Source organism: Naasia sp. (assembly GCF_025465545.1).
Classification (GTDB): domain Bacteria; phylum Actinomycetota; class Actinomycetes; order Actinomycetales; family Microbacteriaceae; genus Naasia.
In genome coordinates this window covers 1-53853 of sequence record NZ_JAODMK010000007.1, presented here as the reverse complement: position 1 = coordinate 53853, position 53853 = coordinate 1, and the positions used below count along the sequence as shown (strand labels likewise).

Annotated in this window: 69 protein-coding genes (1 of these 69 only partly in view); 8 read left to right on the top strand and 61 right to left on the bottom strand. The window is 70.2% G+C overall.

Going from position 1 to position 53853, the window contains the following annotated elements:
* The 3 genes from JWR33_RS01985 to guaB all read right to left on the bottom strand — a co-directional run.
* On the bottom strand, positions 1-233 hold the start of the coding sequence (locus JWR33_RS01985; protein ID WP_297408987.1) for a GuaB3 family IMP dehydrogenase-related protein. Its footprint begins 886 nt before the window's first position; 233 of the gene's 1119 nt are visible here — the first part of the coding sequence; the start codon lies at positions 231-233; its stop codon lies off the left edge, out of view.
* Positions 234-323: 90 nt separating this feature from the next.
* Positions 324-1259 (bottom strand): type IV toxin-antitoxin system AbiEi family antitoxin domain-containing protein, encoded by a 936-nt coding sequence (locus JWR33_RS01980; RefSeq protein WP_297408958.1) that lies wholly within the window; start codon positions 1257-1259, stop codon positions 324-326.
* 154 nt (positions 1260-1413) lie between these two features.
* Positions 1414-2916, bottom strand: coding sequence for an IMP dehydrogenase (guaB, locus tag JWR33_RS01975; RefSeq protein ID WP_297408956.1), 1503 nt, complete (start codon positions 2914-2916; stop codon positions 1414-1416).
* A 240-nt stretch (positions 2917-3156) separates the two neighbouring features.
* Between guaB and JWR33_RS01970 the strand changes: the two genes are divergently transcribed.
* From JWR33_RS01970 to JWR33_RS01955, 4 genes are read left to right on the top strand one after another with little or no spacing between them, the layout of a single operon-like run.
* Complete coding sequence (locus JWR33_RS01970; RefSeq protein WP_297408955.1) at positions 3157-4608, top strand: branched-chain amino acid ABC transporter permease; 1452 nt, start codon at positions 3157-3159, stop codon at positions 4606-4608.
* Positions 4609-4626: 18 nt separating this feature from the next.
* A complete protein-coding gene (locus tag JWR33_RS01965) occupies positions 4627-5601 on the top strand; it encodes a branched-chain amino acid ABC transporter permease (RefSeq protein WP_297408953.1) in 975 nt (324 codons plus the stop codon).
* Positions 5594-6517 carry an ABC transporter ATP-binding protein gene (locus JWR33_RS01960; RefSeq protein WP_297408951.1) on the top strand — a complete coding sequence of 308 codons (924 nt, stop codon included), beginning with the start codon at positions 5594-5596 and terminating at the stop codon, positions 6515-6517. The genes JWR33_RS01965 and JWR33_RS01960 overlap by 8 nt, the downstream gene beginning before the upstream one ends.
* Positions 6507-7364: an ABC transporter ATP-binding protein gene (locus JWR33_RS01955; protein ID WP_297408949.1), complete on the top strand. Its 858-nt coding sequence runs from the start codon at positions 6507-6509 to the stop codon at positions 7362-7364. The genes JWR33_RS01960 and JWR33_RS01955 overlap by 11 nt, the downstream gene beginning before the upstream one ends.
* Positions 7365-7518: 154 nt before the next feature.
* On the opposite strand, the gene JWR33_RS01950 is transcribed toward JWR33_RS01955, so the two are convergent.
* The 4 genes from JWR33_RS01950 to groES all read right to left on the bottom strand — a co-directional run bounded on the left by JWR33_RS01950 (position 7519) and on the right by groES (position 11113).
* Positions 7519-8814 (bottom strand): ABC transporter substrate-binding protein, encoded by a 1296-nt coding sequence (locus tag JWR33_RS01950; RefSeq protein ID WP_297408947.1) that lies wholly within the window; start codon positions 8812-8814, stop codon positions 7519-7521.
* 143 nt (positions 8815-8957) lie between these two features.
* Complete coding sequence (locus tag JWR33_RS01945; RefSeq protein WP_297408946.1) at positions 8958-9731, bottom strand: ABC transporter substrate-binding protein; 774 nt, start codon at positions 9729-9731, stop codon at positions 8958-8960.
* A 50-nt stretch (positions 9732-9781) separates the two neighbouring features.
* Positions 9782-10723 carry an EamA family transporter RarD gene (gene rarD / locus JWR33_RS01940; RefSeq protein WP_297408944.1) on the bottom strand — a complete coding sequence of 314 codons (942 nt, stop codon included), beginning with the start codon at positions 10721-10723 and terminating at the stop codon, positions 9782-9784.
* Positions 10724-10816: 93 nt separating this feature from the next.
* Positions 10817-11113, bottom strand: a complete 297-nt coding sequence (groES, locus tag JWR33_RS01935) for a co-chaperone GroES (protein WP_297408942.1) — start codon at positions 11111-11113, stop codon at positions 10817-10819.
* A gap of 135 nt (positions 11114-11248) precedes the next feature.
* Between groES and JWR33_RS01930 the strand changes: the two genes are divergently transcribed.
* Positions 11249-12433, top strand: a complete 1185-nt coding sequence (locus JWR33_RS01930) for a methyltransferase domain-containing protein (protein WP_297408940.1) — start codon at positions 11249-11251, stop codon at positions 12431-12433.
* On the opposite strand, the gene JWR33_RS01925 is transcribed toward JWR33_RS01930, so the two are convergent.
* The 11 genes from JWR33_RS01925 to glmS all read right to left on the bottom strand — a co-directional run bounded on the left by JWR33_RS01925 (position 12430) and on the right by glmS (position 20064).
* The gene (locus JWR33_RS01925) at positions 12430-12735 is read right to left on the bottom strand and encodes a DUF4190 domain-containing protein (RefSeq protein WP_297408938.1); all 306 of its coding nucleotides are present in this window, start codon (positions 12733-12735) and stop codon (positions 12430-12432) included. The two genes, JWR33_RS01930 and JWR33_RS01925, sit on opposite strands and share 4 nt — an antisense overlap.
* 103 nt (positions 12736-12838) lie before the next feature.
* Positions 12839-13165 carry a DUF4190 domain-containing protein gene (locus JWR33_RS01920; protein ID WP_297408937.1) on the bottom strand — a complete coding sequence of 109 codons (327 nt, stop codon included), beginning with the start codon at positions 13163-13165 and terminating at the stop codon, positions 12839-12841.
* A gap of 82 nt (positions 13166-13247) precedes the next feature.
* The gene (locus JWR33_RS01915; protein WP_297408935.1) at positions 13248-13616 is read right to left on the bottom strand and encodes a hypothetical protein; all 369 of its coding nucleotides are present in this window, start codon (positions 13614-13616) and stop codon (positions 13248-13250) included.
* Between the two features lie 19 nt (positions 13617-13635).
* Positions 13636-13932: a DUF4190 domain-containing protein gene (locus JWR33_RS01910; RefSeq protein WP_297408933.1), complete on the bottom strand. Its 297-nt coding sequence runs from the start codon at positions 13930-13932 to the stop codon at positions 13636-13638.
* Between the two features lie 128 nt (positions 13933-14060).
* A complete protein-coding gene (tsaD, locus tag JWR33_RS01905; RefSeq protein WP_297408931.1) occupies positions 14061-15125 on the bottom strand; it encodes a tRNA (adenosine(37)-N6)-threonylcarbamoyltransferase complex transferase subunit TsaD in 1065 nt (354 codons plus the stop codon).
* Complete coding sequence (gene rimI / locus JWR33_RS01900; protein WP_297408930.1) at positions 15122-15631, bottom strand: ribosomal protein S18-alanine N-acetyltransferase; 510 nt, start codon at positions 15629-15631, stop codon at positions 15122-15124. Before rimI ends, tsaD begins: the two co-directional genes overlap by 4 nt.
* Positions 15628-16242: a tRNA (adenosine(37)-N6)-threonylcarbamoyltransferase complex dimerization subunit type 1 TsaB gene (tsaB, locus tag JWR33_RS01895; RefSeq protein WP_297408929.1), complete on the bottom strand. Its 615-nt coding sequence runs from the start codon at positions 16240-16242 to the stop codon at positions 15628-15630. Before tsaB ends, rimI begins: the two co-directional genes overlap by 4 nt.
* Positions 16243-16264: 22 nt before the next feature.
* Complete coding sequence (tsaE, locus tag JWR33_RS01890) at positions 16265-16708, bottom strand: tRNA (adenosine(37)-N6)-threonylcarbamoyltransferase complex ATPase subunit type 1 TsaE (protein ID WP_297408986.1); 444 nt, start codon at positions 16706-16708, stop codon at positions 16265-16267.
* A gap of 29 nt (positions 16709-16737) precedes the next feature.
* Positions 16738-17850: an alanine racemase gene (gene alr / locus JWR33_RS01885; RefSeq protein ID WP_297408927.1), complete on the bottom strand. Its 1113-nt coding sequence runs from the start codon at positions 17848-17850 to the stop codon at positions 16738-16740.
* Positions 17847-18203 carry a holo-ACP synthase gene (locus JWR33_RS01880; RefSeq protein WP_297408926.1) on the bottom strand — a complete coding sequence of 119 codons (357 nt, stop codon included), beginning with the start codon at positions 18201-18203 and terminating at the stop codon, positions 17847-17849. Before JWR33_RS01880 ends, alr begins: the two co-directional genes overlap by 4 nt.
* Positions 18204-18216: 13 nt before the next feature.
* Positions 18217-20064 carry a glutamine--fructose-6-phosphate transaminase (isomerizing) gene (gene glmS / locus JWR33_RS01875; RefSeq protein ID WP_297408924.1) on the bottom strand — a complete coding sequence of 616 codons (1848 nt, stop codon included), beginning with the start codon at positions 20062-20064 and terminating at the stop codon, positions 18217-18219.
* A gap of 81 nt (positions 20065-20145) precedes the next feature.
* Here glmS and coaA point away from each other — a divergent pair, with 81 nt between their 5' ends.
* On the top strand, positions 20146-21090 hold the full coding sequence (coaA, locus tag JWR33_RS01870; RefSeq protein ID WP_297408921.1) for a type I pantothenate kinase: 945 nt from the start codon (positions 20146-20148) through the stop codon (positions 21088-21090).
* Between the two features lie 96 nt (positions 21091-21186).
* On the opposite strand, the gene glmM is transcribed toward coaA, so the two are convergent.
* From glmM to JWR33_RS01850, 4 genes are all read right to left on the bottom strand, one after another.
* Positions 21187-22557, bottom strand: a complete 1371-nt coding sequence (gene glmM, locus JWR33_RS01865) for a phosphoglucosamine mutase (protein ID WP_297408919.1) — start codon at positions 22555-22557, stop codon at positions 21187-21189.
* Positions 22558-22575: 18 nt separating this feature from the next.
* Complete coding sequence (rpsI, locus tag JWR33_RS01860) at positions 22576-23064, bottom strand: 30S ribosomal protein S9 (protein WP_297408918.1); 489 nt, start codon at positions 23062-23064, stop codon at positions 22576-22578.
* A gap of 27 nt (positions 23065-23091) precedes the next feature.
* Positions 23092-23538: a 50S ribosomal protein L13 gene (gene rplM, locus JWR33_RS01855; RefSeq protein WP_297408917.1), complete on the bottom strand. Its 447-nt coding sequence runs from the start codon at positions 23536-23538 to the stop codon at positions 23092-23094.
* Between the two features lie 216 nt (positions 23539-23754).
* On the bottom strand, positions 23755-24666 hold the full coding sequence (locus tag JWR33_RS01850; RefSeq protein ID WP_297408916.1) for a tRNA pseudouridine synthase A: 912 nt from the start codon (positions 24664-24666) through the stop codon (positions 23755-23757).
* Between the two features lie 53 nt (positions 24667-24719).
* Between JWR33_RS01850 and JWR33_RS01845 the strand changes: the two genes are divergently transcribed.
* The gene (locus tag JWR33_RS01845) at positions 24720-25772 is read left to right on the top strand and encodes an ATP-dependent DNA ligase (RefSeq protein ID WP_297408914.1); all 1053 of its coding nucleotides are present in this window, start codon (positions 24720-24722) and stop codon (positions 25770-25772) included.
* An 18-nt stretch (positions 25773-25790) separates the two neighbouring features.
* Here JWR33_RS01845 and ligD read toward each other — a convergent pair whose 3' ends face one another.
* The 13 genes from ligD to JWR33_RS01780 form a co-directional block, all read right to left on the bottom strand.
* Positions 25791-26819 carry a non-homologous end-joining DNA ligase gene (ligD, locus tag JWR33_RS01840; protein WP_297408913.1) on the bottom strand — a complete coding sequence of 343 codons (1029 nt, stop codon included), beginning with the start codon at positions 26817-26819 and terminating at the stop codon, positions 25791-25793.
* Positions 26820-26916: 97 nt separating this feature from the next.
* The gene (gene rplQ, locus JWR33_RS01835) at positions 26917-27591 is read right to left on the bottom strand and encodes a 50S ribosomal protein L17 (RefSeq protein WP_297408911.1); all 675 of its coding nucleotides are present in this window, start codon (positions 27589-27591) and stop codon (positions 26917-26919) included.
* A gap of 35 nt (positions 27592-27626) precedes the next feature.
* On the bottom strand, positions 27627-28616 hold the full coding sequence (locus tag JWR33_RS01830) for a DNA-directed RNA polymerase subunit alpha (protein WP_297408909.1): 990 nt from the start codon (positions 28614-28616) through the stop codon (positions 27627-27629).
* Between the two features lie 232 nt (positions 28617-28848).
* Entirely contained in the window at positions 28849-29250 is a 402-nt protein-coding gene (gene rpsK / locus JWR33_RS01825; protein WP_286278399.1) for a 30S ribosomal protein S11, read from the bottom strand.
* 60 nt (positions 29251-29310) lie between these two features.
* Complete coding sequence (rpsM, locus tag JWR33_RS01820; protein WP_297408905.1) at positions 29311-29691, bottom strand: 30S ribosomal protein S13; 381 nt, start codon at positions 29689-29691, stop codon at positions 29311-29313.
* 157 nt (positions 29692-29848) lie between these two features.
* The gene (gene rpmJ / locus JWR33_RS01815) at positions 29849-29962 is read right to left on the bottom strand and encodes a 50S ribosomal protein L36 (protein ID WP_129520984.1); all 114 of its coding nucleotides are present in this window, start codon (positions 29960-29962) and stop codon (positions 29849-29851) included.
* 63 nt (positions 29963-30025) lie between these two features.
* Positions 30026-30247, bottom strand: a complete 222-nt coding sequence (gene infA, locus JWR33_RS01810) for a translation initiation factor IF-1 (RefSeq protein WP_100365313.1) — start codon at positions 30245-30247, stop codon at positions 30026-30028.
* 219 nt (positions 30248-30466) lie between these two features.
* A complete protein-coding gene (locus JWR33_RS01805) occupies positions 30467-31615 on the bottom strand; it encodes a mannitol-1-phosphate 5-dehydrogenase (protein WP_297408897.1) in 1149 nt (382 codons plus the stop codon).
* Between the two features lies 1 nt (position 31616).
* Complete coding sequence (locus tag JWR33_RS01800; RefSeq protein ID WP_297408895.1) at positions 31617-32051, bottom strand: PTS sugar transporter subunit IIA; 435 nt, start codon at positions 32049-32051, stop codon at positions 31617-31619.
* A gap of 94 nt (positions 32052-32145) precedes the next feature.
* On the bottom strand, positions 32146-33693 hold the full coding sequence (locus JWR33_RS01795; protein ID WP_297408893.1) for a PTS mannitol transporter subunit IICB: 1548 nt from the start codon (positions 33691-33693) through the stop codon (positions 32146-32148).
* A gap of 47 nt (positions 33694-33740) precedes the next feature.
* Positions 33741-35402, bottom strand: coding sequence for a phosphoenolpyruvate--protein phosphotransferase (gene ptsP, locus JWR33_RS01790; RefSeq protein WP_297408891.1), 1662 nt, complete (start codon positions 35400-35402; stop codon positions 33741-33743).
* The gene (locus tag JWR33_RS01785) at positions 35399-35662 is read right to left on the bottom strand and encodes an HPr family phosphocarrier protein (RefSeq protein ID WP_297408890.1); all 264 of its coding nucleotides are present in this window, start codon (positions 35660-35662) and stop codon (positions 35399-35401) included. The genes ptsP and JWR33_RS01785 overlap by 4 nt, the downstream gene beginning before the upstream one ends.
* A 2-nt stretch (positions 35663-35664) precedes the next feature.
* Positions 35665-35994 (bottom strand): hypothetical protein, encoded by a 330-nt coding sequence (locus JWR33_RS01780; RefSeq protein WP_297408888.1) that lies wholly within the window; start codon positions 35992-35994, stop codon positions 35665-35667.
* Between the two features lie 157 nt (positions 35995-36151).
* Between JWR33_RS01780 and JWR33_RS01775 the strand changes: the two genes are divergently transcribed.
* Complete coding sequence (locus JWR33_RS01775; RefSeq protein ID WP_297408886.1) at positions 36152-38056, top strand: PRD domain-containing protein; 1905 nt, start codon at positions 36152-36154, stop codon at positions 38054-38056.
* Positions 38057-38095: 39 nt separating this feature from the next.
* On the opposite strand, the gene JWR33_RS01770 is transcribed toward JWR33_RS01775, so the two are convergent.
* The 26 genes from JWR33_RS01770 to JWR33_RS01645 all read right to left on the bottom strand — a co-directional run.
* Entirely contained in the window at positions 38096-38683 is a 588-nt protein-coding gene (locus JWR33_RS01770; protein ID WP_297408884.1) for an adenylate kinase, read from the bottom strand.
* The gene (gene secY, locus JWR33_RS01765) at positions 38680-40002 is read right to left on the bottom strand and encodes a preprotein translocase subunit SecY (RefSeq protein ID WP_297408882.1); all 1323 of its coding nucleotides are present in this window, start codon (positions 40000-40002) and stop codon (positions 38680-38682) included. The genes JWR33_RS01770 and secY overlap by 4 nt, the downstream gene beginning before the upstream one ends.
* 99 nt (positions 40003-40101) lie before the next feature.
* Positions 40102-40737, bottom strand: a complete 636-nt coding sequence (rplO, locus tag JWR33_RS01760; RefSeq protein ID WP_297408880.1) for a 50S ribosomal protein L15 — start codon at positions 40735-40737, stop codon at positions 40102-40104.
* The gene (gene rpmD, locus JWR33_RS01755; RefSeq protein ID WP_297408877.1) at positions 40737-40922 is read right to left on the bottom strand and encodes a 50S ribosomal protein L30; all 186 of its coding nucleotides are present in this window, start codon (positions 40920-40922) and stop codon (positions 40737-40739) included. Before rpmD ends, rplO begins: the two co-directional genes overlap by 1 nt.
* A complete protein-coding gene (gene rpsE / locus JWR33_RS01750; protein ID WP_297408984.1) occupies positions 40922-41581 on the bottom strand; it encodes a 30S ribosomal protein S5 in 660 nt (219 codons plus the stop codon). Before rpsE ends, rpmD begins: the two co-directional genes overlap by 1 nt.
* A 53-nt stretch (positions 41582-41634) precedes the next feature.
* Entirely contained in the window at positions 41635-42006 is a 372-nt protein-coding gene (gene rplR, locus JWR33_RS01745; protein WP_297408875.1) for a 50S ribosomal protein L18, read from the bottom strand.
* Between the two features lie 3 nt (positions 42007-42009).
* A complete protein-coding gene (gene rplF, locus JWR33_RS01740; RefSeq protein ID WP_297408873.1) occupies positions 42010-42546 on the bottom strand; it encodes a 50S ribosomal protein L6 in 537 nt (178 codons plus the stop codon).
* A gap of 6 nt (positions 42547-42552) precedes the next feature.
* Positions 42553-42951, bottom strand: coding sequence for a 30S ribosomal protein S8 (gene rpsH / locus JWR33_RS01735; protein WP_297408872.1), 399 nt, complete (start codon positions 42949-42951; stop codon positions 42553-42555).
* Positions 42952-43065: 114 nt separating this feature from the next.
* The gene (rplE, locus tag JWR33_RS01730; RefSeq protein WP_297408870.1) at positions 43066-43656 is read right to left on the bottom strand and encodes a 50S ribosomal protein L5; all 591 of its coding nucleotides are present in this window, start codon (positions 43654-43656) and stop codon (positions 43066-43068) included.
* 5 nt (positions 43657-43661) lie between these two features.
* On the bottom strand, positions 43662-44021 hold the full coding sequence (gene rplX / locus JWR33_RS01725) for a 50S ribosomal protein L24 (RefSeq protein ID WP_297408868.1): 360 nt from the start codon (positions 44019-44021) through the stop codon (positions 43662-43664).
* A gap of 2 nt (positions 44022-44023) precedes the next feature.
* Positions 44024-44392, bottom strand: coding sequence for a 50S ribosomal protein L14 (gene rplN / locus JWR33_RS01720; protein WP_297408866.1), 369 nt, complete (start codon positions 44390-44392; stop codon positions 44024-44026).
* Entirely contained in the window at positions 44389-44706 is a 318-nt protein-coding gene (gene rpsQ, locus JWR33_RS01715) for a 30S ribosomal protein S17 (protein WP_297408864.1), read from the bottom strand. Before rpsQ ends, rplN begins: the two co-directional genes overlap by 4 nt.
* Complete coding sequence (rpmC, locus tag JWR33_RS01710; RefSeq protein WP_297408862.1) at positions 44706-45053, bottom strand: 50S ribosomal protein L29; 348 nt, start codon at positions 45051-45053, stop codon at positions 44706-44708. Before rpmC ends, rpsQ begins: the two co-directional genes overlap by 1 nt.
* Positions 45053-45472, bottom strand: a complete 420-nt coding sequence (gene rplP, locus JWR33_RS01705; protein ID WP_297408860.1) for a 50S ribosomal protein L16 — start codon at positions 45470-45472, stop codon at positions 45053-45055. Before rplP ends, rpmC begins: the two co-directional genes overlap by 1 nt.
* A 2-nt stretch (positions 45473-45474) precedes the next feature.
* The gene (gene rpsC, locus JWR33_RS01700) at positions 45475-46272 is read right to left on the bottom strand and encodes a 30S ribosomal protein S3 (RefSeq protein WP_297408858.1); all 798 of its coding nucleotides are present in this window, start codon (positions 46270-46272) and stop codon (positions 45475-45477) included.
* Positions 46272-46679 carry a 50S ribosomal protein L22 gene (rplV, locus tag JWR33_RS01695; RefSeq protein WP_297408856.1) on the bottom strand — a complete coding sequence of 136 codons (408 nt, stop codon included), beginning with the start codon at positions 46677-46679 and terminating at the stop codon, positions 46272-46274. Before rplV ends, rpsC begins: the two co-directional genes overlap by 1 nt.
* Before the next feature lie 23 nt (positions 46680-46702).
* Positions 46703-46984 (bottom strand): 30S ribosomal protein S19, encoded by a 282-nt coding sequence (gene rpsS, locus JWR33_RS01690; RefSeq protein WP_297408854.1) that lies wholly within the window; start codon positions 46982-46984, stop codon positions 46703-46705.
* A 12-nt stretch (positions 46985-46996) separates the two neighbouring features.
* Positions 46997-47833, bottom strand: coding sequence for a 50S ribosomal protein L2 (gene rplB / locus JWR33_RS01685; RefSeq protein ID WP_297408852.1), 837 nt, complete (start codon positions 47831-47833; stop codon positions 46997-46999).
* Positions 47834-47852: 19 nt separating this feature from the next.
* Positions 47853-48152, bottom strand: a complete 300-nt coding sequence (gene rplW / locus JWR33_RS01680; protein WP_297408850.1) for a 50S ribosomal protein L23 — start codon at positions 48150-48152, stop codon at positions 47853-47855.
* Positions 48149-48832 (bottom strand): 50S ribosomal protein L4, encoded by a 684-nt coding sequence (gene rplD, locus JWR33_RS01675; RefSeq protein ID WP_297408847.1) that lies wholly within the window; start codon positions 48830-48832, stop codon positions 48149-48151. The genes rplW and rplD overlap by 4 nt, the downstream gene beginning before the upstream one ends.
* Before the next feature lie 2 nt (positions 48833-48834).
* Complete coding sequence (rplC, locus tag JWR33_RS01670; RefSeq protein WP_297408845.1) at positions 48835-49488, bottom strand: 50S ribosomal protein L3; 654 nt, start codon at positions 49486-49488, stop codon at positions 48835-48837.
* A gap of 16 nt (positions 49489-49504) precedes the next feature.
* On the bottom strand, positions 49505-49813 hold the full coding sequence (gene rpsJ / locus JWR33_RS01665; protein WP_297408844.1) for a 30S ribosomal protein S10: 309 nt from the start codon (positions 49811-49813) through the stop codon (positions 49505-49507).
* 498 nt (positions 49814-50311) lie between these two features.
* On the bottom strand, positions 50312-51262 hold the full coding sequence (locus JWR33_RS01660; RefSeq protein WP_297408842.1) for a hypothetical protein: 951 nt from the start codon (positions 51260-51262) through the stop codon (positions 50312-50314).
* 550 nt (positions 51263-51812) lie between these two features.
* Positions 51813-52781, bottom strand: coding sequence for a DNA topoisomerase IB (locus JWR33_RS01655; RefSeq protein WP_297408840.1), 969 nt, complete (start codon positions 52779-52781; stop codon positions 51813-51815).
* A 4-nt stretch (positions 52782-52785) separates the two neighbouring features.
* A complete protein-coding gene (locus JWR33_RS01650) occupies positions 52786-53229 on the bottom strand; it encodes a hypothetical protein (protein ID WP_297408838.1) in 444 nt (147 codons plus the stop codon).
* A 99-nt stretch (positions 53230-53328) separates the two neighbouring features.
* Positions 53329-53853 (bottom strand): EF-Tu/IF-2/RF-3 family GTPase (locus JWR33_RS01645; RefSeq protein WP_297408836.1); only part of this gene is annotated, 525 nt, incomplete at its 5' end.

Below are 53853 nucleotides of genomic sequence, written 5' to 3'. Positions count from 1 at the left end.
TCGAGGTTGAGCACGCCAAGGCCACCGAGGCGCCCGAGCGCGATCGCGGTGGCCGGCGAGGAGACGGAGTCCATGGGCGCCGAGAGCACGGGGATGCCGAAGTGGAACGCGTCGATCGTCCACGTCGTGGAGACGTCCTCCGGATCGCGGGTGCGCCGGGACGGCACGACCGCGATGTCGTCGAAGGCGTACGCCCGACGAGCCCGCTTGGCGCGTCCGATCTCCAGCTCCATGCTCACTCCCCCAGCCTACCGACCCCTCGAAGTGCCCGTTCCGGCGGGAAGTGACCGCTTTAAGGGTCACTTCCCGCCGGAACGGGCACTTCAAGCGCGAGGAGTGAGGCCTGCATCCCGAAGCACCCGGTCGAGACGCGCGAGATCGCGGGCATCTTCCCAGCCCCACCGCACCATCAGCCAACCTTGCGCGCGCATTCTGTCTTCGCGCCGCTTCTCCGCGAGGACGATCTCGCCGGCCTCCCGCCCCCGGGTGAATTCCTCGCGCAGGTATTTGCCGCGACCGTCGAACTCACCGAGCAGCCGACGCTGCGGCCACGCGAAATCTGCGAGGCCCACCAGCCCGTGTCTGTCGTGAACCGGAAGCTGCAACTCGGGGCGCGGGAATCCGAGGACGTGCATGCCGGCCCGGCTCAACGACTCTCCGACCGACCCGCTGGCGCCCTCACCGAGCCCAATCGCTGCCTCCGCCCGCGCGGCGCCTGCTCGGACGCCCGTACCCTCGACCGCGGCGAAGAGAGTCGCCCTGACCACCCCCTTCGCGAGAGCCCAGTCGACGGCCGGCAGGGCCGACTGCAGCCCTGTGGTCATCGCCACGTCGGCGACCGTCCGAGGCAGGTCCGTCACGAGCAGCCCCTGCACCCGTTCGATCGACGGCGGGTCTATCCCGATCGCGTGCCGACGGATGTCGCCCTTCGACTTGGCCCCGCTCTCCCGATCCACGGTGATGTCGACGACGCCGGGAAACGGATGGGGCAGAGGAACGCCGTGAACCGCCGCAGCGGTGAGGTGACTGAACACCGGCTCCGTCGTCGCGGCCTCTCGGACCGCCCGGGCACGGGCGATATGTCGGCCACGGTCGTCCAACGAGCGCCACGAGGCGGCGGAGACGTACGCTCCCCGGCGTATCCGGACGAGATCGCCCGCCTCTTGGGCGCGTCGGAGCTCCCGGTCGGCCTCGCCCAGGAGCTTCAGGTCGCGAGGCACGACGAGGTCGCGGCGGGCATAGGGAGGAATCGAGTCCACGCGGTCAGGATGCCCAGTCGCATCCGGCACCAGCGCCGCTTCCGCACGCCCTGTGGCTCAGCGAGACCGCTACCGTCCTGGGGAGGAGAAGCGTTGTGGCCGTTGCGGCGGGAAGTGACCGCTGTAAGGGTCACTTCCCGCCGGAACGGGCACTTCAGCGGCGGTAGTTGGGGGCCTCCACGACCATCTGGACGTCGTGGGGGTGGGACTCCTTGAGGCCCGCCGCCGTGATGCGGACGAAGCGCCCGCGAGCCTTCAGCTCCTCGATGCTGCGGGCGCCCACGTAGAACATGGACTGCCGGAGGCCACCGGTGAGCTGGTAGACGACGGAGGCGACCGGCCCGCGGTACGGCACCTGACCCTCGATGCCCTCGGCGATCAGCTGCTCGTCGCTCGGCACGTCCGACTGGAAGTAGCGGTCGCGGGAGTAGGACGTCTTCTTGCCGCGGGTCTGCAGCGCGCCGAGCGAGCCCATCCCGCGGTACTTCTTGTACTGCTTGCCGTTCACGAACACGAGGTCGCCCGGGCTCTCGTCGGTGCCGGCGAGCAGCGACCCGAGCATGACGGTGTCCGCGCCGGCGACGAGCGCCTTGGCGATGTCGCCCGAGTACTGCAGGCCGCCGTCGGCGATCACGGGGATGTCCGCCTCGACCGCGGCGAGGTAGGCCTCGTACACGGCGGTGACCTGCGGGACGCCGACACCGGCCACGACCCGCGTCGTGCAGATCGATCCAGGACCGACGCCGACCTTGACGGCGTCGACGCCGGCCTCGATCAGCGCCTGGGCGCCGGACCGCGTGGCGACGTTGCCGCCGATGATGTCGATGCCGTCGAAGGAGCTGTCCGCCTTGAGCCGGCGGATGATGTCGAGCACGCCTGCGGAGTCGCCGTTCGCGGTGTCCACGACGAGGACGTCCACGCTGGCGTCGCGGAGCGCCTCGGCGCGCTCCCATGCATCACCGAAGAACCCGATGGCCGCGGCGACCCGCAGCCTGCCCTCCGCGTCCTTCGTCGCGTTCGGGTACATCTCGCTCTTGTCGAAGTCCTTCACGGTGATCAGCCCGCTCAGCCGGCCCTCCGCGTCGACGAGCGGCAGCTTCTCGATCTTGTGCTGGGCGAAGATCGCGATGGCCGAGTCGGGGTCGATGCCGACGGGTGCGGTGATCAGGTTCTTCGTGGTCATCACGTCGCGCACCAGGGTGGTCGACTTCTCGAACGGGGACACGAACCGCATGTCCCGGTTCGTGATGATGCCGACGAGGCGGCCGTCCGGCTCGATCACGGGGAGGCCCGAGACCCGGAATCGCCCGCAGAGGGCATCCACGTCGGCGACGGTGGCGTCGGGGGTGGTCGTGACCGGGTTGGTGATCATGCCGGACTCGGACCGCTTGACCTGGTCGACCTGCGCGGCCTGGTCGGCGATCGACAGGTTGCGGTGCAGCACGCCGATGCCGCCCTGGCGGGCCATCGCGATGGCCATCCGCGACTCGGTCACGGTGTCCATCGCGGAGGACAGCAGCGGCGCGGCAACCCGGATGCGCCGCGTCAGCCGGGACGAGGTGTCCGCCTCGCTCGGGATGACGTCGGTGTGGCCGGGCAGCAGCATCACGTCGTCGTAGGTGAGGCCGACGAAGCCGAACGGGTCGTGCGCGTCCAAGGGAACTCCTCTTGTCGCCGCCGGGCAGGCGGGTGAAATCCATCCCGGAGGCGACGCTGCTAGCCGGTGCTACATATTAACCGCGTACGCCCCATACTCTTCCCGGAACGACCTTGTTCGTTCCGGGAACGATCCGGTCGACTCGGCCGGGAGCGAAACAAGCAGGCAACAAAGGCTCAGTAGGGTCGAATTTCGTTCTCGAGACACAAGCCCCGCACCCCTGGCTCCCCTGGAGGTTCTGTGACTGCCAACGGATACGCCCAGTTGCGGAAGCGACCAAGGGTCGCGGCGCTCGTCGGTGTCCTCGTCGGCCTGCTGGCCGCGCTGAGCGCCTCGGCGCTTCCCGCCACCGCCCTCGGCGTCGATGCGCCCCGCACGTCCGCCGCGGATGTCATCGACCCGGACACCGCTGCGGAGACCATCGCGGTCTGGATCCGGCAGACGAGCGACAAGGCAGGCATCCCCGACGTCGCGGTCACGGTGGAGGGCGACGGCTTCTCGCAGGACTTCACCACGGACAAGGACGGCCGCGTCGCGGTGGGGCTTCCCGGTCCGGGCACCTACACGGTCACCGTCGACGAGGGCACCATCCCCGAGTCGGCCGGCAAGCTGCCCGACGGCTCGAACCCGCGCGAGGTGCGCGTGGTGCAGACCAACAAGAACGTTCCCGCCAACTTCCTCGCCTCCACCACCGCGGGGACCGGCACTGGCTCCACCCCGGCACCGTCTGGTTCCGCGGGCACGGAGGCTCCCGGCGGCACCACCGGCGACGGCACGGGAGCCGCCGTCCCGCAGGCCACCACGAGCGGCACCGGCTTCTGGGGCATCGTCTCGGCCAAGCTCGCGACCGGCGTCATCTTCGGCCTCCTCCTCGCCCTGGCGGCGATCGGCGCCTCGCTGATCTACGGCACCACCGGCCTCAACAACTTCGCGCACGGCGAGCTCGTGACCTTCGGCGGGCTGATGGCCTACGTGCTGGCCGGGTTCGGCGCCCCGGGCGCGGTGGGCATCATCGGCGCGGTGATCCTCGGCGGGCTGTTCGGCTTCGTGCAGGACTCGGCGATCTGGCGGCCGCTTCGCCGCCGACGGGTTGGCCTCATCCCGCTGATGATCGTGAGCATCGGCCTCGCCCTCGCCACGCGCTACATCTTCGTGTTCTTCTTCGGCGCCGACCGGCTCTCGCTGCCGAACAACCCCTCGCCCTTCCTCGTGCTCGGCGCGGTCAGCCTCCGCTTCACCGACGTGCTCGGCGCCGTGCTGAGCATCATCGTGCTCCTTGCGGTGGCGTTCGTGATGCTCCGCACCAAGCTGGGCAAGGCCGCTCGCGCGGTCGCCGACAACTCCGCCCTCGCCGCAGCGTCCGGCATCGACGTGGACCGCGTGATCCGCTCCGTGTGGATCGGCGCCGGCGCACTCGCGGCCCTGTCCGGCGTCCTCATCGCCTACTACCAGGCGCTGCGCTGGGACACCGGCAGCGCGATCCTGCTGCTGATCTTCGCGGCGGTCACCCTGGGCGGGCTGGGCTCGGCGTTCGGCGCACTGGTCGGCTCGATGGTGCTGAGCATCTTCATGAACCTCTCGACGCTCGTGCTTCCGGAGAACCTGAAGTATGCGGCGGCGCTCGTCGTGCTCATCCTGATCCTGCTGTTCCGCCCCCAGGGCATCCTGGGCAAGCGCGAGCGCGTCGGTTAGCGGGGAAGAGAAGGACTCATGAACCTCAACTTCATCTGGCTCGCACTCGGCGAGGCGATCTCACCGACCACAGCCGCGTATGCGCTCGCCACGATCGGCCTGGTCGTGCACTTCGGGTTCACCGGACTGCTCAACTTCGGCCAGGCGGGCTTCATGGCGGTGGGCGGGTACGCGTTCGCCATCACGACGCTCAAGCTCGGCCTGCCGCTGCCGTTCGCCTTCCTCGCAGCGATCCTGGCCTCGGCGGCGTTCGCCCTCGTGCTGGGCATCCCGACCCTGCGGCTGAGGTCCGACTACCTGGCCATCGTGACGATCGCCGCGGCCGAGATCATCCGACTCTCGGTGAAGACACCGGAGCTGACCGACATCACGGGCGGGGCGACCGGCCTCAACGGCGCCGCCGCCACATTCAACGCGCTGAACCCCATTCCGGACGGCCGCTACGGCATCGGTGTGCTCACCTACACGGCGGATCAGCTGTGGGTGCGGGTGCTCGGCTGGGCCCTCGTGCTGATCGCCTGCCTGATCGTGTTCCTGCTCATCCGCAGCCCGTGGGGCCGGGTCATCAAGGGCATCCGGGAAGACGAGGACGCGGTCCGCAGCCTGGGCAAGAACGTCTTCTCCTACAAGATGCAGGCGCTGGTCCTCGGCGGGGTCCTGGGGGGTCTTGCCGGAGCGCTCTTCATCCTTCCGCGCAGCCTGCAGCCCGACAACTACGGCACTCAGCTGACCTTCTTCCTGTACACGATCATGCTGCTCGGCGGCGCGACCACCGTGTTCGGCCCGCTCGTGGGCTCGATGCTCTTCTGGGTGGTGCTGAGCCTCTCCGACGGCCTGCTCTCTCTCGGGGTCCGCTCGGGTCTGCTGCCGCTGACCTCCACTCAGCAGGGCCCGATCCGCTTCATCATCGTCGGGGCGGCGCTCGCCCTGCTCGTCGTCTTCCGCCCGCAAGGGCTGCTCGGAAAGAAGAAGGAGGTGTTCTTCAGTGCCTAAGACCCCCACAGCCGACCTGGTGGCCGGCCCCGTCGCGCCCGGCGTGCCGAAGAGGAACCCGATCATCGTTGCGGACGGCGTGAGCAGGCGCTTCGGCGGCCTCACCGCGGTGGATGTGGCCCACGTGGAGATCCCCGCCAACGCCATCACCGCTCTCATCGGTCCGAACGGAGCAGGCAAGACCACCTTCTTCAACCTGCTGACCGGCTTCGACCAGCCCAATACGGGAACCTGGACGTTCCAGGGCCGGGACCTCGCCCGCGTCTCCGCCTACCGGGTGGCCCGCCGGGGCATGGTCCGCACCTTCCAGCTCACCAAGTCGCTCGGCCTGATGACGGTGATGGACAACATGCTGCTCGGCGCAACGCAGCAGCCGGGCGAGAACATGCTGCGGGCGCTCTTCCGACCGCTGTGGCGCTCCCGGGAGGACGAGATCCGCGTTCGTGCGCAGAGCCTCCTCGAGCGATTCAAGCTCGACACGAAGGCCGAGGATTACGCGGCGAGCCTCTCCGGCGGCCAGCGCAAGCTCCTCGAGATGGCTCGCGCACTGATGAGCGAGCCGCAGCTGGTCATGCTCGACGAGCCGATGGCCGGGGTGAACCCGGCGCTGACCCAGTCGCTGCTCGGACACATCCTCGACCTCAAGGAGCAGGGCATGACGGTGCTCTTCGTGGAGCATGACATGCACGTGGTCCGCGAGATCGCCGACTGGGTGATCGTGATGGCCGAGGGCAAGGTCGTCGCCGAGGGCGCCCCCGACACCGTGATGAGCGACCCCGCCGTGATCGACGCCTATCTGGGCGCACACCACGAGACCGACCTCGGCACCCTCAGCGGGCAGCTGGAGGTCGCGAAGGGCATGGAGTCCGACGTGGTCCGTTCCGACATCGAGGAGGCGGCGAAGGATGCACACTGAGCCGAATGCCGAGGTCATCCTCGAGACGAAGGACCTGTTCGCCGGCTACATCCCCGGGGTCAACATCCTGAACGGCTGCAACATGCACGTGGCCAAGGGCGAGCTCGTGGGCATCATCGGTCCCAACGGCGCGGGAAAGTCGACCCTGCTGAAGGCCGTGTTCGGTCTCGTCGGCATCCGCAGCGGCACCGTCACTCTCGGCGGCGAGGACATCACCGGCCTCAAGGCGGACAAGCTGGTCACCAAGGGCGTCGGCTTCGTGCCGCAGAGCAACAACGTGTTCCCGAGCCTCACGATCGCCGAGAACCTGCAGATGGGGCTCTACCAGAAGCCCAAGATCTACGACGAGCGGCTCCAGTTCGTGACCGGGCTGTTCCCCGAGCTGTCCAAGCGCCTGCGGGCGCGCGCCGGCTCCCTGTCCGGCGGAGAGCGCCAGATGGTCGCCATGTCGCGGGCCCTGATGATGGATCCCAGCGTGCTGCTCCTCGACGAGCCGAGCGCCGGCCTCTCCCCCGTGCGCCAGGACGAGACGTTCATCAACGTGTCCGAGATCAACCGCGCGGGCGTCTCCGTCCTGATCGTGGAGCAGAACGCCCGCCGCTGCCTGCAGATCTGCGACCGCGGCTACGTGCTCGATCAGGGCAAGGACGCCTACACGGGTCGCGGCCGCGAGCTGATGAACGACCCCAAGGTCATCGAGCTCTACCTGGGCACCCTTGCCGCCGATCAGGAGAAGGCCGACCGGAAGAGCGCGGACCCCACGGCGGCGGTGCCCCCCGGCGCCGCGGGACCGGCGCCCCAGGTCGCGGCACGGGCGGTTCCCCCGTCGGCGCCCGACCAGCGCTGAGGCTCGCCGCACCGCCGCGCTGCTCGGCGGGGCCGTGCTCTTCGCGTCCCGGCCCGGATGCACGGCATCCCGTTGGGACAGCGCGTTCCGGCCGTCGAGGGGGACGCGAAACGGGGCCCGGCCGAAGCCGGACCCCGTTCCTGGAGAGTGCTGCCTACTTGGCGGTGAGGTCTCCGAAGACCGAGTCCTCGTACTCCTGCACGTTGCCCTTGGTGTACTTGTAGATGCTCACGTACGCCTGGCTGGGGTCGCCGTTGTCATCGAACGTGACGGGACCGGAGAGGCCCTCGTAGTCGATGTCGCCGCCGTCGGCCAGCGCAGAGGCGCAGTCCGCGAAGCTCTCGCACTTGGTGCCGCCCGCCGAGACGTCCTTGAGGTTGTCCCGGATCGTCGCACCGTCGGTGGCGCCACCGGCGAGCGACGCGAGCGCGATGAGGACAGTGGCGTCATACGACTCCGGCGCGTAGCTGAACACGGTCAGCTCCTTGCCGCCCTGGCTCTTCACGAGGTCCTGCAGCTTGGCCTGGAAGTCCGCGCTGGCCTGAACACCCGGGTTGGTGAACTGCGCACCCGCGATGTCGACGTTGGTGTCCTTGGTCGTGATGACGCCGTAGTTTCCGTCAACGCCGTAGAGCTTCGAGAAGTCGAAGTTCTTGCTGGCGAGCTGCTCGGAGATGCCCTTGATCTCGTCATAGGAGATGACGAGGACGGCGTCCGGGTTCGGCGCGAGCACGTCGGTGACGGCGCCGGCGAAGTCGCTGGCTCCCTCATCGAACGTGACGTCGGCGACGACCTCGACGCCCTGTGCGGTGAGGGTGTCCGAGACGTTCTTGTTCAGGCCGATGCCGTAGTCGTTGTTGGCGTAGAGGACCGAGACGGTGGTCGCACCGTCGGCGGCGATCTTCTGGCCGACGACCTGGCCCTGCAGCACGTCCGAGGGAGCGGTGCGGAAGTAGTAGCCGTCGTCCGCGTAGTCGGTGAAGGCGGGAGACGTGTTGGCGGGCGAGATCTGCACCACGCCCGCGCCCGCGATCTGGTCGATGACGCTGAGCGAGACACCCGAGGAGGCGGCACCCACGATGGCGGTGACGTTGTCGGCGAGCAGGGAGGTCACCGACTGGGTCGCGATGTCGGTGCTGGTGTCGCCCGAGTCCATCTGCGTGACGTTGGCGGTGATGCCCGCGCCGGCTGCGTTGATGTCAGCGATGGCCAGGTCGACGCCCGCGATCTCGGGCGGGCCGAGGACGGCGAGGGTGCCGGTCTGCGGCAGGATGGTTCCGATGTTGAGTGTCAGGTCGCTGCCCGCGGCGGCGGGCGCGCTGCTGCTCCCGGAACCGGACGGGGCGCAGGCGGTCAGCACGATCGCGCTGACGCCGAGCACGGCAAGGCCACCGAGTGCCGACTTGAGAGTGCGTGAGCGGGAGGACCCACCCGTGGTGAATACGCTCATTCTTCTCCAATGAGTAGGGAAGTGGAACGCGGCCGGTGCTCGGTCGCGAGTGCCCAAGGTATGTCGGATGGGGACCAGGAACAATTCCGCAACGTTACAGCCGTGTTTCGTGACGCAGTCGTTATAGAGCGGACGCACCGCGGTCAGCCCGCCACCGATGTGCGGACCGTGCCCGTGACCCCGCCGTAGGAGATGTCCTGCGCCTCGTCCAGGGCGGCCGCGCATTCCCCGAAGGAGCCGCAGGGCTCGCCTCCTGCGGCGGTCGCCGAGAGCTGCGACGCGATGGAGCGGCCACCGTCATCGTGTGCCGCGACGGCGGCGAGGACGGCGAGCACCGCGGCGTCGTACGCCTCCGCTCCGGTGCGGGGATAGTCGAGGCCAGGGTCCGAGGAGGTGAGCCGGGCGAGGAAGGCGGCATCGGGATCCCAGGCGGATGGGGCGTCGTCGGCGACCCGGGAGACGCCGGCCAGGTACGCGGAGGAACGGCCTGCGCCCGTCGGGGACACGAGGGGGATCCGCGCCGCTTCGGCAGCGGGGACCAGAGCCTCGGCGAGGTCGTCGGCGGATGGGCCGATCACGACATCGGCGCCCGCGTGGGCCAGCTCGGCGAACGCGGCGGACGCCGCCTGCACGGTGGCGCCCGAGTCGCGGAGGACGAGCTCGAGGGGGACGCCGGAGAAGCCGCCCGCCTCGTTGATCTCCCGGAGCGCCAGCTCGATCCCGGCGGACTGCGGCCTGCCCTCGTTGCGGAGGTCGCCGGTGAGAGGGAGCAGGGCGCCGATCCGCAGCACCCCGTCGCCCGATGGTGCCACCGGCGTCGCGGTCGGCGGGGGCAGCGGGACCGCGCCCGCGGAGCAGCCGGTGAGAACGACGGCGGCCAGCGCCAGCGCACCCGAGATCCCCGCCGTCCCTCTCACCTGGCGACCTTAACGGGCGGCCGCCCTCGGCTGTTGGAGCCACCCCGGGATCAGAAGGATGCGGCGGGCTCCAGGACGGCGGGCCGGCGCACCGTGCGGAGCAGATCGATGCTGAGCACGACCAGTGCGACCCAGACGAGGGCGAACCCGATCCAGCGCTCGGGCGGCATCGCCTCGTGCAGCAGGAGGACGCCGGCGAGGAACTGCAGCACGGGCGTCACGTACTGCACGAAGCCGAGCGTGGACAGCGGAAGCCTCCGGGCCGCGGTGGCGAACAGGAGCAGCGGAACGGCGGTCATCGGGCCTACCCCGATGAGCAGCAGCAGGTTGGCGGGGCCGGCGCTGCCGAAGGCGAGGCCCGGCCCGGCGGCGACCGCGAGCAGGATGCCGATCGAGGGCACCGTGAGCCAGGCGGTCTCGATGGCGAAGCCGCTGAGGGCGTCGACCGCACCGCCCAGTCGCTTCTTGAACAGGCTGTAGACGGAGAACGAGCAGGCCAGGCCGAGGGCGATGAACGGGAAGGTGCCGTGCCCGATCACGAGCACCAGCACGGCAAGCCCGCTGATGCCGACCGCCCACCACTGCAGCGGCCGTAGCCGCTCCCGCAGCACGAGCACGCCGAGCAGCACGGTGACGATCGGGGTGATGAAGTAGCCGAGGGACGCCTCGACCACCTGACCGCTCACGGAGGCGATCACGAAGATCTGCCAGTTGGCGAAGACGAAGACGGCGGCGGCCGCGAGGGGGATGACGAGCCGCGGCTGCCGGACGATGCCGAGGAGGCGGCGCCAGGATCGGCTGACAGTGAGCAGGAGTGCGCAGACCACGACCGAGAAGACGATGCGCCAGGCCACGATCTCGAACGGTCCGGCGGGCGCCAGGGTGAGGAAGTAGAGCGGAAGAGCGCCCCAGAGGAGATGAGCGGCGACCGCGGCGAGGAAGCCGGTGCGAGAGGCGTGCTCCGTCTCGTCCACCCGGCGCACCTCGGTCATCGTGTCGAGTCTAGGCGGGAGTTCGGCCGAGGGCCGTCCGGGGAACGACGAAGGGCCCGGTCCTCAGACCGGGCCCTTCGACAGGAGGATCGCTCAGCGAACGACGACCGCGAGAACGTCGCGAGCCGACAGCACGAGGTAGTCCTCACCACCGAACTTGACCTCGGTTCCGCCGTACTTCGAGTAGATGACCTTGTCACCGACCGCGATGTCGAGGGGGACGCGGTTGCCGTTGTCGTCGATCCGACCGGGACCGACGGCGACGACCTCGCCCTCCTGGGGCTTCTCCTTGGCTGTGTCGGGGATCACGAGCCCCGACGCGGTGGTCTGCTCGGCCTCGACCTGCTGGATGACGATGCGATCCTCGAGCGGCTTGATGGAAACCGACACGGTTGACCTCTTCTTTCTTGACCTTCGACGTGGTTAGCACACGGACCAGCGGAGTGCTAAGTCCGAGTCTAGGGGCTGGCCTGGCACTCCTGCAATGCGAGTGCCAGACGTGGAGCACGGTCTAGCGTGGAGCGTGTGCAGGAGACGGACGTGCTGGAGCTGCTCTCCGCAGAAGGCCTCCGGCTCCTCGACGCACTCCCACCGTACCGGTCGGGCCAGGACGTGCTGCGCCTCTCCTCGGAGCTCCGCCGCGCCGGCCACTCCCCGGCCCTCGTGGCGAGCGTGCTGACCCAGGCGCGCCTGCGCGAGCGAGCGCGCGACAAGTTCGGCGACTTCGCGACGCGGATGCTCTTCACCCAGGCGGGACTGGAGCAGGCCACTCGGCTGCCGGTGGCTGCACTGCATGCGGGACGCTATGCCGCGGCCGGTGTTGCGCGGGTCGTCGACCTCGGTTGTGGCATCGGCGGTGACGCGATGGCTCTGGCAGCACTCGATCGTGAGGTGCTGGCGGTCGACCGCGACCCGGTGACGGCCACCGTCGCCGCATACAACCTCGCGCCGTTCCCCGCGGTCCGCGTGCAGGTCGGCGATGCGGAGGACGTCCTCCTCGAGGACGGCGCGGGGGTCTTCCTCGACCCCGCCCGGCGAATGCCGGACTCCTCGGGTGGACGGCGGGTGGGCGCCGACGAGTGGTCGCCGTCCCTCGACTTCTGCTTCGCGACGGCCGAGAGGCACGCCACGGGCATCAAGCTCGCGCCGGGCTTCGATCGGGGCCGGATCCCGGAGGAGACCGAGGCGCAGTGGGTCACCGTGGACGGCGAGACGGTCGAGCTCACGGTGTGGTCGGGCGCGCTCGCCCGGGCGGGCATCACGAGGAGCGCGGTCGTGCTGGGCGCTGGCGGCTCGGCCGAGCTGACCGCCCCCGGGGACTCCCCCGACGAGCCGGTCGTCCCGCTCGGCCGGTATCTCCACGAGCCGGCCGGGTCGGTGATCCGTGCGCGCCTCGTCGGCCGGCTCGCCCGAGACCTGGGCGCCGGCATGCTCAGCTCCGGCATCGCCTACCTCACCGGCGACGCGCCCGCGTCCTCCCCCTTCGCGGCGAGCTTCGAGGTGCGGGAGGTGTTCCCCCTCGACGAGCGGAGGATCGCCCGCGAGCTGCGAGCGCGCGGCATCGGGCGGCTCGAGGTGAAGAAGCGCGGAGTGGACATCGATCCCGCGACCTTCCGCAAGCGGATGGCACTCAAGGGCGACGCCGAGGCGACCCTGATCCTGACCCCCGTCGCCGGGCGCCGCAGCGCCGTGCTGGCGAGCCGGCTCTAGCCCGGAAGGGTCACAAGCGGCGCCAGCACGGCGAAGTAGAGCACAGCCAGGGCGCACTCCAGCAGGAGGCCGAGGGCGCCGAGAACGACTGCCGCCCGGGCGAGCCCCGTGCCTCTCGCGCCCGACCGCCGGATCCGCACCACCGCGAGCCAGCCGAGCACGACGCCGACGAGCGAAAGCCCGAACAGAGCGGCGAGGAACCCGAGCACCGCGAGGACATCCACCGGGGGACGGGGCTCGGGAGCCTGCTGCACCGCCGGAGCGAAGGCCGCAAGGCCGGGAGTCCCGAATTCGTCGGCCACCGCCCCGGACCCGGGCGTCGCCGGCTCCGGTCGGCCGGCTGGGGCGGACCCACCGCGGTCAGTGCTTCCGGCGGTCGCACGGTCGGACGCGTCGAGCGGGCCGTCAGACGTAGGAGGGCCCCGACACGGCGAGCCAGAGGAAGGGCAGCACGACGGCGGCCAGCAGCACCATCGCCACGATGAGGCCGACGGCGACCCCGACATAGCCCAGCACGAGGCCGGTTCTCGCGAGCGTTCGACCGGCCGGCTCCCGGCGCAGGGCGAGGTGCCCGAGCACGATCGCCGCGATCGAGGGCGCGCCGAGCATCGACCAGCCGACGACGATGCCGAGGATGCCCAGCACGAGCGCGGTGATGCTCATCCCCTGCGGGGCGGCGGGACCGGGGGCGGTGGGGCGCGGCGCATAGAGCGACGGAATGGGTTCGGTCATCTGGCGCCTCCTCGACGGACGCCTCGCCCGCCTGCCCGCGAGATGCGGGCGAGGCGGACGAGACGGTTGTTCGGAAGCAGGCTCAGGACGTGCTGTAGCTCGTGCCCGCCAGGACGATCGAGAAGATCGTGAGGCCCGTGAAGATGAGGGCACCGATCAGGCCGAGGAAGCCGCCGACGAGGCCGATGATGCGCATCCAGGCCGGAGCCGTCTTCTCGCGGGACATCGCCATGAAGCCGGTGATGATGGCGGCGACGGCGACGAGGAAGCCGAGGAACGGGATCCAGGAGAAGACGAACGCCGCGATGCCCAGGATGAACGAGGTGAGGCTCAGCGTCTGCTTGGGCTTCGGCCCCGCCGCGCCGGTGTACGGCGACTGGGCGGAATAGGCGGGCTGGGCCGAGTAGGCCGGCTCCTGGGGGGGAACGGGGGGAAGGTTGGCGTCGGTCATGTTCTGTGCCTTTCGTATTTCAGGAGGTGGTGATGGCGCCGGAGGACGCGAGGCTTGCGAAGAGGGAGATCCAGATGATGATGGCGATGATGCCCGCGACGATGCCCGCATAGCCGAGGATGAGGCCCGCGATGGCGAGGCCGCGCCCCTTCTCCCCGGTCTTCTTGATCTGGCCCAGGGCGATGTGGCCGGTGATGATCGCGGCGAGGGACACGAAGAACGCGGTGACGAGCGAAATGATCGCGAGGACGTTGTAGCCCGGCTCGACGGACCCGGTCGCCGCGTACTGCGGCGCGGAGGAAACGGGCTGGCTCATGGTTCGGGGACTCCTCGAAGTCGGATTCACAGCAACACCGAAGGTTCGGCGGGCGGTGCCATAGTGACAGCAGTGACAGGGGCTGTCAATCACTGGGAAACCGTGTCGGATCGGGGCTTCCGGCCGGCTCAGACGACCTGCACGTGGGTCACGGGCAGCGTCGAATCGGCACCGAAGGCGAGCCCCGACGGAGGGTGCCCGGCGGCGACCAGGCGCGCGCCGACCGAGGCGATCATCGCGCCGTTGTCGGTGCACAGCGACAGCGGCGGGATGCGCAGCGCGATCCCCGCCGCGGCGCAGCGCTCCTCCGCGAGCGCGCGGACCCGGGCGTTCGCGACGACGCCTCCGCCGAGCAGCAGCCGGGAGGTGCCCGTGTCCAGGCAGGCGGCGACCGCCTTGCTGAGGAGCACATCGGCCACCGCCTCTCGGAAGCTCGCGGCGACGTCGGCGACGGGCACGGGCTCGCCCGCATCGGCGCGCTTCTCCACCCACCGGGCGACGGAGGTCTTGAGCCCGGAGAACGAGAAGTCGTAGCGGTGCCGCTCGAGGTCGCGGTGCTGCGTCAGGCCGCGCGGGAAGCGGATGGCGGTGGGGTCGCCCCCACGGGCGGCGCGATCGATCTCGGGTCCGCCGGGGTAGGGCAGCCCGAGGATCCGGGCGACCTTGTCGAAGGCCTCCCCCGCCGCGTCGTCGATCGTCTCTCCGAGCAGCTCGACGTCGTCGATGAGGTCGCGCACGAGCAGCAGGGAGGTGTGGCCGCCCGACACGAGCAGCGCGACCGTTGGCTCGTCCAGCCCCGGTGACGGCGGCTCCCCCGTCGGCCGCAGCAGGTCGGCACCCACATGGCCGATCAGGTGGTTGACGCCGTAGAGCGGCTTCCCGGACGCCACGGCGAGGCCCTTCGCGGCGCCCACACCGACCATCAGCGCCCCTGCGAGCCCCGGGCCGGCCGTGACCGCGATCGCATCGAGATCCGCCACAGCGACGCCCGCCGTGTCGAGAGCGGCGCGCAGGGCCGGCTCGAGAGCCTCGAGATGCGCCCGCGCCGCCACCTCGGGCACCACGCCGCCGAACCGGGCGTGCTCCGCCATCGACGACGAGATGATGTTGGCGAGCAGCTCGCGCCCGCGCACGATGCCGACGCCCGTCTCGTCGCACGAGGTCTCGATGCCGAGGACCAGGGGCGCACTCATCGCGGCAGCCCGCTCTCCGGCGAGTCGGTCGCCTGGGTGGTGCCGGGCGGCACGGCGTCGCGCCGCATCACGAGGGCGTCCATTCCGCCGGGGTAGTACCGCTTGCGCACGGCGATCTGCTCGAAGCCGAGCGAGCGGTAGAGGTGCTGCGCGCCGTCGTTGTCCGCGCGGACCTCGAGGAACACCCGCTCGGCACCCCGCCGGTCCGCCTCCGCGAGCAGGGCGAGCATGAGGGCCCTGCCGAGGCCCCGGCGGCGGGCGGTGTCCGCGACCGCGACGGTCTGGACGTCCGCGTCGCCCGAGCCTCGTGGCGCGAGCAGACCCGCATAGCCGTCGACCGCGCCGCCGCGTTCCGGGTGCACCGCCACGAGGTAGCAGGCGTTGGGGTCCGCGACCTCGCGGCGCATCGCCCGCTCCGACCAGGCGTCCTCCGGGAAGGTGGCGTCCTCGATCGCCATGATCGCGGGCACGTCGGCGTCCGTGGCTCGGCGCAGCAGCCAGGTCATCCCGTCACCCGCTTCGGTGCGGCGAGAGTGACGTCCGGAGAGCGCAGGTAGAGCGGCTCGAGACCGGTGCTCGCGCGCCCCGAGGCTCGAAGGCGCTCGGCGAGCAGCCCGAGGGATTCCGCCGGGACCTCCGTCGCATCGATCCTTCGCCCCCCGGCCGGAACCGCGTCGGGCTTGGCCACCGCGGGGCCGGCGACCCGCCGCGGCACCCCGAGCTCGTCGAGTCCCGCGTAGTGCGACCAGTACAGCTCGCGCCGGCGCGCGTCGGTGGTGACGAGGAGCTCGCCCCAGCCGCCGCCGGCATAGTGGGCGAGGGCGATCGCGTCGTGGCTCACGACGCCCACCACCGGCTTTCCCGCCGCGAGCGCGAACGCCCGGCCTGCGGCGATGCCGACGCGCAGACCGGTGAAGGGTCCCGGGCCGAGCCCCACGGCGACGGCCGACAGAGCGGAGACGTCGGCGCCGGACTCGGCGAGCACCTCGGCGAGCAGCTCGCCGATCACCTCCGCATGCCGGAGTGGGTCGAGGACCGAGCGGGACGCGAGGACCCCGTAGTCCCGATCGACGACGGCGACGCTCGTTCCCGCCGAGCTGTCGATGGCGAGGAGCACGCGTCCAGCCTACGAGTGCGGATCAGGCGGGCGGACCGTCGGTCCACCGCGGTCCCGTGCCGGTCATCGTGACGGTGCGCGGCTCTCCCTGCTCGTCGCCGTCCTCGCTCCCCCCCTCGGTCGGCCGCTCGATGTCGATGCGGAGCAGCGACGGCGAGATCCCGTCGAGCAGCCCGTCGCCCCACTCCACGACGACCACCGAGTGGGGATAGTCGATGTCGAGGTCGTCGAGCTCGAGGGCGGAGGACAGCCGGTACGCATCCACATGGACCAGCGGGGGCCCGCCCACCGTGGAGGGGTGGGTGCGGGCGAGGACGAAAGTGGGGCTCGTCACGGGCCCGCGCACGTGCAGGCCCTCGCCTATCCCGCGCACGAGGGTCGTCTTGCCCGCCCCGAGCGGCCCGGTGAGCACGACGAGGTCGCCGGCCTCGAGGCCGGCGCCCAGCCGGACCCCGAGCGCGTGCATGTGCTCGGGCGTCGCGATGTCGAGCACGGTCACGAGTAGGTCCGCTGCACCCGGGGGCCGATCCTCGTGACGATCTCGTAGTTGATGGTGCCGGCCCAGTCGGCCCAGTCGTCGGCGCCCGGGCACCCCGATGCGGGGTCTCCGAAGAGCACGACCTGGTCGCCGACGGAGACGGCGGACTCGCCGACGTCCACCACCAGCTGGTCCATGGCGATCCGGCCGCGCACCGGGTGCCGGCGGCCCCCGATCTGCACCTCGGCCCGGCCGGACGCCGCCCGCGGAACTCCGTCCGCGTAGCCGAGGGGCACGAGGGCGAGGCGGGTGGGGGCCTCGGCGCGCCAGGTGTAGTCGTAGGAGACGCCGGCGCCCGCGTCGATCTCCCGCACAGCGGCGACCCGGGAGCGCAGGGTCATGGCGGGGCGGAGCCCGAGCTCCCCCGCGGAGGCGTCGCCGAACGGGCTGAGCCCGTAGGCGCCGATGCCCAGCCGGACCAGGTCGAAGCGGGTCTCCGGCCGCCGGATCGCGGCAGCGGTGCTCGCGAGGTGCCGCAGCTGCGGCTCGAGCCCGGCGTCGGCGGCGAGGGTGAGGGCGGTCCGGAACGAGTCCAGGGCCGCGGCGTCGTCCTCGGGAGACGCGTTGGAGAGGTGCGAGAAGATTCCCCGCACCCGGAGCAGGCCGGCGCGCTCGAGCAGCGCGGCCCGCTCGAACGCGGCGGGCCAGTCGGCCGGCGAGAGGCCGTTGCGGCTGAGCCCGGTCTCCACCTTCAGCTGGACCGCGGGCGGACCCGCGGCATCGGCATCGGCGACCGCCTCGAGCTGGTCGAGGGTCGAGACGCCGATGTCGATCCCCGCCTCGATGGCCGGCCGGAAGTCGGCGTCCGGGTCGTGCAGCCAGGCGAGAACGGGGGCGCCGATTCCGGCCTCCCGGAGCGCGAGACCTTCGGCCAGGTCGGCGACGCCCAGCCAGTCGGCGCCGCCCTCGAGCGCCGCCCTTGCGGCGGGAGCGGCACCGTGGCCGTAGCCGTCCGCCTTCACCACGGCCATCGCGTGCGGGGTCCCGGCCGCCCGGACGAGCCGGGCCACGTTCTCGGCGATGGCGCTGAGGTCCACCGCCGCCTCGCGCAGCGGCCTGCCGTCGTTCACGTGCGGGACTCCGCGATCACGAAGGCGCAGGCGACTCCGCCGTCATGGGACAGGGACAGATGCAGGTCGGTGATGCCCCGCGCCGAGAGCACCCGGGCCGCCTCGCCGGAGACCGCCAGGGACGGGTTGCCCGAGTCGTCCGCCACGACGACCATGTCGTGCCAGCGGAACCCCGTGGAGTCGCCGACCGCCTTGATCAGAGCCTCCTTGGCCGCGAAGCGCGCGGCCAGCGAGGCGGTCGAGCGCCCCCGTTCGCTGTCAGCGAACAGTCTCGCCTCAAGGGCTGGGGTGCGGGCGACCGCGCGCTCGAAGCGGGCGATGTCGACCATGTCCACGCCGATGCCGATGATCACCGACCTGCGCCCGTCACTCGACCGTGACGGACTTCGCCAGATTGCGGGGCTGGTCCACGTCGAGGCCCTTCGCCGCCGCGAGCTCCATCGCGAAGATCTGGAGCGGGGCGACGGCCAGCAGCGGCTCGAAGAGCGGGGCCGCGAGGGGGATCCGCAGAACGTCGTCGGCGAACGGGAGCACCGCGACGTCGCCCTTCTCGGCGATCGCGATCACGTGCGCGCCCCGAGCGCGGATCTCCTGGATGTTGGAGACCACCTTGGGGTGCAGCACGCCGCCCTGCCGGGGGCTCGGCACGACGACGAACACGCGCTGCCCCGGCTCGATGAGGGCGATCGGGCCGTGCTTGAGCTCGCCCGCGGCGAAGCCCTCGGCATGGATGTAGGCGAGCTCCTTGAGCTTGAGCGCCCCCTCGAGTGCGATCGGGTAGCCGACATGCCGGCCGAGGAAGAGGACGGAGCGGGTGTCGGTCATGTTGCGGGCGAGTTCGCGGATCTCCGGACCGGAGCGCAGGACGATGGCCAGCTTGTCCGGCACGGCCTGCAGCTCGGCGAGGTTCGTGGCGAGCTCGGCGGCGCTGAGGTGTCCGCGGAGGGCGCCGAGGTGCAGCCCGAAGAGGTAGAGGGCGGCCACCTGGGCCACGAACGCCTTGGTGCTCGCCACCGCGACCTCGGGCCCGGCATGCGTGTACAGCGCGGCATCCGACTCCCGGGCGATCGTGGCGCCCTGGGTGTTGCAGATGGAGAGGGTGGCCGCGCCGCGCTCCTGGGCGTACTTGACGGCCATCAGGGTGTCCATCGTCTCGCCGGACTGGCTGATGGAGACGACCAGCGTGCGGGGCCCGATCACCGGGTCCCGGTAGCGGAACTCGTGCGAGAGCTCCACGTCGGCCGGGATCCCCGCCCACTTCTCGATCGCGTACTTGCCGAGCATGCCCGCATAGGACGCCGTCCCGCAGGCGAGCAGGAGCACGCGGTCGACGTCGGCGAGCACCCCCGCGAGCGGTTCCAGCTCGGTCAGCTCCACCGCGCCGTCGACGATGCGCCCGCGGAGGGTGTTCGCGATCGCGTCGGGCTCCTCGCTGATCTCCTTAGCCATGAAGCTCGACCAGCCGCCCTTCTCGGCGGCGGCCGCATCCCAGGACACGTCGAACGGCTCGGTCTCCACCGGGTTGCCGAAGAAGTCGGTGACCTCGATGGAGTCCGGGCGTATCGTCACGATCTGGTCCTGGCCGATCGCGACGGCCCGGCGGGTGTGCTCGACGAACGCGGCGACGTCGGAGCCGAGGAAGTTCTCGCCGTCGCCGAGCCCGATCACGAGCGGCGAGTTCCGGCGGGCGCCGACGACGACGCCGGGCTGGTCCTGGTGCACGGCGAGCAGGGTGAACGCGCCGTGCAGGCGGTCCACCACCGTGCGGAAGGCGACGGTGAGGTCGCCTGCGGCGCGATACTCGCGGCCGAGGAGCACGGCGGCGACCTCGGTGTCTGTCTCGCTCCGGAACTCGTAGCCCTCCGCCAAGAGCTCCTCCTTCAGGACGGAGAAGTTCTCGATGATCCCGTTGTGGATCAGCGCGAGCTTGCCGTCGTCGCCGAGGTGCGGGTGAGCGTTGCGGTCGGTGGGGCCGCCGTGGGTGGCCCACCGGGTGTGGCCGATCCCGGTGACGCCATCGGCGATAGGCGAGGACGCGAGGTCATCGATGAGCACGTGCAGCTTGCCCGCGCGCTTGTGCGTGACGAGGGTGCCTGTCGGGTCGATGACCGCGACGCCCGCCGAGTCGTAGCCGCGGTACTCCAGCCGCCGCAGACCCCCGATGAGCACCTCGAGGCTGGGGCGATTCCCGACATAGCCGACGATTCCACACATGGGGGCAATTCTAGGTACCCCCTCCCCGGCGCCGGTCCAGGCGGCCCGGCCCGGCCCGCGGCCGACACTACGCTGGGCAGGATGTCCGAATCCGGCTCCTCCGCGAGCGCAACGCCGTTCCTCGAGGTCGCCCGGGCACGGTGGGCGGAGCTCGCGCCGAGCGCCGGGCTCCCGCTGGCCGAGTCCGACCTGGTTCGCCTGCGCGGCCTCGGGGAGCCGCTGGACGCCCGCGAGGTGGCGGATGTCTACGTGCCGCTGAGCAGGCTGCTGAACCTCTATGCGACCGGGGTGCGGCGGCTGCAGCAGGAGACCAGCGCGTTCCTCGGCGAGCGGGAGGAGAAGGTGCCGTTCGTGATCGGCATCGCCGGCTCGGTCGCGGTCGGCAAGTCGACCGTCGCCCGCCTGTTGCGCGAGCTGCTCTCCCGCTGGCAGGGCACCCCCCGGGTGGAGCTCGTGACCACCGACGGCTTCCTGCTGCCCAACGCGGAGCTCGAGCGCCGCGGCCTCATGGAGCGCAAGGGCTTCCCCGAGTCCTACGACCGGCGCGCGCTGCTGCGCTTCCTCAGCCGGGTGAAGAGCGGAGTCGGCGAGGTGCGCGCACCGTTCTACTCGCACCTCAGCTACGACATCGTGCCGACCGCCGAGATCGTTGTGCGCAATCCCGACGTGCTCATCGTCGAGGGGCTCAACGTGCTGCAGCCGCCCGTGCTCGGCTCACGCCTGGCGGTCAGCGACCTCTTCGACTTCGGCATCTACGTGGATGCACGCACCGCGGACATCTCGCGCTGGTACGAGGAGCGGTTCCTGCGACTCCAGCGCGGCGCCTTCGCCGACCCGAAGTCGTACTTCCACCGGTTCGCCTCGCTGAGCGAGGACGAGGCGCGGGCGCGGGCACAGTCGCTCTGGACGGGCATCAACGAGCCGAACCTCGTGCAGAACATCCTGCCGACCCGGTCCCGCGCCTCCCTCGTGCTGCGGAAGTCCGGTGACCACAGCGTCCGGTCGGTGCTCATCCGCAAGCTCTGAGCCGCGGACTTCCTGCGGCGCCGCGTTCCGGCGGATGGACGCAGTCGGAAGTGGCGCGGGCCGAGTCGTGGGATGCGTGGGCAGGCGGGGAGCGGCTCAGGCGGCGGGGTGCGCGAGCCGGCTTCGCACGATGGCGGCGAGGTCGTTCGCGATCTCCTCGGCGGTCTCCTGGTCTGCCGCCTCCACCATGACCCGCACCATCGGCTCGGTGCCGGAGGGTCGCAGGAGCACACGGCCCGAGTCCCCGAGGCGCTTCTCGGCCGCGATCACCGCGTCGGCGATCTCCGCATCCGCGCCGAGTCGGTCGCGGTCGACGCCCTCCACGTTGACGAGGACCTGCGGGTAGAGCTTCATCACCGCGGCGAGCTCCGCGAGCGTCTTGCCGGTGCGGGCCATCTCGCTCACGACCTGGAGGCCGGTGAGCAGGCCGTCGCCGGTCGTGGCGAAGTCGGTGAGGATGACGTGCCCCGACTGCTCGCCGCCGAGCGACAGCTTCCTCGCCGAGAGCTCCTCGAGCACGTAGCGGTCGCCCACCTTGGTCTCGATCACCTCGATGCCCTGCTCGCGCATCGCGATCCGCAGCCCCAGGTTGCTCATCACGGTCGTGACGAGGGTGCGCTCGCGGAGCACGCCGCGCTCGGCCATGCCGACCGCGAGGATCGCCATGATCTCGTCTCCGCCGACGATCCGGCCCTCCGCGTCCACCGCGAGGCAGCGGTCGGCGTCGCCGTCGTGGGCGATGCCCACATCCGCGCCCTGCTCGAGCACCGCTGCGGCGAGGGCGGCGGGATGCGTGGAGCCGACCCCCTCGTTGATGTTCAGGCCGTCGGGGTCGTTGCCGATGACCGTCACGCGGGCGCCCGCGTCGCGGAACACCTCGGGCGAGACGCCTGCCGCGGCGCCGTTCGCGCAGTCGATCACGACGTGCAGTCCGTCGAGGGTCTTCGGCAGCGTGGAGAGCAGGTGCACGACGTAGCGGTCCTCGGCGTCCGCGAAGCGGCGGATGCGGCCCACCCCCGCGCCGGTGGGCGCGAGAGCGTCGCCCGAGAGGGCGGCCTCGATCCTGTCCTCGACCTCGTCGGGCAGCTTGACGCCGCCGCGGGCGAAGATCTTGATGCCGTTGTCGGGCGCGGGGTTGTGCGAGGCAGAGATCATCACGCCGAAGTCGGCGTCGATGTCCGCGATCAGGTACGCGGCGGCCGGCGTGGGGATGACTCCGGCGTCGAGCACGTCGACGCCGGAGCTCGCGAGTCCCGCGGAGACCGCGGCGGAGAGGAACTCGCCGGACACGCGGGGGTCGCGGGCGACCACGGCGGTCGGCCGGCGCCCCTGCTTGCGGCGCGCCTCGGCGCTGCGCCCCTTGCCCAGGACGACGGCGGTCGCCTGGGCAAGGGAGAGCGCGAGCTCCACGGACACGTCACGGTTAGCGAGGCCGCGTACTCCGTCGGTGCCGAAGAGGCGGGGCATGGCGTGGTGCGCCGAGGATCAGCGCTTGGAGAACTGAGGAGCCTTGCGGGCCTTCTTGAGGCCGGCCTTCTTGCGCTCCTTGACGCGGGCGTCGCGGCTGAGGAAGCCGGCCTTCTTGAGCGAAGCCCGGTTGTTCTCCTCGTCGATCCCGTTCAGGGAGCGCGCGATGCCGAGACGCAGCGCGCCGGCCTGGCCGGAGGGGCCACCGCCGGTGATGCGCGCGATCACGTCGTAGCTGCCGAGCAGATCGAGGACCTTGAACGGGTCGTTGATCAGCTGCTGGTGCAGCTTGTTGGGGAAGTAGTCCGCGAACTCGCGGCCGTTGACGGTGATGGTGCCGTTGCCGGGAACGATGCGCACGCGGGCGATGGCCTGCTTGCGACGTCCGACTGCGGCGCCCGGGACGTTGAGCACGGCACGGGGGGTGCTGGGCGCCGACGTCTCGGCCGGGGTCTCGGTGCTGAAGCTCGAAGGAGCGTTGTCGATGGAATCTGCGATTCTCGCCATGAGGGGTGTCCTAGGGTCCGGCCGGCGCTACTGGGCGACCTGGTTGAGGGTGTACGGCGTGGGCTGCTGGGCGGCGTGGGGGTGCTCCGGGCCTGCGTAGACCTTGAGCTTCCTCAGCTGCGCGGCGCCCAGGGAGTTCTTGGGCAGCATGCCGCGGATGGCCTTCTCGACCGCGCGGGTGGGGTGCTTCTCGAGCATCTCCGCGTAGGTGGTGGCCGTGAGGCCGCCCGGATAGCCGGAGTGGCGATAGGCCAGCTTCTTCTCGGCCTTGGAGCCGGTGAGGGCCACCTTCTCCGCATTGACGATGATGACGAAGTCACCCATGTCCATGTGCGGGGCGAAGGTGGGCTTGTGCTTGCCGCGGAGGAGGGCGGCGGCGTGGCTGGCCAGGCGGCCGAGGACCACATCGGCGGCGTCGATCACGAGCCAGTCGTGCTGGATCTCGCTCTCGCGGGGCGTGTAGGTGCGCGTCACGGAGGTGCTTTCTGTGTCGAGGAGTTCGTGGATCCCGCTCCGGTGGGTGTTCTCGGGGAACGCCGCGGTGGAGGGCTCAACTGAAGGCGCCGCGGAGCGAACGCCAACGGGAGAGCCTACCGGAGTCCTTCCGCTCGGACAAGCTGACTCCTCGGGAGTGCCCGTTCCGGCGCTAAGTGCCCGCTATAGCGGGCACATGCCGCCGGAACGGGCACCTCAGTCGTCCTCGTCGTCCTCGGCGCCCGGAGCGCCCGAGTCGAGGGCGGCACGGCGGGCCCGGGTCTGCTCGGCCCGCGCGGCGAGCTCGGCGGCCGGCGGGTAGCCCACCTCCAGCAGCGTGAGGCCTTTCGCGGGCAGCACAGCGAACTCGTTCGCCCGCCCCGCCGTCGCGAGCAGCTGACCGGGGCGCTCCACCGGCAGGCGCCCCTCCCCCACCGCGACGCAGGCGCCCACCAGGGAGCGCACCATCGAGTGGCAGAACGCGTCGGCCCGCACCTCGGCCACGAGCACGCCGTCCGCGTCCCGTGACCAGGAGAAGTCCTGCAGGGTCCGGATGGTGGTCGACTCGGGCCGGGGCCGGCAGTAGGCGGCGAAGTCGCGCAGGCCGAGCATGCCGCGGGCGGCCGCCCCCATCGCGTCGTCGTCCAGCGTGCGCGGGTGCCAGAGCGTGCGGTGCCGCTGCAGCGGGTCCCGCTCGGCGGCGCCGTCCGCGATGCGGTACCGATAGCGTCGCCAGAGGGCGCTGAAGCGGGCGTCGAACCCCTCGGCGGCCATCTCGCCGTGCCGCACGACCACGTCGGTCGCGGAACCGAGGATCCCGGTGAGCCGGCCGGCGAGCAGCGCCCCCGGCCCCTGCTCGGAGCGTCGGACCCGCGAGCGGGCGAGGGCGGCGACCTGACCGTCGCTGAGGTCGACGTGGGCGACCTGTCCGGTCGCGTGCACCCCCGCGTCGGTGCGTCCCGCGACCACCAGGGAGGCCACGGGGCCGTGCTTGCGCAGCAGCGTGGCGAGGGCGTCATCGAGCACGCCCTGCACGGTGCGGAGGCCGGGCTGCGGGGCCCAGCCCCGGAAGTGGGTGCCGTCATACGCGATCCCGAGCCGGAATCGCGTGCTCCCCGGTTCCGTCACGGGCCGATTCTAGAGCCGCGCCCGCTTCCGGCTTGATGCGGGAGGATGGCGCTGTGCAGACGCCAGTCGATCTCCCCCTCGAGCCGATGCTCGCCAAGTCGATGCCGCAGCTGCCCCGCTCGGAGCAGGGCGGACGGCAGTGGCTGTACGAGCCCAAGTGGGACGGCTTCCGCTCCATCGCCTACTTCGACGGGACCGACGTGGAGCTCGGCAGCCGGGGATCCAAGACGCTCACCCGCTATTTCCCGGAGCTGGTCGCAGCGCTCCGGGATCAGCTGACCGGGCCGTGCGTGCTGGACGGCGAGATCGTCGTGCGGCGAGGGGAGCCGGGCGCCGAGCGGCTGGACTGGGAGGCGCTCTCCCAGCGCATCCATCCCGCGGACAGCCGGGTGCGCACCCTGTCTGTCGCAACGCCCGCCTCCTTCATCGCATTCGACCTGCTGGCCATCGGGGACCGCAGCTTCCTCGAGGAGCCGTTCTCGACGCGGCGGGCGGCGCTGGAGGAGCTCGGCTCGCACGTGGCCTCCCCGCTGCATGTCACGCGGGCGACGGCGGACGGCGCCGAGGCGGAGCGCTGGTTCACCGAGTTCGAGGGCGCGGGCCTCGACGGGGTCGTCGCCAAGGACACGAGCGAGGTCTACCGGCCCGGCAAGCGGGTGATGGTCAAGTACAAGCACGAGCGCACCGCCGATGTCGTGGTCACCGGCTACCGCGTGCACAAGAGCGGCGCGGGTGTCGGCTCTCTCCTGCTCGGCCTCTACGGCGCGGACGGCGCCCTGCGCAGCATCGGCGGCGTGTCCGCCTTCTCCGACGCCCGGCGGCTGTCCCTCGTCGACGACCTCGCGTCGATCGTCAAGAAGGACGAGCACGGCGAGACGGTGCGCGGCGAGGGCGAGCGCAACCGCTTCTCATCCTCGAAGGACACCTCCTTCGTCGTGCTGGAGCCGGTGCTCGTGGCGGAGGTGCGCTACGACCAGATGGAGGGCGATCGCTTCCGGCACACGGCGCAGTTCCTGCGCTGGCGTCCGGATCGCGATCCCCGCTCGTGCACGTATGAGCAGCTGGAGACCCCGGTGGCCTACGACCTCGAGCGCGTGCTCGACTGAGGGTCCCCCGCCGCGCGATCAGTCGGCGACGGGCTTCTTCGCACGCGAGGGCTGCACGCGCATCGGCTCGCCCGGCATCTTGGGATAGTCGGGCGGGTAGGGCAGCTCGCCGTGCCCGCTGGCCACATCCCGCTCCCACCACTGCAGGAGCACGTCAAGCGAGCCGGCCTGGTCGCCCATGGCCGCCCACGCATCGCCGCGGTCGGCCAGGATGCCCGGCACCGTGCGGACGGTGAAGTCGCCCGGCTGCACCGAGCCGACCTCATCCCAGCGCAGCGGCATCGAGACCGTGGCTCCTGCGGTCGCCCGGGGGCTGTAGGCGCCGGCGATGGTGCGGTCGCGCGCCGCCTGGTTGAAGTCGACGAAGACCCGCTCGCCGCGCTCCTCCTTCCACCAGGCGGTGGTGACCCGGTCCGGCATCCGGCGCTCGAGCTCCCGCGCCGCCGCGATCACCGCGTGCCGCACCTCGATGTAGTCGTGCTCCGGACGGATCGGCGCGAAGACGTGGATGCCCCGGTTGCCCGAGGTCTTGGGGAACGCCTCGAGTCCCGCCTCGCGCAGGACCTCGCGCAGCTCGTACGCGGCGGGAACGGCGTCGTCGAATCCGCGGCCCGGCTGCGGGTCCAGGTCGATGCGGAGCTGATCCGGGTGGTCGACGTCCTCAGCCCGGCTCGGCCACGGGTGGAAGACCACGGTGTTCATCTGGACCATCCAGACCAGCGCGGCCGGCTCGTCGATCACGAGCATCGGGTGCGAGCGGGCGCTGGGAAAGGTGACCGGGACCTCGCGGACGAACTCCGGCTTTCCCTTCGGCGGGTTCTTCGAGAAGAACATCTCGCCCTCGACGCCGGCACCGTAGCGCTGCAGCGCGACGGGCCTGTCGCCGATCGCGCGGACGAACGACTCCCCCACGGCGACCACGTACTGGGCGAGCTCCAGCTTGGTCACGCCGACCTGCGGCCAGATCACGCGAGACGGGCTCGAGACCCGCATCTCCCGATCCCCTTCGGGGCCGGGCACGGTCAGGGTGGTCGCCTCACTCGCCATGCGGCAACCCTATCCACGCGCCTTAAAGCGAACTGCCCAGTTCTGTCGCAACTCGGGGTCGAGATGCGACAGAACTGGGCAGTTCAGCGGAGAAGGACTACTTCTTGGTGTCGTCCGCGACCTCGGCGGCGTCCGCCTCGACCTCGGCGGCAGCGGGCGTCTCGACCTCGGCGGGCGTCGGAGCGGACTCCTCGACCGTCTCGGTCTCCTCGACCGGCACGTCGTCGGCTCCGCCGATGTCAGCCCCGTCCGGCGTGCTCGTCGCACGGGATCCGTCCACGGTGGTCTCCTCGGGGGTGACGATCTCAGCCGCGTCGGCGGCGTCAGCGGCGGGCGCCTCGGCGCTCGGAGCAGCAGCGGCGGGAGCCGCGGCGGTCCGGGTGCTGGTGCGGGTCGCGCGCACCTTCGGGGTGACCGGCTCGAGAACGAGCTCGATCACCGCGAGGGGCGCGTTGTCGCCCTTGCGGAAACCGATCTTGGTGATGCGGGTGTAGCCGCCCTGACGGTCCGCGACCTGGGGCGCGATCTCCGTGAAGAGCTCGTGCACCGCGCTCTTGTCGCGGATGATCATCATGACCCGTCGGCGGGCATGCAGATCACCGCGCTTCGCGAAGGTGACGAGCCGGTCGGCGAGGGGCTGAAGGCGCTTGGCCTTCGTCTCCGTCGTCTTGATCGACTTGTGGGTGATCAGTGCCGTCGCGAGATTCGCGAGCAGCAGGCGCTCGTGCGCCGGACCGCCGCCGAGACGGGGACCCTTGGAGGGCTGGGGCATGGTTTATATCCTCGAGATCAGGACGAGAGAGAAGGTCAGTTCTCTTCGTCGTCGTAGCCGCTGAAGTAGTGAGCGCCGTCGAACCCGGGAACCGCGTCCTTCAGCGAGAGGCCGAGCTCGACGAGCTTGTCCTTGACCTCATCCACGGACTTCTGGCCGAAGTTGCGGATGTTCATCAGCTGCGTCTCCGACAGGGCGACGAGCTCGCTCACGGTGTTGATGCCCTCGCGCTTGAGGCAGTTGTACGAGCGCACGGACAGGTCCAGGTCCTCGATGGGCATCGAGAGCTCGGAGCTGAGGACGGCGTCGACCGGCGCGGGGCCGATCTCGATGCCCTCGGCGGCACTGTTCAGCTCGCGGGCGAGGCCGAACAGCTCGGTGAGGGTGCGGCCGGCAGAGGCGATGGCGTCGCGCGGCGTGATCGCCGGCTTCGTCTCCACGTCGACGACCAGGCGGTCGAAGTCGGTGCGCTCACCCGCACGCGTCGCCTCGACGCGGTAGGTGACCTTGAGGACCGGCGAGTAGATCGAGTCGATCGGAATCTGACCGGCCTCGGAGAACTCGCTGCGGTTCTGAGCGGCGGAGACGTAGCCGCGGCCGCGCTCGATGGTGAGCTCGAGGTCGAACTTCGCCTTGTCGTTGAGCGTGGCGATGACGAGGTCCGGGTTGTGGATCTCGACACCGGCCGGCGCGGAGATGTCCGCTGCCGTGACGGGGCCCGAGCTCTGCTTGCGCAGGTAGGCGGTGATCGGCTCGTCGTGCTCGCTCGAGACCACGAGCTGCTTGACGTTCAGGATGATCTCCGTCACGTCCTCCTTCACGCCCGGAATGGTCGTGAACTCATGCTGGACGCCCTCGAGGCGGATGCTGGTGACCGCGGCGCCGGGGATCGAGGACAGCAGGGTGCGACGGAGCGAGTTGCCCAGGGTGTAGCCGAAGCCGGGCTCGAGGGGCTCGATCACGAACCGCGAGCGGAATTCCGAGATGTTTTCTTCATTGAGCGTCGGGCGTTGTGCGATGAGCACGAATATTTCCTTTCGAAAGAGTGTCCGCTATATGACACGTCTTCTGCGACGCCGGGTGGCGGCCGGCGGGTATTCAGTTGGAGGTCGTGGGCGCTCGGGGATTCGCAGTGATGGCTGCTGCCGGTGCGCGCCTGCGGCGAGGTGGCTGGGACCCAGCGCACCTCACCAGGGTGTCGAGACGCCGCGCGAGCGCGCGCGGCTTCTCGACCCGTCGTCGGCGAAGGCTTTCGCCTCAGACGCGACGACGCTTCGGGGGCCGGCAGCCGTTGTGAGCCTGGGGCGTGACGTCGTTGATCGAGCCGACCTCGAGGCCCGCGGCCTGGAGGGAGCGGATCGCGGTCTCGCGGCCGGAGCCCGGCCCCTTGACGAACACGTCGACCTTCTTCATGCCGTGCTCCTGCGCCTGGCGCGCGGCCGACTCGGCCGCGAGCTGGGCAGCGAACGGCGTGGACTTGCGGCTTCCCTTGAAGCCGACGCCGCCCGAGGACGCCCAGCTGATGACTGCGCCCGTCGTGTCGGTGATCGAGACGATCGTGTTGTTGAACGTCGACTTGATGTGGGCCTGGCCCACGGCGATGTTCTTCTTCTCCTTGCGGCGCGGCTTGCGGGCGGCGCTCGCCTTCGGTGCTGCCATGTGGCTGTCTCTCCTGAATCCTGTGAGCCGGATGTCGCGGTGCGGCGGACGCCGCGGCCGCTACTTGCGGCCGGCCTTCTTCTTGCCGGCGACGGTGCGCTTCGGGCCCTTGCGGGTGCGAGCGTTGGTCTTGGTGCGCTGACCGTGCACGGGAAGGCCGCGGCGATGGCGGACGCCCTGGTAGCTGCCGATCTCGACCTTGCGGCGGATGTCGGCGGCCACCTCGCGACGGAGGTCACCCTCCACCTTGAATGCGCCTTCGATGTGGTCGCGGAGCGCGACCAGCTGGTCATCGGTCAGGTCCTTGACGCGGATCTCACCGCTGATGCCCGTGACGCTGAGCGTCTCAAGGGCGCGGGTGCGGCCGATTCCGTAGATGTAGGTGAGTGCGACCTCGACGCGCTTGTCGCGCGGGATGTCGACACCGGCGAGACGTGCCATGTGTGGCCTCTCCTCAGAGGATGTCCGGAGGTGTGGAGCGGTTCCGGTGCCCGGGCCTCCGACCCGAGGTGTCCCCCACTTCCGTGGGTTCTGGAACCGCCTCTTATCTGTTCAGTTGTGTCGTGCGGTACTGCGGGAGCAGGCCTGCGAAAGGGCTCTAGCCCTGCCTCTGCTTGTGCCGGGGGTTCTCGCAGATGACCATCACGTTGCCGTGGCGGCGGATCACCTTGCACTTGTCGCAGATGCGCTTGACGCTGGGATTGACCTTCATCGTTCTCTTTCCTTCGCTGGCGTCGTGCCTCGCCGGGGCGGGGCCGTTCCTTTCCCGCGGTTCCTACTTGTAGCGGTAGACGATCCGGCCGCGGGTCAGGTCGTACGGGCTCAACTCGACGATCACTCGGTCCTCCGGGAGGATCCGGATGTAGTGCTGTCGCATCTTGCCGGAGATGTGTGCGAGGACCTTGTGTCCGTTGCTCAACTCAACGCGGAACATCGCGTTGGGCAGAGCTTCGAGCACCGAGCCCTCGATCTCGATTACGCCGTCCTTTTTGGCCATAACTCACTAACGTCGCACGCAGAAACTGCGGGTCTTGCGGGATGGATGCGATGCCGACCCTGGGCGCACGGCGAGACATAGCTCGTCGGAGACGAAGAGGGGAAGGGCACGAAGGCCCGGGGCACCAAGGAGCTATCGTAGGGGAAAACGGGCGGACACGCCAGCCGGGCCCGAGAAGCACGCCTCTGGATGAACCGGCGGAACCGCCCGCTATCAGCCTCAGGCCGCCGTCCGGGCCTCGCGAACCACCTGGGCGACGGCCGGCAGCAGGGCCGAGCCCTCCTCGAGACCGGTCAGCTCGGCGGCGACCTGACCGTCCGAGCGCTCGCCACGCAGCATCTCCTGCAGCCGGACGCTCTCCGGGTCATCCGGAACGTCGAAGCGGAGGGCGGCGCCGATCGCGCGGATCAGGGCGTCGGCGGGAAGGCCGCGCTCGACGAGCTCTGCGGCCGGGCCGACGAAGCGCTCGTGCCTGCTCAGCTTCCGCAGCGGCGCGCGGCCCACCCGCTCGACGGTGTCGGACAGCGACGGGTTCCCGAAGCGGATGAGGTTCTTCTGCAGGTACTTCTCCTGCTCCTCCTCGGCGAAATCGTGCTTGGCCACGAGGAGGGCCTTGGTCTCGGCCAGCACGGCGCGGACCTCCCGCTCGACCTCGGGCAGCTCGAGCGCCTGGATCAGGGTGCCCGCTCCCCTGGCGAAGCCGTGGTAGGCGAGCGTCGCGTGGCCGGTGTTGACCGTGAAGAGCTTGCGCTCGATGTAGGGGGTGAGGTCGTCGACGAAGGTGGCGTCGGGGATGTCCGGGACGGCGTCGCCGAACGGCGCGCGCTCCACCACCCACTCGAAGAAGTCCTCGACCGTGACGTCGAGGCCGGCGGCCGGGTCCTGGCCGGGGACGATGCGGTCCACGGCAGTGTTGGCGAAGACGGCGCGGCCGAGCTCCTGCGCGTTGTCGGCGAGCAGCAGCTCGATCTCGGTGCGGAGCAGGTCGGTGGCCCCGATCGCGTTCTCGCAGGCCATCACCGCAAGCCGCGGCAGGTCGGCGGAGCGCGCCCGCAGCCCCTCGGCGATCACGGGCGCGAGGAACTTCAGGACGCTCGGCCCGACCGCGGTGGTGACCACGTCGGCGGTCGCGATCTCGGCGATGACCTCCGCCTCGGCGCTGCGGCTGTTGAGGGCGCGGTAGTTGTCGACCACCCGCTGCTGGGCGTGCTCCCCCACCTCGTGCACCCGGTAGCTGGGGGTCGCGGCCAGGGCGTCGATGAGCTCGGCGTTGACGTCCGCGAACACGACCTCGTAGCCGGCATCGTGCAGGATCAGACCGACGAAGCCTCGACCGATGTTGCCCGCGCCGAAGTGCACCGCCTTCATGTCACGCCTCGTTCACGTCGCCGAGCAGCGCGTACAGCTCCTCGGGGGTGCGGGCGGCAAGCAGCTTGGCCACCTCGTCGTCCTCGCTGAAGACCAGAGCGATCTTGGACAGGATCCCGAGATGCTCGTTGTTCTTGCCGGCGATGCCGATCACGAAGCGGACCTCGTTGCCGTCCCAGTCGAGAGGCTGGTCGTAGCGCACGATGGCCAGCGCGGACGCCAGGATCGTGTCCTTCGCCTCATTGGTGCCGTGCGGGATGGCGAGGTAGTTGCCCATGTAGGTGGAGACGGTGTTCTCCCGGTCGAACATGGCGTCGAGGTACGCGGGCTGCACCGCGCCCGCGGCGAGCAGCTGCGCCCCCACCTCGCGGATCGCGTCGTCCCTCGTGCGGGCGGTGCCGCTCAGCGAGATCCGGTCGAGTTCGAGAACGTCCATGTGCCCTGCTCCTCCTGGGGTACGACTGCGTTGCATCACCGAAGCGGCCTGAGGGGTGGCTGCGGGGGAGCGGATCCCCCGCAGCCATCCTCGCCTACTTGCTCTGGTTCGCCACCTGCTGCACGACCTCGTCGTACCGCGGGCTGTTCATGAAGTTGTCGACCGACACGTGCTGTGCCGACGGCGCCTTCTGCTCGGCGCGGGCGGTGAGCTCGCGCTGGGTGATGACCAGGTCGGCGCTGTCGTCGAGGTTGGCGATCGCCTTGTTGACGACCGTGACCCCCTCGAGGCCGGCCTTCTTGATCTTGTTGCGGAGCACGGTCGCCCCCATGGCGCTCGATCCCATTCCGGCGTCGCAGGCGAACACGATGTTCCGCACCGGCCCGCGGTCGGCGACCGCGGTCTGGCGCACCTGCTCGGCGGGAGCGCCCGCCTGGGAGACTGCCGCGCCGGTCGCCGCGTTGCCGAGGCCCGAGAGCACGTCGCTGGAGCGGCCCTTGTTGGCCTGGGTCGCGGCGATCGCCGCACCCAGGTCACCCGCGTTCTCGCTCTCCAGGTCCCGCTTGCGGCTGGCCCGGAGGATCACCGCGGCGACGAGGAAGCTGACGGCGGCGGAGAGCACGACGGAGAGGATCACGCCGAGGTGGCTGCCGGGAGCCGTGGAGATCAGGACCGCGAAGATGCTTCCCGGCGAGGCGGGAGCGACGAGGCCGGACCCCGCGATCGCGTTGGTCGCGACACCGGTCGCACCGCCCGCGATGACCGCGAGCAGCAGGGCCGGCTTCATCAGCACATACGGGAAGTAGATCTCGTGGATGCCCCCGAGGAACTGGATGATGATCGCGCCGGGCGCGGTCGCCCGGGCCACGCCGACGCCGAACACGGTGAACGCGAGGAGGAGACCGAGGCCGGGGCCGGGGTTCGCCTCGAGCAGGAACAGGATGCTCTTGCCCTGGTCCTGCACCTGGGCGGCTCCCAGCGGGGTGAGCACGCCGTGATTGATGGCGTTGTTGAGGAAGAGCACCTTGGCCGGCTCGATGATGATGCTGACGAGCGGCAGCAGGCCCGCGTGCAGCAGGAACTCCACGGCGGTGCCGAGGGCCTGGCTGACCAGCTTCAGCAGCGGCGCGAGTCCGAAGAAGGCGACCATCGCCATCAGGAAGGACGCGATCCCTGCAGAGAAGTTGTTGACGAGCATCTCGAAGCCGGCCCGGATCCTGCCGTCCCAGAGCTTGTCGAGCTGCTTCATCACGAGCGCCGCGAGCGGGCCGCAGATGAGCGCGCCGAGGAACATCGGCGTTCCGGCCGCTCCCACGATGACGCCCATCGTGACGACCGCGCCGACGACTCCGCCGCGGAACCCGTGCACCATGCGACCGCCGGTGTAGGCGATCAGGAGGGGCAGCAGGTAGGTGATCATCGGGCCGACGAGGCCGATGTTGGCGTTGCCCTCGGCGTCGGTGCCGAAGCCGCCGAGGACCGGCACGGGGGTCCAGCCCGTCTCGATGAAGAGTGCCGTGATGAGGCCCCAGGCGATGAAGGCCGAGATGTTCGGCATCACCATCCCGCTGAGGAAGGACCCGAAGCGCTGGATGCCCACGCGGGCGCCCCCGCGCTTCTGCTCGACTGACGTCGCTGTCATTGGTCTTCTCCTGTTTCTGTGTGTGGTGTGGAGGGAGGGGGGGAAGGTCAGGCGGGCCGGGGCAGAAGGGCGCGCACCGCGGCACGGGCGCCCGCGGCGTCCTCGGCTCCGAGCGCGGCGGCGCCGAACGCGACCGCCTGCTCTCGGGTGTGCTGCAGCAGCTCGGCACGGACGTCGCCGAGGGCCGACGGCGACATCGAGAGCGAGGTGGCGCCGAGACCGACGAGCACGACCGCGAGCAGCGGATCGGCAGCCGCCTCGCCGCAGATGCCCACGGGCTTGCCGAGCGCCGCGCCGGCACGGCCGACCTCCGCGACGAGGCGCAGCACGGCGGGGTGCCACGGATCCTGGAAGGAGGCGACGGAGCCGAGCAGCCGGTCCGCGGCGAGCGTGTACTGGGTCAGGTCGTTCGTGCCGATGCTCGCGAACTGGGCCTCGGCCAGGATGCGGTCGGCGAGCAGCGCCGAGGACGGCACCTCGACCATCACGCCGGACGTCGTGATGCCGAGCTCACGGGCGATCGCAACGAAGTACCGCGTCTCCTCGACCGTGGCCACCATCGGCGCCATCACCCAGAGCTCCGCGTCGGTCTCGCTCGCGGCGCGCGCGAGCGCCGTGAGCTGGTCCCGCAGGATCTGCTCGCTGGCCCGCAGGGCGCGCAGCCCCCGGAGGCCGAGCGCGGGATTCTCCTCGTGCGCGTCGTTGAGGAACGCCAGCGGCTTGTCGGCGCCGGCGTCCAGGACCCGGACGACGACCTTCTTGCCGGGAAAGGCGCGGAGCAGCTTGGAGTAGTGGCCGTACTGCTGTGCGACGGTCGGGGCGGACGATGCGTCGAGGAACAGGAACTCGGTGCGGAAGAGGCCGACCCCTTCGGCGCCCGCGGCGAGCGCTGCGTCGAGACCGTCCACGGACCCGAGGTTGGCCAGCAGCGGGACCGGTGTGCCGTCGGCGAGGGCACCGGGACCGACCGGGACGTCGGCGCGCGCCGCCCGGCGCTGCAGCTCGGCATTGGCCCGCCCGGTCTCCTGCTCGGAGGGATCGACGACCACGGAGCCGGCGGCGGCATCGACGATGACGGTGCTGCCGTCGGTGATGTCGAGGGCGCCGGACACGCCGACGACCGCCGTGATGCCCTTCTCCCGGGCGAGGATCGCGGTGTGCGAGGTGGGGCCGCCGTCGCTCGTCACGACGCCGAGGACGACGGACAGGTCGAGCAGGGCGGTGTCCGCGGGCGCCAGGTCCCGCGCGACGAGCACGAACGGGATGTCGCTCTCGGGCACCCCGGGAGCGGAGACGCCGGAGAGCCGGGCGATCACGCGCTGGGAGACGTCGTCGAGGTCGGTGGCGCGCTCGGCCATGTAGCCGCCGAGGGCGACGAGCATGTCCCGGAAGCCCGCGAATGCCTCGAACACGGCGCGTTCCGCGGTGGCCCCGTTGTCGACGCGCATGTCGATGTCGCTGCGGAGGGTGGGGTCGTCGGCCATCAGCGCCTGCGCCTCGAGCACCTCCTGCGCCTTGCCCCCCGCCTTCTCGCCGCGCACGCGGATGTCCGCGGCGGTCGCGGCGAGCGCGCCGGTGACGCGCTCCTTCTCGGAGTCGGGCCCGATCGTGCTCGCGAGGGTGGCCGGCTCTGGGAGCCGCTCGGGCATCCGGAGCACCGGGCCCACGGCGATGCCGCGTCCCACTCCCACGCCCTCGAGGGTGGTCATGCGTCGTGGTCCGTGGCGAGGAGCCCCGACAGTTCGTCGAGGACGCCGTCGGCACCCTCCCCGTCGACGCTCACGACGACCTCGTCGCCGTGGTCGATGCCGAGGGAGATGACCCCGAGGATGCTCGCGGCGTTGACGGTCCTGGCCCCCTTGGTGAGCTTGACGGGCACGCCGGCCTTGGCGGCGGCCTGCGAGAAGAGGGCGGCGGGCCGGGCGTGCAGCCCGTGGCTCGATGCGACGACGACGGTGCGTTCGGGCACGGCTACTCCTTGCTTTCGGGGGTCGGGGCGCCACGGTAGGCGTGGGAGGCCAGCACGTGGCGGGCTTGCATCACGGCCGCCTCCGCCCCGCCGACGGCGAACGCGGTGGCGGGCAGCAGCGCGACGGGCACCGGCGCTGCGGCCCGGCGGACGGCGTCGAGCGAGGAGGCGAGCTGGGGGGCGACGAGGACGGCGTCCGCGGACGGCAGCGCCGACGCCAGCGAGTCGAGGCCCGTGACGACGCAGACGAGGTCGGGGTCCACGTCCCTCATCCGCCGGCCGAGGAAGGTTCCGGAGACGCCTGCGGCGCACACGAGCAGCACAGTGGCCACGGCGCCTCCTTGCGTCTGAGATGGAGCGGATTCACCGCAGTCTCTCGCGGCCGGCGCTCGCCCTCCAGCGAGTCTGCTTCCGCGGCGGCGGAAGCAGAGGCACGGCGTGCGGGCCGCAGGAGCCCCGCCTCGGGCAAAGGGTGGTTGAGTTGGCACGATGGCCGACAAGACGCCGCAGCTCCTCGAGCACCTGGCCCGCACTGAGGGCTGGGTGGCCGCCGGCGAGCTCGCGGACCGGCTGGGGGTCAGCACGCGGACGATCCGCAGCTACGTGACGGCGATCAAGGCGGCGGCGGGGCCTCTCGACGTGATCGCGTCGTCCACCAGCGGCTACCGCCTGAACCGTCAGGCCTATCGGGAGTACTCGGCGGGCACCCGTGCCTCCTCGGGCGCTCCGGAGAAGCCACGCGAGCGCGTGGCGTTCCTCGTCAGCCGGCTGGCCCAGTCCCCCGACGGGCTCGGCGTGCATGACCTGGCGTCCGCGCTCTTCGTCTCGGAGTCGACGCTCGAGTCGGACCTCCGGCGGGTGCGGCAGCTGACCCGCGACGCGGGCGCCGAACTGGTGCGCACCGGCGATGTGGTGCGCCTCGACGGCACCGAGGACGCCCTCCGCCGGCTGATCAGCCGCATCTTCCGCGAGGAGACGGCGCGCGGCATGTTCGATCTCCGCCAGGTGCAGGAGGCCTTCGCCGTCGGCGATCTCAGCGGCTTCAAGTCCGACGTGATCGAGCTGCTGCAGCGGTCCGGCTACGCCGTGAACGAGTTCGGGCTCGACGGCGTGCTCGTGCACACGGCGATCGCGGTGGAGCGCTCGCGGCGCCGGCAGCTCAGGCCGGGCGGCGACTCCCCCGAGCCCGAGTCGCCGGACCTGCAGAGCGCACTGGCCGCGGTCGTGCGGCGGCACTTCGACACTGCGCTCCCGCCCGGCGAGCTGGCCTCCCTGGCCCTGCTCCTCACCACGCGGGTGGGCACCCGCCGCGGCGACCCGGCGCTCGCCGAGTCGGCGGAGGTGGCGGAGGACCTGGCGATCCTGCGGCGCCTCCTCGAGCGCGCGGAGCGCGAGTACCTGGTGGATCTCGATGACGAGGCGTTCCTCCTCCGCCTCACCCTGCACGTGCGCAATCTGGTGGCGCGCGCGAGGGCAGGGACCGCGACCCGCAACCCGCTCGCCCGCTCGATCAAGACGTCGTACCCGATGACCTACGAGCTCGCGGTCTACCTGGCGAGCGAGATCCAGCGCGAGTTCCGGATCAGCGTCAGCGACGACGAGATCGCGTTCATCGCGCTGCACATCGGCTCGCACCTCGAGGGGCACGCGCGTCCCGCCGACGAGGTCACGGCCACCGTCGTCGTGCCCGGCTATCACGACCTCGGCGAGATCCTCCGCCAGCGGGTGGAGGCGGCGGTGGGCGCGGACCTGCACATCGTCGAGGTCCTGACGAGGACGGATCTGCCGGTTCCGGGTGGCACCGATCTGGTGGTCACGACGCTGCCCGTGCCGGCGGGACAGCCGGGCGTGGTGCAGGTCAGCCCGTTCCCCACCCCGGCGGACCTCGACGCGGTGCGAGCCGCGGTGTCCAGGGTGCGCCGGCATCGGCGCAGGAGCCGCATCGCGGACGAGCTGCTGAACTACTTCGACGAGCGGCTGTTCTTCCGCGACGTCGCGGGGACCGACGAGGCGTCCGTCATCGAGATGCTGGGCCGGCGGATGATCGAGCTCGGCCACATCGACCGGCAGTACCTCGATGGGGCCCTGGAGCGCGAGAGCCTGTCCTCGACGGCGTTCACGGAGACGCTCGCGGTGCCGCACGCGATGGCGATGACGGCCCGCCGGACGGCGATCGCGGTGGCCGTCAACGATGTCGCCATCCCGTGGGGCGAGGGCCGCGTGAACGTCGTCGCCCTCGTCGCGTTCAGCGCGGAGGGCCGCGCGGCCTTCCAGACGGTGTTCGAGCAGTTCGTGGAGGTCTTCTCGGACCCCGCCGACGTGCACCGGCTGCTGCATGACTCGCGGGACTTCGGGTCCTTCATCGAGCAGCTGGTGCTGCTCATCGACTCCTAGGGGCCGCGCTCGAGGACGCGTGCCTCCGGGACGTCCCGCCTAGGCCGCTTGCCGGATCCCGCGCTCCGACAGCACGGCCACGATGCGCTCGGTGACGTCGTCCATCGAGCCGAGCCCGTCGACGCGGACGACGAGACCGCGGTCGGCGTAGACGTCGATCAGCGGTTCCGTCTGCTGGGCGTACAGCTCGAGCCGGTGCCGGATCACGGCCTCGGTGTCATCGCTGCGGCCCTGGTCACGCGCCCGCTTGAGCAGGCGCGAGACGGTCTCGTCCTCGTCGGCGGTCAGCTGCACGACGGCGTCCAGGCTGTGCCCGTGATCCGCGAGGAACTCATCGAGCGTGCGGACCTGCTCCGTCGTGCGCGGATAGCCGTCGAGCAGGAAGCCGCTGTCGGCGTCCGCTGCGGTCAGCCGATCCGCGATCAGGTCGTTGGTCACGGTGTCTGGCACGTACTCGCCACGGTCCATGAAGGACTTGGCGAGCAGCCCCAGCTCGGTGCCCGCCCGGAGGTTCTCCCGGAAGATGTCGCCGGTGGAGATGGCGGGGATGCCCAGCCGCTCCGACAGGCGCGCCGCCTGGGTGCCCTTGCCCGCACCCGGCGGCCCGATCAGCAGCAGCCGGGTCACCGAAGCAGTCCCTCGTAGTGACGCTGCTGGAGCTGCGAGTCGATCTGCTTGACCGTCTCGAGGCCGACGCCGACGATGATGAGGATCGAGGCGCCGCCGAACGGGAAGTTCGTGTTGGCGCCGACCAGCACGAATGCGATCAGCGGGATCAGAGCGATGAGGCCCAGATAGATCGACCCGGGCAGCGTCACCCGCGTCAGCACGTAGTCGAGGTACTCGGCCGTCGGACGTCCCGCGCGGATGCCGGGGATGAAGCCGCCGTACTTCTTCATGTTGTCCGCGACCTCCTCCGGGTTGAAGGTGATCGCCACGTAGAAGTAGGTGAAGCCGACGATGAGCAGGAAGTACAGGAGCATGTAGAGCGGGTGGTCGCCCTTGGTCAGGTAGTTCTGGATCCAGGTGACCCACGCCTGCGGCGACTGTCCGGCTGCGGGCTGGTTGAACTGCGCGACGAGGGCGGGCAGGTACAGCAGCGAGGACGCGAAGATGACCGGCACGACGCCGGCCATGTTGACCTTGATCGGGATGTAGGTGTTGTTGCCGCCGTAGGTGCGGCGGCCCACCATTCGCTTGGCGTACTGCACGGGGATGCGGCGCTGGCTCTGCTCCACGAACACGACGAGTGCGACGATCACGAGCCCGATGGCGAGGACCAGGATCAGCGTCTGGATGCCCTGGGCCTGGCCGATGGCGCCGAGCGAGCCGGGGAACCGGGCCGCGATCGACGTGAAGATCAGCAGGGACATGCCGTTGCCGATGCCGCGCTCGGTGATCAGCTCGCCCATCCACATGATCAGTCCGGTGCCGGCCGTCATGGTCACGACCATGAGGAGGATCACGTACCAGGCGTCGTTCGTGATGAGCTGCGCACAGGCGGGGTTGCTGTTGGCCGGGAACAGAGCGCCGCTGCGCGCGACCGTGATCAGAGTCGTGGACTGCAGCACGCCGAGCGCGATGGTGAGGTAGCGGGTGTACTGCGTCAGCTTCGCCTGGCCGGACTGGCCCTCCTTGTAGAGGGCCTCGAAGTGCGGGATGACCACGCGCAGCAGCTGGGTGATGATCGACGCGGTGATGTACGGCATGATGCCGAGCGCGAAGATGGACAGCTGCAGCAGCGCGCCGCCGCTGAACAGGTTGACGAGCTCGTAGAGGCCGCTCGTGCCCTGGTTCTCGGCGAGACACGCCTGCACGTTGCCGAAGTCGACGAACGGCGCCGGGATGAACGACCCCAGGCGGAAGAGCGCCACGATCCCGAGCGTGAACGCGATCTTGCGCCGCAGGTCGGGGGTGCGGAAGATGCGCCCTATTGCTCTGAACACGCGGTGTTGCCTGCTTTCGTTGGAGTGACAGCGACGTGGCCGGGGAGGACCCCGGCCACGTCGTCGTTACGCGTTCTGGAGCCTGCGGCCCCACTCCGTCTAGCGGATGGAACCACCGGCGGCGACGATCTTCTGCCCGGCGGAGCCGGAGACCTTGTCGACAGCAACGTTCAGCTTAACGGCAATGTCGCCGTCACCCAGCACCTTGACCTTCTCGTTCTTGCGAACGGCGCCCTTGGCCACCAGGTCACCCACCGTGACGTCCCCGCCCTGCGGGTACAGCTCGGCGAGCTTCTCCAGGTTCACGACCTGGTACTCGACCCGGAACGGGTTCTTGAAGCCGCGCAGCTTGGGGGTGCGCATGTGCAGCGGCATCTGCCCACCCTCAAAGCCCGGCCGCACCTGGTAGCGGGCCTTGCTGCCCTTGGTTCCGCGGCCGGCCGTCTTGCCCTTCGAGCCCTCACCGCGTCCGACGCGGGTCCGGTCCTTCTTGGCACCGGCGGCGGGGCGCAGGTGGTGCACCTTCAGCACGCGCTCACGGGGAGCGACGTCGTCCGACGCGGGCGCGGCCTTGGCGCGGCTCGTGGTGCCTGCGCCTGCCGCCGCGCGGGCGGCAGGAGCCTTGGTCGCGGTCTGCGCCGGAGCGCTCTCGGTTCCGGCCGCCTTCTTGGGGGCAGCCCTCTTCTTCGGCTCGGCCGCGGCGGCCGTGCCCTCGTTCGTGGCGTCGTCGGCCATCAGTCGATCTCCTCAACCTTGACGAGGTGGGCGACGGCACGCACGTAGCCACGATTCTGCAGCGTGTCTTCGCGCTCGACACTGTGGCCGATTCGCTTGAGGCCGAGCGAACGCAGCGTGTCACGCTGGTTCTGCTTCTCGCTCACCTTGGACTTGATCTGGGTCACCTTCAGTCGGGCAGCCATCAGGCACCAACCTTCTGGTCGGCGGCGGCGGCGGCTTCCTGGGCGCGTCGCAGCCGGAGCGGGAGGACGTCCTCCAGCGGGAGTCCGCGGCGCGCGGCAACCGCGGCCGGCTCTTCGAGCGCCTGGAGGGCCGCGACGGTCGCGTGCACGATGTTGATCGTGTTGCTGGAGCCGAGCGACTTGGAGAGGACGTCGTGGATGCCGGCGCACTCGAGGACGGCGCGCACGGGGCCGCCGGCGATGACGCCGGTACCCGGGGCGGCGGGGCGCAGGAGCACCACACCGGCCGCGGCCTCACCCTGCACGGGGTGCGGGATGGTGCTCGCGATGCGGGGGACGCGGAAGAAGTTCTTCTTCGCCTCCTCGACACCCTTCGAGATGGCCGTGGGGACCTCGCGGGCCTTGCCGTAGCCGACCCCGACGAGTCCGTTGCCGTCACCGACGATCACGAGGGCGGTGAAGCTGAAGCGACGGCCACCCTTCACGACCTTCGAGACGCGGTTGATCGTGACGACCCGCTCGAGGAACTGGCTGTCCCTGCCGCCGTCACGTCCGCCGCGGTCGTTGCGGGGGCTGCGCTCGCGGCTGCCCCGGCGCTGCTCGCGCGGCTCGTTGCGGGTGTCCGTCGAGGGGGCGGAACCCGCAGAGGTCTCCACCAGCGCCTCGTTGGTCTCCGCCGTCGTCGCCGCCGGCGTCGTGCTGGTCACATCGCTCACAGGCTCAGCCCACCTTCCCGAGCTCCATCCGCGATCGCCGCGACGCGGCCCGCGTACTTGTTTCCGCCGCGGTCGAAGACGACCGCGTCGATCCCCGCCAGCTTGGCGCGCTCGGCGACGAGTTCGCCGACCTTGCGCGCCTTGGCGGTCTTGTCTCCGTCGAACGTCCGGAGGTCGGCCTCGAGGGTCGATGCGGACGCCACGGTGTGGCCCTTGGTGTCGTCGACGACCTGCACGAACACGTGCCGCGCAGAACGGCTGACGACGAGGCGCGGCCGGACGGCCGTGCCCTCGATCTTCTTGCGCAGGCGGCTGTGGCGCCGGACGCGCGCAGCCGTCTTGCTCTTGCCACGGATAACGGTGGCCATGATCTACCTACCTGACTTTCCGTTTTTGCGGAGGACGACCTCGCCCGCATAGCGGACTCCCTTGCCCTTGTAGGGCTCGGGCTTGCGGATCTTCCGGATGTTCGCGGCGACCTCACCGACGGCCTGCTTGTCGATGCCGCTGACGGTCAGCCGGGTGTTGGTCTCCACCTGGAAGGAGATGCCTGCCGGCGGCTGCACGACCACGGGGTGCGAGAAGCCGAGCGCGAACTCGATGCCGGCGCCGCGTGCGGTCACGCGGTAGCCGGTGCCGACGATCTCCAGGCTCTTGGAGTAGCCCTGGGTCACGCCGATCACGTTGTTGGCGATGAGGGTGCGGGTGAGGCCGTGCAGCGAGCGCGACTCGCGCTCGTCGTCGGGCCGGGTCACGACGACCTGGCCGTCGCCGACGCTCACCTCGATGGGCGAGGCGACCGTGAGGCCGAGCTGACCCTTCGGGCCCGTGACGGTGACGGACTGGCCGTCGACCGTGACGTCGACCCCCGAGGGGATCTCAATGGGAAGTCTTCCGATTCGCGACATTCTCGATCACCACACGTAGGCGAGGACTTCCCCACCCACGCCCTTCTTGGTCGCCTGACGGTCGGTGAGCAGGCCCGACGAGGTGGACAGGATCGCGACACCGAGTCCGCCGAGGACCTTGGGGATCTCCGTCGACTTCGCGTACACGCGCAGGCCGGGCTTCGAGACCCGCTTGATGCCGGCGATGCTGCGCTCCCGGCTGGGGCCGTACTTGAGGTCGAGCACGAGGGTCTTGCCGACACGCGCGTCCTCGACGCGCCAGTCGGCGATGTAGCCCTCCGCCTTCAGGATGTCGGCGATGTGGCCCTTGAGCTTGGAGTGCGGCAGTGCCACGGTCTCGTGGAAGGCCGAGTTCGCGTTGCGCAGCCTGGTCAGCAGGTCTGCGACCGGATCGGTCATTGTCATGCGGTTTTTCCTTTGTTCACCAGGTTTCGCACCCCGTTACGCGGGATGCGACCTGTGGTGGTCGGCCTCAGGGTTCAAGCCGCGCTGCGGCGAGAAGATTCCCGAGGAGGGGGGTCAGGAGTTCTCGGCGGTCCGGAAGGGGAAGCCGAGTGCGCGGAGCAGAGCCCGGCCCTCGTCATCGGTCTTGGCCGTGGTCACGACGGTGATGTCGAAGCCGCGGACCCGGTCGATGCGGTCCTGATCGATCTCGTGGAACACGCTCTGCTCCTGGAGACCGAAGGTGTAGTTGCCGTTGCCGTCGAACTGCTTGTCCGAGAGGCCGCGGAAGTCGCGGATGCGGGGCAGGGCGAGCGTGATCAGGCGATCGACGAACTCCCAGGCCCGGTCACCGCGGAGGGTGACGTGGGCGCCGATGGGCTGACCCTCGCGCAGCTTGAACTGGGCGATGGACTTGCGCGCCTTCGTCACCTGCGGCTTCTGGCCGGTGATCTTGGTGAGGTCGGCAACGGCACCGTCGATGATCTTGCCGTCGCGGGCCGCCTCACCGACGCCCGTGTTGACGACCACCTTGATCAGGGTCGGCACCTGATGCACGTTGGTGAAGCCGAATTCCTCCTTGAGCTGCGGGAGGATCTCGGCACGGTACTTCTGCTTGAGGCGAGGCTGCACCTTGACAGCCGTCGCGGCAGTAGCGGTATCGGTCATGATCTCTAGAGGTCCTTGCCTGACTTCTTGGCGTAGCGAACACGGACGGACTTGGTCACGCCGTCCTTCGTGACCTCGTCGACGCGGTGGCCGACGCGGGTCGGCTTCTTCGTCTCGGGGTCGACGAGCGCCACGTTGGAGATGTGGATCGGGGCCTCATGGGTCTCGATGCCACCGGTCTTGCTGCCGCGCTGAGTCTGGCCGACGCGGACGTGCTTGGTGACGAAGTTGACACCCTCCACGACGACGCGGTTCCTCTCGACGAGCACGTCGATCACGCGACCCTGCTTGCCGCGGTCACCGCCGCGGGTCTGGCTCGCGCCGGTGATCACCTGGACGAGGTCGCCCTTCTTGATGTTGGCCACTGTCAAATCACCTCCGGGGCGAGGGACACGATCTTCATGAACTTCTTGTCGCGCAGCTCGCGGCCCACCGGGCCGAAGATGCGGGTGCCGCGGGGATCGCCGTCGTTCTTGAGGATGACGGCCGCGTTCTCGTCGAACTTGATGTACGAGCCGTCGCTGCGCCGCGTCTCCTTGGCGGTGCGCACGATGACCGCCTTGACGACATCGCCCTTCTTGACGTTGCCGCCGGGGATCGCGTCCTTGACGGTCGCCACGATGGTGTCACCGAGGCCGGCGTAGCGGCGGCCGGAGCCACCGAGCACGCGGATGGTGAGGAGCTCCTTGGCGCCGGTGTTGTCGGCGACCTTGACGCGGGATTCCTGCTGGATCACTTGGCCTTCTCCAGGATCTCGACGATGCGCCAGCGCTTCGTGGCGGACAGGGGGCGGGTCTCGCTGATGACGACGAGGTCGCCGACACCCGCAGCCCCCAGCTCGTCGTGCGCCTTCACCTTGGAGGTGCGGCGGATGACCTTGCCGTAGAGCGGGTGCTTGACGCGGTCCTCGACCTCCACGACGACGGTCTTCTCCATCTTGTCGCTGACGACATAGCCGCGGCGGACCTTGCGGTAGCCGCGGTCGCCCTCGACCTTCGCGTCGTGGGCAGCCGACTCGTGGCCGGCGGCCTTCGTCTCGACCTTCGCCATTACTTCGTCTCCTCAGTGGGTGCCGCGTCCGCGCTGTCCGTGTCGACGGCGCCGGCGGCGGGTGCCTCGGCCTTGCGGCTGCGGCTCTTCTTCTCCGCCTTCACGGGAGCCTCGACAGGCGCCGGGGTGGCGCGGATGCCGAGCTCACGCTCGCGGATGACGGTGTAGATGCGGGAGATGTCCCGCTTGACCGCACGGATGCGGCCATGGCTCTCGAGCTGGCCGGTGGCCGACTGGAAGCGGAGGTTGAACAGCTCCTCCTTGGCCTTCTTGAGCTCGTCGACGAGGCGCTGGTCCTCGAGCATGTCGAGCTCGGACGGAGCGAGCTCCTTGGTTCCGATCGCCATTACGCGTCGCCCTCCTCGCGCTTGATGATGCGTGCCTTGAGCGGCAGCTTGTGGATTGCCCGGGTGAGCGCCTCACGAGCGAGCTGCTCGTTGACGCCGGCGACCTCGAAGAGGACGCGACCCGGCTTGACGTTCGCGACCCACCACTCCGGCGAGCCCTTGCCGGAACCCATGCGGGTCTCGGCGGGCTTCTTCGTGAGGGGCCGGTCGGGGTAGATGTTGATCCAGACCTTGCCGCCGCGCTTGATGTGACGCGTCATCGCGATACGAGCTGCCTCGATCTGACGGTTGGTCACATAGGCGGGCGTGATCGCCTGGATGCCGTACTCACCGAAGCTCACCTTGGTGCCACCGGTGGCCTGGCCACTGCGACCCGGGTGGTGCTGCTTGCGGAACTTGACCTTGCGGGGGATCAGCATGATTAGACGCTCGCTCCTTCTGCGGCCGGTGCGCCGGCGTCGGTACGGGGCCCACGGCGCGCTCCGCCATCGCGGCTGTCACGGCTGTCACGGCCATCGCGGCTGTCACGGCGCTCGGGGCGCTGCGACTTCTGGGTCGCCTGCTCGCGCGCCAGCTCCTTGTTGGTGATGTCGCCCTTGTAGATCCAGACCTTCACGCCGATCCGGCCGAACGTCGTCTTGGCCTCGTAGAAGCCGTAGTCGATGTTGGCGCGGAGCGTGTGCAGGGGAACCCGGCCCTCGCGGTAGAACTCGCTGCGGCTCATCTCCGCGCCGCCGAGGCGACCGGAGACCTGCACGCGGACGCCCTTGGCGCCGGCGCGCTGGGCGCCCTGCAGGCCCTTGCGCATCGCCCGGCGGAACGCCACGCGGGCGGAGAGCTGCTCGGCGATGCCCTGGGCGACGAGCTGAGCCTCGGCCTCGGGGTTCTTCACCTCGAGGATGTTCAGCTGGATCTGCTTGCCGGTGAGCTTCTCGAGGTCGGTGCGGATGCGCTCGGCCTCGGCGCCGCGGCGGCCGATCACGATGCCCGGGCGGGCGGTGTGGATGTCCACGCGGACCCGGTCACGGGTGCGCTCGATCTCGATGCGGGCGACGCCGGCGCGGTCCAGCGAGGTCTTCAGCATCGAACGGATGCTGATGTCCTCGGCGACGTAGTCGCTGTACTTCTGGCCCGACTTGGTGCTGTCCGAGAACCACCGCGACACATGGTCGGTGGTGATGCCGAGACGGAAACCGTACGGATTGACTTTCTGTCCCATTACTTGCTCGCCTTCGCGGTGCTCGTGGACTTCGTAGCGCGGGTGGCCTCGACGACGTCGGGGGTGGCCAGCACGATGGTGATGTGGCTGGTGCGCTTCTTGATCTGGAACGCCCGACCCTGTGCACGCGGCTGGAAGCGCTTGAGCGTCGTCCCCTCGTCGACGAACGCCCGGGCAACCACGAGGTCCTGCTCGTTGAGGTAGCTGCTCTCGGCGTCCGCCTTGACCCGCGCGTTGGCCATGGCCGACGCGACGAGCTTGTAGACGGGCTCACTTGCCCCCTGAGGCGCGAACTTCAGGATCGCGAGCGCCTCGGTGGCCTGCTTGCCGCGGATGAGGTCCACGACGCGACGAGCCTTCTGGGGGGTGACGCGGATGTGTCGCACGCGGGCGATCGACTCCACCATTTCTTCTCCTCCTTCGTCACCGACTAGCGGCGACGGCCCTTCTTGTCGTCCTTCTCGTGTCCACGGAAGGTGCGGGTGGGCGCGAACTCGCCGAGCTTGTGCCCGACCATCGTCTCCGTGACGAACACGGGGATGTGCTTGCGCCCGTCGTGCACCGCGATGGTGTGTCCCAGCATCGCCGGGATGATCATCGAGCGGCGCGACCAGGTCTTGATCACGTTCTTGCTGCCTGCGTCGTTCGCGACCTGAACCTTGCGGAACAGGTGGTCGTCGACGAAGGGGCCCTTCTTGAGACTGCGCGGCATGTCCTACTCCTACTAGCGCTTCTTGCCGACGTTGCGACGACGAACGATGAGCTTGTCGCTCTCCTTGTTCGGGTGGCGCGTACGGCCCTCCGACTGACCCCAGGGGCTGACCGGGTGTCGACCACCGCTGGTCTTGCCCTCACCGCCACCGTGCGGGTGATCGACCGGGTTCATCGCGACACCGCGGACCGTCGGGCGCACGCCCTTCCAGCGCATGCGGCCGGCCTTGCCCCAGTTGATGTTCGACTGCTCGGCGTTGCCGACCTCGCCGATCGAGGCGCGGCAGCGGGCGTCCACGTTGCGGATCTCGCCGCTCGGCAGCCGCAGCTGGGCGTACGGGCCGTCCTTCGCCACGAGACGCACGCTCGCACCGGCGGAGCGGGCCATCTTGGCGCCGCCGCCCGGACGCAGCTCGATCGCGTGGATCACGGTGCCGACGGGGATGTTGCGCAGCGGCAGGTTGTTGCCGGGCTTGATGTCGGCGCCCGCGCCGGACTCCACGATGTCGCCCTGACGCAGCTTGTCCGGAGCGATGATGTACCGCTTCGTGCCGTCCACGTAGTGCAGCAGCGCGATGCGCGCCGTGCGGTTGGGGTCGTACTCGATGTGCGCGACCTTGGCGTTCACGCCGTCCTTGTCGTTCCGACGGAAGTCGATGACGCGGTACTGGCGCTTGTGGCCGCCACCGATGTGGCGGGTCGTGATGCGGCCCTGGTTGTTGCGGCCGCCGGTCTTCGAGATGGGGCGCAGCAGCGACTTCTCGGGGGTCGACCTGGTGATCTCCACGAAGTCGGCGACGGACGAGCCGCGGCGACCGGGAGTGGTCGGCTTGTACTTGCGAATAGCCATTTCTCTGTTCCTCCCGGGCCTAGCCGACAGCGGTGAAGATGTCGATGGAGCCCGACTTGAGCGTGACGATGGCGCGCTTGACGTCCTTGCGCTTGCCGGTGCCGAACTTCGTGCGGCGGGTCTTGCCCGTGCGGTTGAGCGTGTTCACGGAGGCGACCTCCACGCGGAAGATCTTCTCGATCGCGAGCTTGATCTCGGTCTTGTTCGAGCGGGGGTCCACGACGAACGTGTACTTGCCCTCGTCGATCAGGCCGTAGCTCTTCTCGGAGACCACCGGCGAGAGGATGACATCCCGCGGGTCCTTGTTCTGGCCGCTCACGCGGTCACCTCCTGGTTGCTCTCCTCGGCCGCGGCCGGGGTCTCGGCCTTGGTGGCCTGCTTGGCGGCGACGAAGGACTCGAAGGCGGACTTCGTGAAGACGATGTCGTCGGAGACGAGCACGTCGTAGGCGTTCAGCTGATCCCAGGCGAGCACGTGCAGGGACGTGAGGTTGCGCACGCTCTTCCAGGCGACCTCGTCGGCGCGGTCGAGCACGACCAGCACGTTGCGCCCGGGGGCGACAGCGGCGAGCAGCTCGGCGGCGACCTTCGTGGACGGCGCCTCGTTGGCGGACAGCGTCTCGACGACGTGCAAGCGGCTGCCGCGCGCACGGTCGGACAGTGCACCGAGGAGCGCGGCGGCGATCATCTTCTTGGGGGTGCGCTGCGAGTAGTCGCGGGGCACCGGTCCGTGGACGACGCCACCGCCGCGGTGCTGCGGCATGCGGATCGAACCCTGACGGGCCCGGCCGGTGCCCTTCTGCTTGAAGGGCTTCACGCCGGAGCCGGACACCTCGCCGCGGTTCTTGGTCTTGTGGGTGCCCTGGCGGGCAGCGGCGAGCTGCGCGACGACGACCTGGTGGATCAGCGGCACGTTGGTCTCCACCTCGAAGATCGAGGCGGGCAGCTCTACGGTGCCGGAGACGGCGCCACCGGCGGAGTGGATGTCGAGCGAAGCCATGCTCAGGCTCCCTTCACGGCGTTGCGGACGAAGACGAGGCGACCGGCCGCGCCGGGGACGGCGCCCTTGACGAGCAGCAGACCCTTCTCGGCGTCGACGGCCTGGATGCTGAGGTTCATGACCGTGGTGCGGTCGCCACCCATCCGGCCGGCCATCCGCATGCCCTTGAAGACGCGGCTGGGCGTCGACGAGGCACCGATAGAGCCGGGCTTGCGGTGGTTGCGGTGCGAACCGTGGGACGCGGAGACGCCCTTGAAGTTGTGGCGCTTCATGACGCCGGCGAAGCCCTTGCCCTTGCTGGTGCCGACGACGTCGACCTTGGCGCCGGCCTCGAACACGTCGACGCCGATCTCCTGGCCGAGCGTGTAGTCGGCGGCGTCAGCGGTGCGCACCTCGGTGAGGTGGCGGCGCGGCGTGACGCCGGCCTTGTCGAAGTGGCCGCTGGCGGGCTGGTTCACCTTGCGGGGGTCGATCTGGCCGTAGGCGATCTGGACGGCGGCGTAGCCGTCGACCTCGGGGGTGCGGATCTGGGTCACGACATTCGGCGTGATCTGGATGACGGTGACGGGGACGAGCTTTCCCTGCTCGTTCCAGACCTGCGTCATGCCCAGCTTCGTGCCGAGCAGACCCTTGAAAGTCCTGGTGGAGGTAGACATCGAATTCCTCAGTTGCTCAGAGCTTGATCTCGATGTTGACGTCGGCGGGGAGGTCGAGTCGCATGAGCGAGTCGACGGCCTTCGGCGTCGGGTCGATGATGTCGATCAGGCGCTTGTGGGTGCGCATCTCGAAGTGCTCGCGGCTGTCCTTGTACTTGTGCGGCGAGCGGATGACGACGATGACGTTCTTCTCGGTCGGCAGCGGCACGGGGCCCACGACGCTCGCGCCCGCCCGGGTCACCGTGTCGACGATCTTGCGCGCCGAGCTGTCGATGACTTCGTGGTCGTACGACTTGAGTCGGATGCGGATCTTCTGTCCCGCCATCTGTCACTCACTCTCTCTGTTGATTCCCACCGGCGGTCCGCCGATGGAACCGCGGCAACCGGACTTCCGCCCGGCAGGTTCCTGCCCGGTCTCCCGGGCTCCGCATGCCGCTGACGCGGCGCGCGGAAAAACTCGCAGCACTGTTCTGGTGTCAAGGAGCCGCTCGCTCCCGATCCCCGTCCTGGCGGACGGCACCCGAAGGCACACGGAACGGATCCCGTGTTCTCGAGGATCGAGCTGGCTCGCACCGCCGCGAAATCGCGACGGGCTGTTCTCCTGCCCGCGGCCTAGCCCGTCCCTTCAAGGGGAGCTATGCACAACCTGGCAGTGATCCGAACCCGCGCGCACAGCACAGCGGGCCGAAATGTGGAACTAGACGAGTTTGCCATAGGCATCCCTCCCCTGCAACCCGGGCGTGTCGTGCGGGGGTGTCGCAGGGGTCGCCGAGGGCTCCCCGGGCCGCCGCGCGCGCCCCGTGCCCGGGTGGCGCTCGTCGTTTCAGGGCGCACTGGGTGATCGGCGTGCGGCCGTCCCCTGCCGCGGCACCCCGGCATCGGTGAGGAGAGCCGCGAGGCGCCGGCGATCCCGCAGGTCGTCCCAGGTCCAGCGCACCACGTTGCGCCCCGTGCGGCGTATCGCGTTCTCCCGGTTCTTCTCCTCGATCACGATCTGCTCAGGTGCGCGGCCCTGCAGATAGTCCGCCCTGCGGTACTTGACCTCGCCGTCGAACTCGCCGACGATCCGGTCCCGCGTCCACTCGAAGTCGACGATCCCCACCCGTCGCCCGTTGAGGAAGATCGGCTGCTGCAGCGAGGGAGCAGCGAAGCCCAGCTCCGCGATCAGGGCGCGCGACCACGATTCACCCGGCGACTGCGAGCGCGCGTCCGCGAACGAAGCAACACGGCACGCACGACGGATGCCGCGAGTCCCGGGAGGGAGCAGCCGCAGCAGTTCCGCCAGGTCCTCCTGTCCCCCGGGGTATCTCGCGACGACCGCGTCGGCGACGACAACCGCTTCGGAGAAGCTCCGGCCGAGAGCGAGATCGAGGGCGGTCCGCGCGGGCGAGGTGCACGCGAGGTCATCGACCGGCATCACGTCGATCGCGTCGAGCCACACGCTGTGGCGCACTACATCACCTCGGCTCCGCCCTCCCCCGCGTCGCTCGTCGATCACGTGGACGACGGCCGGCCAGGGCCGCAGCGACGGCAGGTCGAGCAGCCTGAGCGCTGACTCGTGCGAAAACACGTGAGGAGTCTGCAGTCGAGCCTCTGCGGCGAGAATCCGCAGCAGGTACCGCCCATCGAGGGACGCGGTCCTCCAGGTGCCCGCATCTGCGTAGATTCCCCGTCGGAGCCGCTGCAGATCCCCGGCCGGACCGGCTCGCCGCTCGGGATGCTCCTCGCCCTGCCGACGAAGATCGTCGCTGGTGAAGAGCAGCCCCGTTTCCATTCCGGGAGCATCCCCCAGGGTCTGGCGAGCCGGGTTCTTCCTCCGAAGCTTGTGCACGCTTCGCCACGGCGGCCGCCTGCGGAGGGAACGCGGATCTCCCGCCTGCACACCGAGTGCTACCCGAGGCGACGAGCGCGCCCCGGATACGACCCGCCCTCGGCGTTGGGGGTAGCGCTCGGCGGGATGGCGGGCGCAGCCGCTCGGCGTCGCTCAGCCGATCGCGAGCCCCCACCTGGGCCGGATGCTCGACGATCGCAACTTCGACCGCCTGGTGCCCCGCTGGGCTCCGGGACAGCCGTCATCGGCGGAGGCGCCGACCTTCGGCCATCCCGCTCGCCCACCTGTCCGCTGCCCGGCCTGCCGTTCGTCGGCGCCGTCGGCGAGAGCGGCACCGGGTCCTCCCCCGGGTGCGCTGGGTGCGCGCGTTCGGCGACGAGAAGGCGGTCCTCACCGAGCCGCCGCGTCCGGAGACCCTCCGGATGCTCCGCCGCCGTACTCGCCCGCATCGAGCGGGTCGTGCGGCGCGTCGTCCGCGGAAGCGCGGGAGCGCCTACCCCGGGTAGAGCATGGACCGGAGCTCGCTCTCCGCCGACCCGAGGCGCTCCCGGTCGATGGTCTCGCCGCTGTTGTAGTGGTCGACCACCCGGGGATCCACGTAGCTGGCGCGTGCGATGGACGGCGTATTGCCGAGCACCTCCGACGCGTCCTTCATCGCCTGCACCACCGCCTTCTGCCGCTTGGTGCGGGTGGACTCGGGTCCGTGCTTCGCGAGGCTCTTCGCTGCCTCGATCGTGCCGTGCAGCGTGCGGAAGTCCTTGGCGGTGAAGTCGCCGCCCGTGCGCTCCCGCACGTACTCGTTGATGTCGGCCGCGGAGATGGGATGCCAGCCCTTGCGGTCGCGGTACGCCAGCAGCCGGGCATTCGGCCCGCGCCGCTTGAGCGCGCGGACCACCTTGGCGAGGTCCGCGTCCTTGATGTCCGACTCCCACTCCTGGCCGCTCTTGGCCGGGAAACGGAGCGAGACCACGTCGCCGCGAACGCTCGCGTGCGCGCAGAGCAGCGTCGACAGCCCATGGCTGCCGTTCGCAGTCGCGTAGCGCTCCGAGCCGACGCGGAGGGACCCGGTGTCCAGCATGCGGAAGGCGGCGGCCAGCGCACGCTCGCGGGTGTGCCCCGCAGTGCGCAGGTGCAGGGTCACCTGCCGGCGCGCCACGGGCAGCGACTCGGCGAGCTTGAGGGCCCGGTCGAACTTGATCCGATCCTTCTTCTCCCGCCAGAACGGGTGGTAGAGGTACTGCTTGCGCCCCTGGCTGTCGAAGCCGACGGCCTGGATGTGCCCGTTCTCATACGGGCAGATCCACACGCCCTCCCAGGCGGGCGGGATGGCGAGAGTCTCGATGCGCTCGATCAGTGCGGTGTCCCGAAGCGTCGCTCCCGCGTCGTCGACGTACTGGAAGCCCTCGTCCGTGCGCACACGGGTGAATCCCTTCCGTCCGACGACGGATCGGCGCAGCCGCACCACGTCAGGCGACGGCCGGTCGGCCCGACCGCCCCGAGAAGAAGCCGAAGTGGGTGAGCGCGAGCGCGACGATCCCGCAGACGCCGAAGGAGAGGGACTGGATCGCGGCGATCGCGAAGACCAGTTGGCCGAAGCCCCCCGCGGTGCCGGCGAAGACGGCCCAGGAGCCCAGCGTGAGCACCGTGATGACGACGGTGAGGAGGGCGTTGATCAGGAACCGGGCCCGCGGCGTGCGCTTGCGCCCGAGGGCGTTGGCGGTGGCGAGGACGCCCGCCCACACCAGCAGCGGGAGGGCGAGGATGCCGAACACGGTCGCGGGGCCATCCCGAAGGAACCCGTTGAGCGGCGCGCTGCCGGAGCTCACCGCGATGAGGCCGGCCGCCAGCACCAGGAACAGCAGCGTGAGCAGGACGGTGGCCATCGTCTCGAGCAGCACCCGCGCAGTCATGAGGGCAGTCTAGGACGACCCCGGAGGAGGGCGCCGCGCCCCGGGAACGACGAACGGGGCCGGGCCCGAAGGCCCGACCCCGTGTCGCTGGTGCGGGAACTACTTGAGGATCTTCGTCACCGTGCCGGCGCCGACGGTGCGGCCACCCTCACGGATCGCGAAGCTGAGGCCCTCTTCCATGGCGATCGGCTGGATCAGCGCGACCGTCATCTCCGTGGTGTCGCCCGGCATGACCATCTCGGTGCCCTCGGGCAGCGTGATGACGCCGGTGACGTCCGTGGTGCGGAAGTAGAACTGCGGGCGGTAGTTCGCGTAGAACGGGTTGTGACGCCCGCCCTCTTCCTTGGAAAGGATGTACGCGGTACCGGTGAAGTTCGTGTGAGGGGTGACCGAGCCGGGCTTGACGACAACCTGGCCACGCTCGACGTCTTCACGCTTCGTTCCACGAAGGAGCAGACCACAGTTCTCGCCGGCCCACGCCTCGTCGAGCTGCTTGTGGAACATCTCGATACCAGTGACCGTGGTCTTCTGGATGGGGCGGATTCCGACGATCTCGACGTCGGAGTTGATCGCCAGCGTGCCACGCTCGGCGCGGCCCGTGACGACGGTTCCACGACCGGTGAT

Coding starts and splice junctions, on each gene's coding strand:
- rplR (WP_297408875.1), bottom strand. CDS start 42,006: ATGGCCACCGTTATCCGTGGCAAGAGCAAGACGGCTGCGCGCGTCCGG.
- JWR33_RS01915 (WP_297408935.1), bottom strand. CDS start 13,616: ATGACCGACGCCAACCTTCCCCCCGTTCCCCCCCAGGAGCCGGCCTAC.
- rplP (WP_297408860.1), bottom strand. CDS start 45,472: ATGCTGATCCCCCGCAAGGTCAAGTTCCGCAAGCAGCACCACCCGGGT.
- rpsH (WP_297408872.1), bottom strand. CDS start 42,951: ATGACAATGACCGATCCGGTCGCAGACCTGCTGACCAGGCTGCGCAAC.
- rpsM (WP_297408905.1), bottom strand. CDS start 29,691: ATGGCACGTCTCGCCGGTGTCGACATCCCGCGCGACAAGCGCGTCGAG.
- rplD (WP_297408847.1), bottom strand. CDS start 48,832: ATGGCTTCGCTCGACATCCACTCCGCCGGTGGCGCCGTCTCCGGCACC.
- rplV (WP_297408856.1), bottom strand. CDS start 46,679: ATGGTGGAGTCGATCGCCCGCGTGCGACACATCCGCGTCACCCCCCAG.
- JWR33_RS01795 (WP_297408893.1), bottom strand. CDS start 33,693: ATGACAGCGACGTCAGTCGAGCAGAAGCGCGGGGGCGCCCGCGTGGGC.
- rpmC (WP_297408862.1), bottom strand. CDS start 45,053: ATGGCGATCGGAACCAAGGAGCTCGCTCCGTCCGAGCTCGACATGCTC.
- glmM (WP_297408919.1), bottom strand. CDS start 22,557: ATGCCCCGCCTCTTCGGCACCGACGGAGTACGCGGCCTCGCTAACCGT.
- JWR33_RS01800 (WP_297408895.1), bottom strand. CDS start 32,051: ATGGACGTTCTCGAACTCGACCGGATCTCGCTGAGCGGCACCGCCCGC.
- tsaE (WP_297408986.1), bottom strand. CDS start 16,708: ATGCACGCGCTCGGGGTCCGGCTGGGCGCCGGCCTCGAGGCCGGCGAC.
- rplB (WP_297408852.1), bottom strand. CDS start 47,833: ATGGCTATTCGCAAGTACAAGCCGACCACTCCCGGTCGCCGCGGCTCG.
- JWR33_RS01950 (WP_297408947.1), bottom strand. CDS start 8,814: ATGAGCGTATTCACCACGGGTGGGTCCTCCCGCTCACGCACTCTCAAG.
- JWR33_RS01775 (WP_297408886.1), top strand. CDS start 36,152: ATGGCCGACAAGACGCCGCAGCTCCTCGAGCACCTGGCCCGCACTGAG.
- rpsQ (WP_297408864.1), bottom strand. CDS start 44,706: ATGGCGAAGGTCGAGACGAAGGCCGCCGGCCACGAGTCGGCTGCCCAC.
- rpsS (WP_297408854.1), bottom strand. CDS start 46,984: ATGCCGCGCAGTCTCAAGAAGGGCCCCTTCGTCGACGACCACCTGTTC.
- JWR33_RS01660 (WP_297408842.1), bottom strand. CDS start 51,262: ATGGAAACGGGGCTGCTCTTCACCAGCGACGATCTTCGTCGGCAGGGC.
- rpsI (WP_297408918.1), bottom strand. CDS start 23,064: ATGGCGAGAATCGCAGATTCCATCGACAACGCTCCTTCGAGCTTCAGC.
- JWR33_RS01920 (WP_297408937.1), bottom strand. CDS start 13,165: ATGACCGAACCCATTCCGTCGCTCTATGCGCCGCGCCCCACCGCCCCC.
- JWR33_RS01650 (WP_297408838.1), bottom strand. CDS start 53,229: ATGACTGCGCGGGTGCTGCTCGAGACGATGGCCACCGTCCTGCTCACG.
- rpsJ (WP_297408844.1), bottom strand. CDS start 49,813: ATGGCGGGACAGAAGATCCGCATCCGACTCAAGTCGTACGACCACGAA.
- rplC (WP_297408845.1), bottom strand. CDS start 49,488: ATGTCTACCTCCACCAGGACTTTCAAGGGTCTGCTCGGCACGAAGCTG.
- rarD (WP_297408944.1), bottom strand. CDS start 10,723: ATGACCGAGGTGCGCCGGGTGGACGAGACGGAGCACGCCTCTCGCACC.
- rpmD (WP_297408877.1), bottom strand. CDS start 40,922: ATGGCTGCCCGACTGAAGGTGACCCAGATCAAGTCCAAGGTGAGCGAG.
- rplF (WP_297408873.1), bottom strand. CDS start 42,546: ATGTCGCGAATCGGAAGACTTCCCATTGAGATCCCCTCGGGGGTCGAC.
- rpsC (WP_297408858.1), bottom strand. CDS start 46,272: ATGGGACAGAAAGTCAATCCGTACGGTTTCCGTCTCGGCATCACCACC.
- rplQ (WP_297408911.1), bottom strand. CDS start 27,591: ATGCCCCAGCCCTCCAAGGGTCCCCGTCTCGGCGGCGGTCCGGCGCAC.
- JWR33_RS01965 (WP_297408953.1), top strand. CDS start 4,627: ATGAACCTCAACTTCATCTGGCTCGCACTCGGCGAGGCGATCTCACCG.
- JWR33_RS01910 (WP_297408933.1), bottom strand. CDS start 13,932: ATGAGCCAGCCCGTTTCCTCCGCGCCGCAGTACGCGGCGACCGGGTCC.
- rplE (WP_297408870.1), bottom strand. CDS start 43,656: ATGACCGATACCGCTACTGCCGCGACGGCTGTCAAGGTGCAGCCTCGC.
- rpmJ (WP_129520984.1), bottom strand. CDS start 29,962: ATGAAGGTCAATCCCAGCGTCAAGCGCATCTGCGACAAGTGCAAGGTG.
- JWR33_RS01955 (WP_297408949.1), top strand. CDS start 6,507: ATGCACACTGAGCCGAATGCCGAGGTCATCCTCGAGACGAAGGACCTG.
- glmS (WP_297408924.1), bottom strand. CDS start 20,064: ATGTGTGGAATCGTCGGCTATGTCGGGAATCGCCCCAGCCTCGAGGTG.
- ligD (WP_297408913.1), bottom strand. CDS start 26,819: ATGGCGAGTGAGGCGACCACCCTGACCGTGCCCGGCCCCGAAGGGGAT.
- coaA (WP_297408921.1), top strand. CDS start 20,146: ATGTCCGAATCCGGCTCCTCCGCGAGCGCAACGCCGTTCCTCGAGGTC.
- ptsP (WP_297408891.1), bottom strand. CDS start 35,402: ATGACCACCCTCGAGGGCGTGGGAGTGGGACGCGGCATCGCCGTGGGC.
- infA (WP_100365313.1), bottom strand. CDS start 30,247: ATGGCCAAAAAGGACGGCGTAATCGAGATCGAGGGCTCGGTGCTCGAA.
- rimI (WP_297408930.1), bottom strand. CDS start 15,631: ATGACCTGGCTGCTGCGCCGAGCCACGGACGCCGACGTGCCCGCGATC.
- tsaD (WP_297408931.1), bottom strand. CDS start 15,125: ATGAGTGCGCCCCTGGTCCTCGGCATCGAGACCTCGTGCGACGAGACG.
- JWR33_RS01805 (WP_297408897.1), bottom strand. CDS start 31,615: ATGAAGGCGGTGCACTTCGGCGCGGGCAACATCGGTCGAGGCTTCGTC.
- rpsK (WP_286278399.1), bottom strand. CDS start 29,250: ATGGCAGCACCGAAGGCGAGCGCCGCCCGCAAGCCGCGCCGCAAGGAG.
- rplO (WP_297408880.1), bottom strand. CDS start 40,737: ATGGCCGACGACGCCACGAACGAGGGCACGGCCGCCGCGGCCGAGCCG.